We start from the raw sequence: 55,113 nt of genomic DNA, 5'->3' as shown, positions 1-55,113 counted from the left end.
ACCCGCACCCGCCATGCTCAGCCAACCCTTCCTGCGCCGTTTTATCGCCTTTGAGATGCAGTCCCGCCGTCATGGCGGGCTATCCCGGCAGGTCAAAGCCACGCTGGAAAAGGGCTCTGAGAAGAAACCCCGGCCTACATGCCCTGCCCTAAAACCCGGCGGGCGCCTGCTGCGCGAGTGGAATGGCGTGACCCATGTAGTCGACGTTACAGAGGATTGCTTTGTCTGGAACAGTCGGTCCTATCGCTCTCTCTCGGCCATCGCCCGAGAAATTACCGGTGCGCATTGGTCAGGGCCGCGTTTCTTTGGGCTCACCGGCCAGGGGGCCAAATGAGCCCGCGCCGTAAAATCCGATGCGCCATCTACACGCGCAAGTCCTCAGAAGATGGTCTGGATCAGGACTTTAATTCGCTGGACGCGCAATATGAGGCCTGCGCAGCCTATGTCGCCAGCCATCGGCACGAAGGCTGGATCCTATTGGCCGAGCGTTACGATGACGGTGGCCTGTCGGGCGGCACCCTAGAGCGCCCTGCACTTCAGCGCCTTCTTGAAGAGATCGATGCAGGGCGCATCGACATGGTTGTGGTCTACAAGATCGACCGGCTGACCCGATCGCTCGCCGACTTCTCCAAGCTGGTCGAACGGCTGGAACAGGCGAACTGTTCTTTTGTGTCCGTCACACAAGCATTCAACACCTCTTCCTCCATGGGTCGGTTGACCCTGAATGTACTGTTGTCCTTTGCTCAGTTTGAACGGGAAGTCACCGCCGAACGTATTCGTGACAAGATTGCTGCGTCGAAGAAGAAGGGGCTTTGGATGGGTGGCAATCTGCCCCTGGGCTATGACCGCCACCCCGATCCAAAAGCAAGAACGCTGGTGGTGAATGAGGAGGAGGCCAGAACGGTCCGGCATCTCTTTGGGCTTTATGGCGGGATGGGATGCCTGCGCAAAGTAGAAGAACGGGCAACGGCAGACAACCTGCGGTCGAAGCGGGTTGTTCGGGCGGATGGAAGCATAAAAGGGGATTGTCCACTGTCACGAGGTCAAATCTATTACCTGCTGCGCAACCCGGTTTATCTCGGAAAAATTCGCCACAAGGATAGGATCTGGGACGGGCAACACCCGGCGATCATCGACCAAGGCGATTGGGACCGGGTGCAAGAGAAGATGCGGCAGGCCTCCAATCGTTCTCGGGCACGCGGCGGTTCCGATACGCGTCAGCATTCCAATGACCCCGGCGCCTGGCTCACCGGTCTGCTGCAGGACGAAACTGGTGATCGGTTGACGCCAACCCACACCACGCGCATAGGCCGCCGGTTGCGCTACTATATCTCCAACAGACTGATCTCGGGCGGCAAGGATACTTCCGGCTGGCGACTGCCCGGCCCTGCGCTGGAAAACGCGGTCATTAATGTCATCGTCAGACATCTGCAAGACGCCGCCGCAACGCACCAGGTACTGGCGCAGCCGGAGGCTGGGTCAGCCGAAGCGGTGCAGACTTCAGTTGCGGATCTGGTGACCCGGCTTCATCGCCAAGGCGGTCAAGTCGGCGCTGATATTCTGGCCAGTGGCGGAATCGCACGAGGACAGATCGACCTCGAATTGAACCCCAAAACCCTGGCAAGCGCACTTGGCATCGCGACCGATCATCTGCACCCGGACCTCACACACATCACCGCATCTTTCGATCTGCGACGGCGTGGCGTTGAAGCCAAGGTCATCGCCGGAGATATGGCACCCCAACCTGATCCCCACCTCCGGTCCATGCTGATCCGCGCCCATGGCTGGGCGCGCGATCTAAAAGCAGGAGTTCAACTGATGGAGATCGCACGCCGCGAAAGCGTCCCCGGCGCCTTCATCCGCACCCGCGCCCAGCTCGCCTTTCTCTCCCCGAAGATTCAGGCTGCGATTCTCGACGGCACACAGCCGCCCGAACTCACACTCAAGCGTCTGGTCAGCATGACCCACCCACTTGATTGGGCCGAACAGGAACGCCTGTTCGGCTTTTGATAGCTCCAGATCCTGCGTCCCTGATGCAGGGTTCGCCCTCCCTGATCCGGCGGAACAATTCCCTGTTCCCGCGAGTAAATTCCCTGTTCCACCTTTTAGGGAATTTGCATCATAAGCCTCTGAAAAACAGACAGTTCTGGCATGTGAAAAACTGGGTTCTCGACCCAACTAACGAAAATTCCCTGTAAACTGCCGGGTATCAGGGAAATCTGGCCCAAAGCGACCCCGCCAAAATGTGGCACTGAGACTGAGGCTTGAATCGTGCTCCGAGTGTACGGTCTGCTCCGTCTCTGATTGAAAGCGTACACGCCAACGCGCGGGAATTGCGGCACAATTCCGGGTCAGAAAATACAACTGAAGTGAGACAGGTATGAGTGGCGGGGAGACAGGGATTCGAACCCTGGGAACGCTCTCACGTTCAACGGTTTTCAAGACCGCCGCATTCGACCACTCTGCCACCTCCCCGCGTGGGGCCGGGTCTAAGGCCATAGCGAACCGGTGGCAAGACCAAATAGGGAATTCTTGCCGAAGCGCCTGCTGCGGTCTTTCCATGACACATTGGCCGCGTTATGATCCGCAGGAAAGACCGAAGCAGGCTGGCAATACAGAACCAGCAATCGGCAGCGGGTCTCGGGAAACGAGGCCCAATCAGGCAAGGGATGACAAGATGAAGCGAGCGACAGAGACACGCGCACATCCGCGAGCGTTAGCGGCTTTGGCCGTTATGTCCGTGGTTTTGGCTGGTTGCGATGAGGTGCTTTCCCCCGACAATGTCTCAGCAGATAGCCAAAGTTCTGATACCCAAGCAGACGGCCGGACCGACCTTTTCCCCATTCCTGACGGCAGCCCGAAAGATGATGTCGAAGCCCCTGAGGTGTTTCAGCTGTCTGAGGCAGGCTTATGGGACGGCCGCCCGTCATTGGGGGGCATTTGGATTGCCCACCCGGATGTGACACAGCCCGAACGTGTGCGCGTCAAAAATCCCAAGAACAACAAAACGGTCACTGCCGCGCTATTCCGCCGCGAGCGAAACCTGCCGGGACCCGAACTGCAGCTTTCCTCTGCTGCGGCCGAAAAGCTGGGTATTCTGGCTGGTGCACCTACAAATGTTGATGTCGTCGCCCTGCGTCGCAAAGCGCCCGAACCGAAACCTGAGCCGGTCGAAGAAAAGCCCGCAGCCGAAGAAACCCCTGTCGAAGAAACGCAAACCGCAGCAGCGGATGAGTCCAAGACCGTCATCGCCGAAAATGAGGCCGCGGAAGCTGAACAGCCAGCTAAGCTCAAGTGGTGGCAACGCAAAAAACCTGCTGCAGCGGCCGGTGCCGCGACTGCGGCTGCTGTAGCCACAGATGCCGCGACCGACACGGCAACCGACACAGCGGCGGAAATAGCCACCGAGGCAGTCGAAAACGTCACAGAGACTGAAAAACCGGCCAAGCCCAAATGGTGGCAGCGCAAAAAACCTGCCGAGGCGGCCGTGGCCGCTGATGCCGCAACCGATACGGCGACCGACACAGCGACTGAGGTGGTAGAAACGACGGCAGAAGCAGCATCGGCTTCACTGGTGGACCCTGAGGTTACCCCGCCGACTGAACAACCAGCCAAACGTAAATGGTGGCAAAAGAAGAAGCCCGATGAAATCACCGAAACGCCGCTGGATCCGATCGCGGGCGCGGCTGCGGCGATTGACGCAGCCGAACCCACACCGGTCAACACCCCCTCTGCCACAACCGCCGACGCATCGGTAGCCACCGCGGCCACGGTGTCGTCTTTGTCAAAGCCGTTTGTTCAGGTCGGCACTTTCGGGGTTGAAACCAACGCCAATAGCGCTGCCAACAAGATCCGCCGCAACGGAATGCCTGCCGAAGTGCGAGAACTGACCTCGGACGGCAAAACGGTCTGGAGGGTCCTGGTCGGCCCAGCAACGTCGCGTTCGGAACGCAATGCCATGCAACGCGATGTCAAAGACCTGGGCTTTAGCGACGCGTTCACCGTCAAAAACTGAAACAAAGGAGGCCCCCATGCTGTCCTCACTGCGATCATCTGTTTTGACCCTCGGGCTGGCGCTGATTGCCCTGCCCGCACACGCTTTCGACACAACCGCCCGCGCGGCCTATGTGATCGATCAGACGACCGGAACGGTTCTGCTGTCAAAAGAAGCCGACCAGCCCCTGCCGCCTGCGTCGATGTCCAAACTGATGACGCTCTATGTCGCGTTTGAGGCGTTGCGCGATGGCCGTCTAACCCTGGGTGAAACTCTGCCCGTTTCGGAACACGCCATGAGCTATGGTGGCTCGACCATGTTCCTGAACACGCAGGATCGTGTCAGCGTCGAGGATCTGCTGCGTGGCATCATCGTATTGTCTGGTAACGACGCATGCGTGGTGATTGCCGAGGCGCTAAGCCCCGATGGGACCGAGGCCGGGTTTGCCCGCTACATGACACAGCGCGCCAAGCAGATGGGCATGGACAACTCGAACTTCGCCAACTCGAACGGATGGCCGGCGGCAGGCCACATGATGTCGGTCCATGACCTTGCCGTATTGGCCAACCGGCTGATCAGCGACTTCCCCGAATACTACCCTCTGTTCGCAGAAGAAGAGTTTGAATTTGATGGCCGTGCGCCGTCGAACAAACGCAACCGCAACCCTTTGCTGAAACTGGGGATCGGGGCCGACGGCCTGAAAACCGGGCACACGCAAGAGGCGGGTTACGGCCTTGTCGGCTCGGCCAAGCAAGGCGACCGTCGGGTTGTCTTTGTCCTGACCGGCCTCGATAGCACCGCCCGTCGCGCAGAGGAGGCTGAGGCCGTGGTTAACTGGTCGTTTCGCAATTTTGTCGAGAGGACCATTGCCGACGCCGAAACGCCGATAGCCGAAGCCCAGATTTGGATGGGCGCCGAAAAAACTGTTGGGCTGGTGCCCGAAGGGGATCTGACCTTGTTGTTCCCAGTTCTCAATGACAAGGACGTCAAAGCTGAGGTCGTCTACGAAGGTCCGATCAACGCGCCTGTGGAAAAGGGGCAGAAACTGGCTGAGCTGGTGATCACACCCGAAGGATTGCCCGAAATCCGTCGCCCACTGTTCGCGGCCAAAGACGTGCCTGTAGGCGGCTTTGTCGTGCGCATGAAAACCGTTGGCGGTATTGTTCTAGAAGACGTGATCGGCAATCCGCTGGAGGCGATGTGACGAAGGCAGGGTTGTTTCTGACCTTCGAAGGTATTGACGGGTCTGGAAAGTCATCACAAGCACGAATGCTTGCCGAACATTTGCGTGGCCTCGGTTACGATGTCGTTCTGACCCGCGAGCCCGGAGGATCTGCAGGCGCTGAAGAGATCCGAAGCCTTGTTCTGGAAGGTGACCCGGATCGCTGGTCTGCAGAGACGGAAATCCTGCTGTTTACGGCGGCCCGCCGGGATCATTTGGAACGCACGATCAGGCCAGCGCTGGCCGAGGGCAAAGTCGTGATCTGCGACCGCTTCGCCGACAGCACCCGCATGTATCAGGGCCTGTCGCGCGGCGATCTGCGGGGATTGGTCGATCAATTGCACGACCTGATGATCGGGCGCGAACCAGACATGACCATTTTGATTGACATGGATCCCGAAACCGGGCTGTCCCGCGCCAAGGGGCGTCAGGGAACAGAAGAACGGTTCGAAGATTTCGGGCTGGATCTGCAACAACAGATGCGTGCAGGGTTTCTGGCCCTTGCGGATGAGTATTCCGACCGTTTCCGCGTGGTTGATGGCAACCGGGACATGGACAGTGTTGCACAAGATGTGACAGATATCGTTCTGAAAGCATTGCGATAGACGATAGATGAGCGACGACACCCCTACCCCGGATCAGGCCCCCGGCGCACCGCACCCACGCGAAACGCAGCGCCTGTTTGGGCAGGACGCAGCGCAAGAGGCGTTTCTGAGCGCCTATACCTCGGAACGTCTGCACCACGGCTGGTTGATTACCGGTCCACGTGGCGTTGGCAAGGCGACGCTGGCCTGGCGGATCGCACGGTTTCTGCTGGCAACACCTCCGACCGAGGAGGATGGGCTGTTTGGCGCACCGCCACCGCCCGATAGCCTTGAGATCGATCCGGAACACCCCGTCGCGCACCGTATTCAGGCTGGGGCCGAGCCCGGCTTGGCGGCAATTACCAGATCTCTGAATGATCAGGGGCGGTTGCGTAGTGAGATTGTGGTTGATGATATCCGCAAGCTTGGCAAGTTCTTCGGCCTCTCCTCAACTGACGGTGGACGTCGCGTTGTGATCGTGGATGCCGCAGATGAGATGAACGTCAGCGCGGCCAACGCGTTGCTGAAAATGCTTGAAGAACCTCCGGCCCGTACCACACTGCTGCTGATCTCGCACCAGCCGTCGCGCCTGCTGCCGACAATCCGGTCGCGGTGCCGGACACTGCGCCTGTCTCCGCTGGGATCTGAGGATATGGAAGCCGCGCTGATGCAGACCGGCACAGAAATGCCGGGAAAGGCGGATCATTTGGCTGCACTGGCTGCCGGGTCCGTGGGTGATGCGGTGCGCCTGATCAATCTGGGCGGGCTGGAAATCTACGCCGAGCTGATTGCCATTCTGGGTACCCTGCCCCGAATGGACCGTCAGCGCGCGCTGGCCTTGGCCGAGGCTGCTGCCCAACGTGGCGCGTCCGAGCGGTTTGATCTGTTACTGACGTTGATCGACGTCGCCCTGTCCCGGCTTGCGCTGACCGGTGCAACCGGCGCGGCCCCGATGCCCGAAGCCGCTCCGAACGAGGCAGAAACCCTTGCCCGCCTGTCTGCCTCACCGCAGCAGGCCCGCAAATGGGCAGAGGTCGCTGCAGTGATCACCGCACGCGCGCGTCATGGGCAGGCGGTGAACCTTGACCCTGCCGCTCTGGTCCTAGATACGGTGTTCAAGATACAAGAAACCGCCGGTCAGAGCAGATGAGCAATACGCCCGAAATCACCGACAGCCATTGCCATCTGGACTTCCCCGATTTCGAAGGTCAGCTGGATCAGATCGTGGCCAATGCCGCCGTGGCTGGCGTGACCCGCATGGTAACAATTTGCACCCGCTTGCGGAACGAACCAACCGTCCGCGCCATCGCCGAGACCCACGCGCCGGTCTTCTACGCTGCCGGTACCCACCCGATGAGCGCCGCTGATGAGCCGATGGCATCGGTCGATGAACTCGTCGCCTTGTCCCGGCACCCCAAATTTGTAGGTATCGGCGAAACCGGGCTGGACTATCACTATACCGCTGACAGCGCAGAGGTGCAGAAGCAATCCTTGCGGGTTCATATCGAGGCCGCCCAACGCACCGGTCTGCCCCTGATCATCCACGCCCGTGCCGCCGATGACGACATGGCCCGCATTCTGGCTGAGGAACACCGCAACGCGCCCTATTCCTGCGTGATGCATTGCTTTTCGTCCTCTGCCGAACTGGCCAAAGCCGCCCTTGAGCTGGGGTTCTATTTGTCGATGTCCGGCATCACAGCATTCCCCAAAAGCCAGGAGCTGCGCGACATCTTTGCCAGCGCCCCAGTCGACCGCATCCTTGTTGAAACCGACGCGCCATACCTGGCCCCACCCCCGTATCGCGGCAAGCGGAACGAGCCCGCCTATACCGCCCACATAGCGCGCAAGGGGGCCGAGGTGTTTGGGATGGACTACGTCGATTTTGCTGCCCAAACGCAGGCAAATTTTGACCGGTTGTTCACCAAAGCAGCGACCTACAAGGCGGCTGCATGACCGAATTGCGATGCACCATCCTTGGCTGCGGATCATCCGGCGGCGTCCCCCGGCTGGGCGGGCATTGGGGCGATTGCGACCCCAAGAACCCCAAAAACATCCGTCGCCGCTGTTCAATGCTGGTGGAACGGGACGGGCCGGACGGTACAACCTCGGTGCTGATTGACACCACCCCCGACATGCGTAGCCAATTGCTCGACAGCGGGACCGGGCGGCTGGATGGCGTGATCTACACCCATTCGCACGCGGATCATGTTCACGGCATCGATGACCTGCGTATGATCGTGTTTAACATGCGCGAACGAGTGCCCGTGTGGGCCGATGGCGACACGCAAAACGCCTTGCTGGGACGGTTCGGTTACGCCTTTGTCCAGCCCGAAGGCTCGCCCTATCCGCCAATCCTTGACCTGAAGTCCATCGACGGCCCGTTCGAGGTAGACGGCCCCGGCGGCCCGATTCCGTTCCATCCATTCAAGGTCAACCACGGCTCGATCGACTCGCTTGGTTTCCGGATGGGTAACTTGGCGTACCTGCCGGATGTGGCGGAAATCTACGAAGAGGCCTGGCTGATGATGGAAGGGTTGGATTGCCTGGTCATCGACGCGCTGCGTCGGAAACCTCACCCGACCCATGCACATCTGGAAAGGACGCTGGGCTGGATCGAACAACTGAACCCCAAGCGCGCGGTCCTGACCAACATGCATATCGATCTGGACTATGCCACGGTTGACGCGGAAACCGCCGACAACATCACCCCTGCCTATGACGGAATGGTGATCCATCAGGCGCTCTAAGACCCCACGCAACCGACCTGAGACGCAGCAATCCTGCGTCGGCCCAGCCTGCAAAGCGGTGCTATGCTTCAAAGTCTGATCGACGTCATTCTACCGGTTTTCCTTGTGATCGGAGCAGGTTATGCCTCGACCCGGTTGGGGTATTTCAAGGAAATTCACATCGATGGATTGATGAAGTTCACCCAGGGCTTTGCAATCCCATGCCTTCTGTTCCTTGCAATCTCGCATCTGGATCTGAGTGCCAGTTTTGATCCTCGGCTTCTGGTCAGCTTCTACTCAGCAGCTGGATTATGCTTCACGGCCGGTCTGTTCGGTGCACGGTTTATCTTTGGCCGGGATTGGGAAGATTGCGTCGCCATCGGGTTTTGCTGCCTGTTCTCGAACTCTGTCCTTTTGGGACTGCCGATCACCGAACGCGCCTACGGCCCCGAAAACCTGACCGGCAACTATGCGATCATCGCCTTCCATTCGCCCTTTTGCTACGGCGTTGGCATCACGGTGATGGAGGTTATTCGAAATCGCGGCCAGGGCGGTCCCCGCATGGTCAAATCCATCTTGTCGGCCATGTTCCGCAATGCACTAATCCTTGGCATCGCGCTGGGTTTTGCAGTGAACCTGTCTGGTATTGGCATACCTGCGGTCGTGGACGAAGCCCTGGGCCTTGTGACCCGCGCCGCCCTGCCCGGGGCGCTGTTCGCGCTTGGCGGAGTGCTGGTGAAATACAGGCCCGAAGGCGACCTGCGCGCCATCGCCTTTGTTGGCGCGATATCACTGATGCTGCATCCCAGTCTTGTCTGGCTATTCGGCTCAACAGTTGGCCTGCCACAGGACCTGTTCCGCTCAGGTGTGCTGACGGCAGCGATGGCGCCTGGTTTCAATGCTTACATCTTTGCCAATATGTACGGACGCGCAAAACGGGTCGCGGCCTCGTCCGTTCTGGTCGGAACCGGCGTCTCGATCCTGACAGTCTGGCTTTGGCTGACATTATTAGGATAGCGTGACGTCCCATGGATTGACTTTGCACCAGCCGGACACACCTAACTGAAAAGCCACAGGATACTCCTAAATGCCGCACGCCCTGATCGTCGCCCACGGCCAACCCTCGGACCCGGCCCCTGCTGAAGCGGCGCTAGCTTCCTATGCGGCAGAGGTCGACGCGTATTGCGATGGCGTCAACGTTCAATCAGCTACACTTGCTGCGCCTGGAATGCTGGAGGCTCGTTTGGATGAACTGCCCGACGACACTGTCATCTATCCCCTTTTCATGGCCAAGGGGTGGTTCGTGACACGTGCGCTGCCCAAGCGTCTGGGTGATAGAAATATCCGAATTCTGGACCCGCTGGGCGTTGACTCTAAACTCCCCGCTTTGGCTGCGGGCGCGTTGCTGGATGCGCTATCGGGCAAGGGGTGGGACGCGGGCAAAACGGATCTGGTTCTGGCGGCACATGGATCGGGTCGCAGCCGCAATCCATCAGCTGTCGCCATTGAGTTTTCCAGGGAACTGGCCCGGTGCGTGACCTTCCAATCCATCCGCGTCGGGTTTGTGGAAGAGGCCCCGTCCATTGCCGAAGCCGCGACCGGGGCTGGCGATCAATCTCTGTGCCTACCCTTCTTTGCCTGCACCGGCGGGCATGTTTTGGATGACGTGCCACAGGAGCTAGAGCGAGCGCGGTTCAAAGGCCACGTGATGCCGGTTGTCGGAGAGCTTCCCCCAATCAAACGCCATATTGCGAGAACTCTGACGCGTGCTTTTACGCAGGATTAGCCTAAATAACTGACCGCGTGGGATCAGATGTTATTACGAACTGGCCGATTTCAGCCCATAGGCCGCAAGCTCCGAGAACAGACAATGCCGCGACCGTCCCTGCCGCTTTGCCTCGTACAGCGCCTGATCGGCTGCATTCAGCAGCTCTGCCGCTTCCGGATTGCCGAACTGCGTGGACAAGGCCGTTCCGATGCTTGCCGAAATCCTACACGGGGCACCCTGAAACATCATGGGTTGGCATAGCCGACTGATCAGGCGTCCTGCTATGTCAGAGAGGACATTTTCGTCGACCAGACCTTTAAAAATTATTACAAACTCATCACCACCGACCCGAGCGACCGTGTCCTCATTTCGGGTCTCTTCCTCCATTATGCGCGCAGCCTGTTGCAACACAAAGTCCCCCGCCGCATGGCCAAGGCGGTCGTTGACACTTTTGAAGAAGTCCAAGTCCAAATGCATAAGCGCAAAGGCGCAATTGCCCGAGATCAGGTGGCCAAGGACCACGTCCATCGCGCGGCGGTTTTTCAACCCGGTCAACATGTCTGTCACCGCCTGCTCTTCAGCGGCCAACATGGCCCCCTGCAGCCGCAGGTTCAGTGAGCGCGACGCCTCCATCGCGGCTGTTTTCGCCTCAACCAGATACAGCAGTTCAATCGACAGATCCGTGCCAGAGAAATCCGCGCTGGTCAGAGCATAGTCACGAACAGCGTCCAGGATAGAAATCCCGAAGGACAGGTTGATGATTGCCCCGCTCTCCTTTGGCAAAGGAGCGACCAGCCCCGTCAGCGCGGTCCGGGGTTCGTCGTGAAACTTCAGATGCACCTTGCCACCGGGCAGAGACAGCAGCGCGGAAATCGTTGTCACTGCTCGTGGTCTTACCAGTTCAAAAACGTCCAGAAAACCGCGACCCCGCATCGGATGGTCCGGGCGAAGCTTTTGCAGCGTTGGTCCCGCGTTTACGATCCTGCCTTTGTTGTCCACCATCACGAACATGGGGCACAACGTGTCCAAAAGAGCCGAGAGTTCAGAGGCTTGCATCATGACTTGCGCGCCCCAAGATCGAAATGACGCCCTTCGGCAAAGGCACTTTCCACGAGGACGATTGTGATGACTTCAGCCTCGCCCTGCGCCCCTTCATGCGACAGCATGGCCAATGCACCATAGTCATCCGCTATGGCCCGCAATACGCCCACCATCACGCTGGAATAGCCCGGCAGGCCAGAATAGCAGTGCAGACGATACTCTGCTGGTGACACCTCTTGCAGCTCCAGCATCGGCAGGCGCAGATCCGAAACCGCTAGTCGGGCACGGTCTGACAGGTCATCCAGTGAGTGCAAAAACTCGACATATGTCACACCGCCGAATCGAAGCAGTCGGCGCAAACCTTCCATATTCGGGTGCGACACCAAATAGGTTCCAAGATCTTCCAGTATCTCGGCCCGTGGGCGATTCAAGTCAGCACTTAGCGCGTCCAAAACCTGCGCGGTCATGGCGTCGTCATAAAGCAGCATTGCCTCAAACTCGGAAAAACCCAGGCCCGCGGCCTCGGTCACCCGCTGCCAGCAGGGTTGTCCATAGGTCGCGCAAACAAATGACTGTATTGCCCGATTGATCAGACCATGCATGAGATGCCCCAAATTGGTTACACCCCAATCTGCTCAGATAATCCTTAACAAATACCCAAAAAACACGATGCGTGGATGACTATCCGACAGAGTCTCAATCTGGAAGTTATTGTTGTTACATTAGAAATCCGTCGGCGCGCCACCCTCGTCCTTTCGGCGGGCAACAAAATCCTCCAGCTCTTCACGAATCCCGTCATCTATCGGCGGGGGCTCAAAGCTGGTTACGATTTCCTTGAACATGTGGTGGGCGCGCTCGGCCGTCCAGATACCACCTGCAACGTCCCAGCCTTCGTAATTTTTCCAATCGCTTAGGAACGGCTGATAGAACGCGGTCGTGTAGCGGTCCTGGGTGTGCTGAATACCAAAGAAATGGCCATCGTTCCCAACGGCCTTGATTGCATCCAGCGCGATTTCGTCCGGGCCTGTCGCTGTGATCTCGGGCTGCATGTATCGCTGGATTTGCTGCAGAATTTCGCAATCCATGATGAATTTTTCGGGGCTAGCAATCAGCCCGCCCTCAAGCCACCCGGCCGCGTGGTACACCATGTTGCTACCCGACTGCACCGCAGCCCAGAGCGAGTTCGACGTCTCCCACACCGATTGCCCATCCGGCACGTTTGCCGCACACACACCTGACGACCGCATCGGCAAACCATAGTAACGTGCCATCTGGCCGGTCATCTGGGTTGAGCGCATATATTCGGGCGTTCCAAACGCAGGTGCGCCAGATTTCATGTCAACGTTGGACGTGAACGTCCCGATAACACAGGGAATTCCGGGCCGGACATATTGGAACAGCGCAATTGCGCACAATGCCTCGGCCAGAGATTGCGCAACCGCGCCCGCCATCGTGACTGGCGCCATCGCACCAGCAAGTGTGAACGGCGTTACGACAATCGCCTGCCCGCGCCGCGCAAGACGCAGGCAGCCGTCAATCATCGGGTGGTCGTGTTTCAACGGTGAGGTCGAGTTGATGTTGGTATACATCCGCGGGGTCGCTTCGAACTCTTCATGGCTGTGACCCCCAGCGATCCGCACCATTTCCATCACGTCCTCGACGCGTTCTTTGCCCAGCGAATAGGCATGCATCGCCTTGTCGGTCAGCGTCAGCTTATCATAGAGTACGTCCAGATGTCGGACGCTGGCGTGGATATCGACCGGTTCGACCGGATAGCCCCCTGCAAAGTGGATGCAGTTAAAGTACTGCGTCAGCTTCAGCAGATTCCGGCACATCTCGCGATTACCGGCCACCTTGGTGCCGATCTCAAGATCCCAGTAGTTCGGAGGAGAAGACACGTTCCCGAACAGCAGGGTTTTGCCACCAACCTCAATCGTCTTGTCAGGATTTCGCGGAGTGATCGTGAACTTTGATGGCGCTTTGGCCACCATTTCCATCACAAAGTCACGACCCATACGAACGTTGTCGCCATTGATCGTACAGCCCGCCTCTTTCAGGATGCCAAGGGCTTCTTCGTTGTAGAACTCGATCCCGATCTCTTCGAGGATGCGCATGGCCCCCTCGTGGATCGCTTCGATGCCAGCTTGATCCAACGGTTCGGTGGGTTTGTCGATGTTGATCGGCGGATTCCACGGCATTTGGTCGATCACCGCGCTGCCCCTGCGTGCCGCGGCACCGGCCCTTCCCCCTCCGCGACGTTTGCGAGTTTGTGTGTCAGCCATTGGAACCCTCCGGAACTTGCTTTCTTCAAGCAAGCCCCGAAGTCGGCCCAGTGGCCGCTCTATCTGCGACAAGGTTTGTCGGTTTTATTACTTGGGCAGTCGAATTCAGCCGAAGCTGGATCAGTTTTCAGCCAACCAGGCGGGAATGTGACCGATGTCCGGCAGCACGACATCCGCCATCGGCGCAAGTGCCTCGGCCGGGGCCAGCCCGGTTAGTACCCCAACTGTGGTCATTCCCGCTGCACGCCCGGCCTGCAGATCATGCAGGCTGTCCCCCACCATCGCCACGCGTGACGGGTCGACACCAACATGGGTCGCAAATGCAATCAATTGCCCGGGTCCGGGTTTGAACCCATGGCCGCTGTCGTAGCCAGCAACAAAATCGAAGTGGTCGCGAATCCCGACCGAGGCGAGATGTTGCAGCGCAGGCATCTCTCCGTCGTTCGTGGCTACACCCAGTTTTAGACCCGCCTGCCGCAAAGCATCGAGGAAGGGAACCAGAGGAACAGCCGGCGCCTGTGTCGCCTTCGCCGATTCCGTGTTCAGAATGTCAATCAGCTCATCGCTGGGCATATCCGGGAAATAGGGTGCAAGAGCTTCGGCGATCTCTTCGACGGTCCCCGCAATCACGATGCTGTCGTCAGCATATTCTTCCGAAACCGGATCAAATCCGATGGCCTGGCCCAGTTCGGCAGCCCGCTTTTGGTCGCCATCTGACAGCTTTTCCAACACGCTGCGCCCGAAACCACCCCATGTGTTCGCAAAGTCAAACAGTGTTCCGTCCTTGTCGAACAAGATCGCATCGATGGGCATTACATGCTCCTGTCAGTGAATTGAATCAGGTCCAGTGAACGTCGCCACCGGACAAAACAGCCCGCGCCTGACCCGGCAGGTCATAGGGCACGGAATTGGCGTCACAAAAGGCGATCACCCACGAATCGTCAAGCATCAAGAATTCCAGAACCGAATTCAGGAACTCCGGCTCTGATGCGCGAACCCGCAGGTCCTCGGTGGATGCGCCCGTCGAGCCCAGAAAAATCGGCAGCAACTCGTCATTCCCGACCAGCCAGCCAAGGACGTTCAGGGCAAGCGTTTCGGCGGATTGGACGGTGATCGGCATAAAGAGGCCTCGGGTATGCACTTGGAAAGGGTTTGTTAACCAGACTCATAAACACTTTGGCAACGCATGCAATCAACGGTGATAGATATGTCCGTGCAGGGAACCATTCTTGTCCTCGACGGGACTTCGACCAATCGCATTATGCTGAAAGTTCAGCTGACGGCGGCGTGGTATCACGTGGTTCAGGCTGAAAAGCTGCATGGGCTGGCCGGGTTGCTAAGTCGTACGCGCCCCGATCTGGTGCTGGTGGCACAAACGCTGCCCGATGGCTCGGCTGCGGACGTCAAAAGACTGGTGATGGCCAATCCGGAACTGGCCGATGTACCGGTCGTTGCAATCGCACCGCAGAACGACAAGGCGGCAAGGTTGCAGGCATTGACGGATGGGTTGGACGACGTGTTGGCGGCCCCGTTCAAGGACACCCTGCTTCTGGCGCGAATTCGCAGCCTGCTGCGCGCGCGCGCTGACACGCAAGAGCTTCAGCTGGGCGACGGATCACATCCAGTCGGATTTGCAGAACCCGCGACCGTGCTGATTACGCCGTCGAAATCGGCCCATGTGGCCATACTGACTCAGAACAGCCGGATCGGGGCATTGTGGAAAACCGCATTGTCCGAGAGATCACATCACAGCCTAAGCACGCATGCAGCTTCGAACATGCGCGCCTTGCTGTCAGGGCCGGTGCCGGATGCGATTCTGGTCGAATTAGGAACGACCGCTACGGGGTTGAATGCGCTGGCGGAACTGAAGTCACGGGGGGCAACTCGGCATACCGTATTGATCGCCGTCTTGGTCGATGAAAATGCGACAATGGCGAGCGAGGCGCTGGATCGTGGCGCTGACGCCGTGTGTATGGGGGGGTTCTATGTCGAAGAGGTTCAACTACATCTGGATAACCAGATCACGCGAAAGGCCCGAATGGACCAAATGCGCGCCTCATTAAAGCGCGGGCTGGCCGAGTCGTGGGTCGACCCCCTGACTGGGTTGCACAACCGTCGCTATGCTATGCAAGCTATGGATAAGTTGGCACGACAACCATCGCAAACCGGTCACGGTTTCGTTGTCATGTTGGCAGACCTGGATCATTTCAAAACCATCAACGACCGTTTTGGGCATGTCAGCGGCGACCAGGTTTTGACCGAGGCCGCAAAGCGCATGAAGCGCACGGTTGGCGCGGCGGGTTTTGTCGCGCGCATCGGGGGAGAGGAGTTTATGATAGGTCTGCCTGACAGCTCTCAGGCTGGGGCGATGGATCTGGCTAAAACCCTGCGCGACTGTATCAGCAAGACACCATTTTCTCTGCCCGATACCACAGCCCCCGTGCCAGTCACCATCAGCATCGGCCTGACTGCACCGAACCCGCCCCTGCCCCTTGGTGACCCGGTGGAGCGGTTGCTGAAATCCGCCGATACTGCACTTTATGCAGCCAAGAAGGCAGGTCGCAATCAAGTAAGGATCAGGCAGAGCGCTGCCTGAGACCCTCAGTCCTTTTTCTTGTGGCCACGCGGGCCTCGTTTAACGACCTCTTCCAGCCGGTCGGCATAGACCAGACGATCTTCATCACTCATGGCTTCAACCCGGGCCAACCACTCTTGCTGCAGCGCGTTCTGCAGGTCCGCCATGGACTGCGCTTGTTGGTCCAGCAGGGCTTGAACCGCCGCAGCGTCAAAGGGGTTTGCCCGCAAAGCAGTGCTGAGTTGGGCAAAATCCTGGGATCGGTTGTGTGCACCCTTTTTGTGACGGTCGAAAAGCTCACCGCGCATCGCTTTGCGTTCTTCTTTTGGCAGCGCACGATACAGCGCCGATCCAAAACCTGGCGGAGATTTTGCATGATCCCCCCCTTTGACCCGCAGTGCGGTCCCCAAGGCAACGCCGACGATCAACAGGTTCAAGGCCAGCGAGATGACCAGCAGAACCGACATCCAGCGGTTTTTGGGTTTGGGGCTATCGCTCATTCGGCGTCCTCCAGAAAACTCGTATCCAGACTTAGGTCAGCGACCACGAAACTAACATCCTGCGCGTAAATGTAATTGGCGGGATCAGGCAGAAATGCCGGTGCTGAAAAGCCGATCCAGACACCCGCCATACTGGCAGCAACCAAACCGCCCATTCCCTGCCAGCCGCCAAACCCGGCCAGAAGGCGCGCCCAAAGAGAGTTTGTCTTTGGCTCATCTGGCTTCAGGCGACCCAACCGAACAGATTCCGCGTCGGTGAGAATGCGCACAGCCAGATCTTCCGGCAACTCATGCCGATCCTCCCGGGCTTGGGCGAACAACAGATCCAGATTGTCTTTGTCGTCAGTCATCGTCGTACCCCAGTTCATCTCGTCGCCCGGCCAGAATCGCCGCTAACGACCGTTTTCCTCGTGCCGTAAGACTTTCCACCGCTTCCACCGAAATACCCATGATCCCAGCGATTTCAGGGTTGGGCAATTCCTCAATATGCCGCAAAACAACAGCTTGCCGCTGACGTTCGGGCAGTTGTGATAGTGCCATTTGCAGTGCATCCTTTCGGGCTGCGTCCTGTAGACGGTCGGCTGCACTGGCCTTTTCATCTGCCGGCTCTGGCACATCCGCCAGCCGGTCCGGCGTCTTTTTGCGGCGCAGATCAACACACAGATTTAGCGTCACGCGATAAAGCCACGTCGATACTTTAGCCTGACCAGGTACCCAATCAGGTGCCATCTGCCACAGGCGCATCATCGCATCTTGTGTCACATCTTCAGCCTCGGCGCGGTTGCCCAGAAACCGAAGGGCCACTGATAAGCTGCGCGGCGCAAGCCGATCGGTGAGAACGCGCGCCGCCGCGGCATCGCCATCGGCAAACTGCCTGAGCAACACATCGTCGCCCAACTCGTCCGCGGCGTAATCCACGCCGCGAACGTATTGTGGAGCAGAGGTCAGGTCCTCCATCCCGCGTCAGCTGTCGTCAGAGTCCGCTTTCCCATGTTTCTTGTGGCGCTTCCCCATTCTGTCTTTTGCATCGGCAAATTCCTCTTCCGAGATAGCGCCGTCCTCGTTCGCGTCGATCCGGTCAAACATCTTGTCAGCACGGCGCGGCTTGGGCAACTCGTCCTCGCTCAGAAACCCGTCCTTGTTGGCATCGTTGCGTTCAAACATCTTCGTAACACGGTCGTTGGCCTTCTTTTGACCTGCTGCCTGCATCTCTTCGACGCTCAGCTGGCCGTCGCCGTCGGTGTCGGCATTGGTGAAACGCTGATTCCGATGAGCCTGCATTTCTTCCTTAGTCACCTGCCCGTCACCGTTCGCATCGAGCTGTTGAAAGGTCACAGGTTCGCGATCTTTACCGCCTGCGGCGAAAACGGATGTGCCAGTGATTGCCAGTGCTGACACAATGATTGCCGGAATGAATTTGGCGCTTTTCATAACGTTTTTCCCTTGTTTTCGCGGCGCCATTGCCGCTGCTTACATAGGTTCAAACGGGGCAGGCATCCCATTCCGTCGCAGGAAGTGAAACTTTTTTAAAAACGTCATGGCGATGCAAAGCGACGCACCCCCTTTCCCGAAGCCACAAACAAGCGTTATATCCTCATCATTGGAACGCGCGAGTATCAACATGACAGATCAGACGATCGAAACCCACGATGTAGAAGACCGCCCGACAAAGCCAGCACTGGTCAAAGGGTTCCGTTGCCGTTGCCCAAATTGCGGCGAAGGCAAACTGCTGCACAGCTACCTCAAGGTTAACAACGAATGTTCGAATTGCGGACAAGAGCTGTTTCACCATCGCGCCGATGACGGGCCGGCCTATCTGACCATTCTTCTGGTGGGTCACCTGCTGGCACCGGCGCTTCACTTATCTTATGTCCATTGGCGCCCTGAGCCCCTGACGATGTTCTTGGTTTTAGCATTTGGCTGTACTGCCCTGTCACTATTCCTGCTGCCACGATTGAAAGGGGCAGTTGTCGCCTATCAATGGGCTCGTCGCATGCACGGCTTTGGCCAGTCCGCGTGATCTTGGACCGCAAGTTGAGCAACGGATGACGGTGGACAAAACAGCCATACGCGACGCGGCGACAGTCATTGTTTTGCGGGATCGTCTGACCAATCCCTCCATCCTGATGGGGCAACGCGGCGCAAAAGCCGCGTTCATGCCCAACAAGTTTGTCTTCCCAGGCGGCGCTGTCGATGCGTCTGATGCGGATGTTGAACTGTCAACGGATCTGCCCGCTGTGTGCTGTGATCGCCTTGCGGAACGGTCACAAGCCGGGTTGCAGAATGCCTTAGCGGCGGCTGCGATCCGAGAGCTTTGGGAAGAAACCGGACTGATTTTGGGCCAACCGGGCGATTGGGCCGGTCCGCTGACCGAAGATTGGGCGACTTTTGCGCAGATGGGATACCGCCCATCGGCACAAGCACTTCAGTTCGTTTTTCGTGCCGTCACCCCGCCTGGGCGACCCCGCCGGTTCGATGCACGCTTTTTCCTGGTAGACGCCACTGCAATCCAGGGCGATCTGGACAATTTCAGCCACGCCTCGGACGAGCTGTCGCATCTGCAATGGGTGGCGCTGGACCGGGCACGCGAATTCGACCTGCCGTTCATTACCGAAGTGGTGCTGGCCGAAATCGCCGCTCGGGTGACAGACCCGACGCCACCTGAAACCGTTCCGTTCTTTCTGAACAGTGAGGAAGAAAGCCTTTTCCTCAAGCTTCGCGGCTATCCCATGCCAGAAGTAGACTGAGGGCCGGTGGCCCTCAGATAAGTTATTTCATGCGGCTGATTACTGTGGTGACTTCGGGCTTTTTACCAATCTCGGTCTTTGCTGTTTGGCGAACGATCCGGCGTATTGCCTCTTCCAGCTTGTCATCGTCGCGCAGGGTTTTGGCGTCGGCCCGCATCAGGAACTGATTCAGGTCTTCCTCCAGAACTTCAACCAATGCGGCACGGGATGATCCAACCTCGGACAGACCCATCGTGTCGCACCACGGCTCGCCCAGTGGTTCGTCCTCTTCGTCCAGAATAACCGTGACAGTGACGTGCCCGTTCAGCGCCATGCGAATCCGGTCGCGCACCACCCCATCCAGGGCGCCAACTTTGACTGTGCCATCCAGATAGGTTCGTCCGGTTTCGACATAATCGACAACCCGCGGCGCATTCCCTGTCAGATCCAGCATGGTGCCGTTTACGGCCAGAATACCGGTACGCCCACCAGCTTCGGCCAGTTTGGCATGCTCGCGCAGGTGACGATGTTCACCGTGCATCGGAATGATCATCTGCGGATCGACCAGCCCGTGTACTTTCTCAAGATCCGGACGGTTGGCGTGACCAGACACATGGTACAGGCCCGCACTGTCATCGACCACATCCACGCCCTTTTCACTGAGCTGGTTCATGATGAAAATCACGCCACGCTCGTTGCCTGGAATGGTTTTGGACGAGAAGAGAAACAGATCGCCCTCTTTCAGTTCCAACCCGCGGTATTTGCCCCGCGCAAGTTGTGCGCTGGCCGCGCGGCGTTCTCCCTGGCTGCCGGTGACGATCAGCATCAGGTTCTGGCGCGGCATGTCCACAGCCTCTTCGGCGCTGACGACGCGTGGAAAGCTGGTCAGAATGCCCGTTTCGGTCGCGGCTTCAATCATCCGGCGCATCGCGCGACCCAGCAGAACGACCGAGCGCCCCGCCCGTTCACCCGCCTCGGCCAATGTTTTCACACGCGCGACGTTCGACGCAAATGTGGTGGCGACAACCATGCCGCTGGCTTCCTCAACCAGCTTGGTGATCTCGGGACCGACCTCGGATTCTGAGCGGCCCGCATGGGGGGAAAACACGTTCGTGCTGTCACACACCAGCGCTTTGACGCCAGACTTGGCAACCTCGGCCCAGAGATTGGGGTCAAAAGGCTCACCCACGATCGGGTTTTCATCCAGCTTGAAGTCGCCGGTATGTACGATCCGCCCCTCAGGCGTGTCGATCACCAGGGCAGCGCTTTCGGGGATCGAGTGCGAAACCGGCAGGAAACCCACCTTAAACGGACCAACGGAAATCTGTTCGGGCCATGCCGATGCAGTATGTACGGCATCCTCGGGGTGTCCGTGCTCTTCCATCTTGCGGCGCGCGATGTTGGCGGTGAAGGCCCGTGCATATACAGGCGCACCCAGCGCCTCATAGCAATGCGCTACGGCACCCACGTGGTCCTCGTGTGCGTGGGTGACGAACACGGCTTCCAGCCGGTCGGCACGTTCGCGCAGCCACGAAATGTCCGCGTGGATCAAGTCAACGCCCGGGGTGGTGTCCATGTCGGGAAATGTTACGCCCAGATCCACAAGGATCAGCCGTTCCTGTCCGGGTTTGCCATAGCCGTAGACATAGGCGTTCATGCCAATTTCGCCAGCACCGCCCAGCGGCAGGTAGATCAATCTTTCGCTGCTCATGTCGAGCCATTGTCCTTGTTATAGCGATGAATCACGGTAAGCCCGTGCATCGTCAGATCATCTTCGATTGCGTCAAACCCCACGTCCGCCTGATCGAACAGCGGCGCGAGCCCACCGGTTCCAACGACTTTCATCGGCATTCCGTATTCCGCCTTGATCCGGGAAATCAGCCCCTCGATCAATCCGGAATAGCCCCAATACACGCCGGATTGGATACAGCCAACCGTATTCGTGCCAATCACATTTTCAGGGCGGGTGATATCAATATGCGGCAGGGCAGCCGCGCCCTGATGCAACGCCTCGAGGCTAAGGTTCACGCCCGGCGCAATGATCCCACCGACATAGGCCCCATCCGCCGCAACCACATCAAAGTTCGTCGCCGTGCCAAAATCCACGACAACCACATTGCCGCCATGCCGGTCAAACGCAGCGACCGCGTTGGCCAGACGATCCGGGCCGGGCACTGTGCCCTCGTCTACACGCGGATTCATCGGCAACAGACAATCGGGCTTGCCCACGACAAGCGGCCGACATCCAAAGAACCGATCAGCAAAGACCCGCAGGTTGAACACAACCCGAGGCACGGTCGAGGCGATGATCACATCAGTAATTTCAGCCTCGATCCCATAGTGTTTCACCAGCGTCGAATACCACGTGAAATAGGCATCCGCCGTGCGCGCATGGTGGGTCGATGTGCGCAGGGTGCAAAGAAACCTTTCACCGTCCCAGATCGAGAACACAGTATTCGTGTTACCGCAGTCGATAGCCAGAAGCATCTGAGCCTCCTTCAGAAAAACACATCCGCCGCCGGAATACTGACGCGGCCTTTGGCGGTGTTTAGGACAAGGTTGCCCCTTGCGTCCACCGTTTCAAAGGTTCCAACCGTTTCCGACGCTGCGGTACGGGCGGTGATGACCTCACCCAACTTGGCGGCCCGGGCCAACCACGCGGTCCGAATCGGTTCAAACCCGTAAGTCACGAATTGGTTCTCGTATCTGGCATAGGCGACAGCAAGTTCTGTCAGGAAATCCTCGGGCGTTACGTTGGCTCCGGCCTCCGATAATAGGGAAACCGGTCGGACGGCGCCGGGTTCTACCTGATCTGCTCCGGGTGCCTCTGACAGGTTCACGCCGATGCCGATGGACAAGTGCGAGACGCCGTGCCCCTGCCCTGTGCTTTCCAGCAGGATACCAGCCAGTTTGCCGCCGTTCAGCAATACATCGTTGGGCCATTTTAGGGACAAACCCGTCGCCCGTCCGGTCACTGCAACGCAGGCGTCAAACAGCGCCAGCGCAGCCACAAAGCTGCGCAGTGCGGCCTGTTCCGGATTTCCCTGTGGCCGCATCAAAAGGGTCGCGGCCAGATTTCCCTTGGGATTGGCCCACGCCCGACCCCGTCGCCCACGCGCCGCCGTCTGGTGATGCGCCATGATCCAAACCGGACCGGTCGTGGTCGGGGCCATGCGGGTGGCCTCGTTCAATGTGCTGTCGACCTCTTGCAGCACATGCAGGCCGTATCCCTGTGGCCAGTCTGTCATGTCAAAAAGGCCCGGTCCGCTGACCGAGCCCCCAAATTTGATGTGTTAAGTGGATCAATTGACAAGAGTAGCCGCCGCAGCTGCAGCCGCGCCTTCAATACCGAACTGATAGAACACACCCACCAGCATCAACGCGGCCGAGCCCATTAGAGCAACCCACAGAACCGGCGAAGAATGCGTTTCGATCGGGTCGTCGTTTTCAGCTCCGAAATACATGTAGAACACGATCCGCAGATAGTAAAAGGCACCAATAACAGACGCGATGGCTGAGGCGATCACCAGCCCGGTCAGGCCCGCGCTTACGCCGGCCTGCCAGACACCGAATTTGGCGAAAAAGCCCAGCATTGGTGGGACGCCCGCCAGGCTGAACATCAGGATCAGCACCGCCAGCGCCTTGCCCGGTTCGCGTTTGGAATATTGGCGCAGGGCGTCGATGTCCGTGACCGGTTTACCGTCCCGCTCCATCATCAGAATGAAAGCGAAAGTGCCGATATTCATCGTCACATAGATGGCCAGATACATCAGCATAGCCTTGATGCCCAACTCGGTCCCCGCAGCCAGTCCGATCAGCGCATAGCCCATATGGGCAATCGACGAAAACGCCATCAGCCGCTTGATGTCACGCTGGCCAATCGCTGCAACCGCACCCAGCAGCATCGACAGAACAGAAAGCAAGACAATCACCTGTTGCCAGTCCTTGATCACGCCTCCAAAAGCGTCGTGCATAACGCGTGCGAACAGAGCCATGGCAGCCACTTTCGGCGCTGTGGCAAAGAATGCGGTGATAGGCGTGGGCGAGCCTTCGTACACATCCGGCGTCCACATGTGGAATGGCACGGCGGACACTTTGAACGCCAGTCCCGAGATCAGGAACACCAGACCAAACAGCAGGCCAACCGAAATCTCACCATCCTGAACCGTTTGGATGATACCCGAGAACAGCGTGGTGCCTGTAAACCCATAAACCAGCGAGGCACCGTACAGCAGCAAGCCCGAGCTCAGCGCACCAAGCACGAAGTACTTCAAACCGGCCTCGGTCGATTTGGCACTATCCCGGCGCAGCGCGGCCACGACGTACAGCGACAGTGACTGCAGTTCCAGCCCCATATAAAGCGACATCAGATCGCCCGCGCTGACCATCATCATCATACCGACAGCGGCCAGCGCAACCAACAGAGGGAATTCGAACCGCAACAGATCGCGACGCGCCATATATTCTTGGCTCATCACCAGAATGGCCGCCGCGGACAGCAGGATCGCCACCTTCGAGAACCTGGCAAACCCGTCATCGACAAACATGCCATTGAACGCGACATTGGTACCATCGCCGTTGGTCGCGATCCAAATCGCCAGTAGTGCCATCAACCCAGCGGTTGTCCAGACCAGCAAAGGTGCCACCCCGTCTTTCGTCGTGTAGACAGCCGCCAACAGCGCCGCCATCGCATATACGGCCAGAACAATCTCTGGCAGGATTATCGTCAGATCAGCCTGGATCATGTCTCCAAAGCCCCCTTAATGCGATGCGGCTGACTGGGTCGCGGCCTCAGCCGCGGCCAGAGCCATGTCATAGTTCGAAATCAGCGCGGCGGTCGAGTTGCCGATCACATCGGTCACCAGCGACGGGTAGACGCCCAGCAGGATGGTCATCACGATCAGCGGAGCAAAGATCAGCCGCTCGCGCGAGCTCATATCCGTCATCGCCTTGAGGCTTTCCTTGATCAAATCGCCAAAGACCACTCGGCGATACAGCCATAGCGCATAAGCTGCCGAGAAGATCACGCCAGAAGCCGCCACAGCCGTCACCCATGTGTTGACCTGGAAGGTTCCCATCAGTGTCAGGAATTCTCCGATGAACCCACTGGTGCCCGGCAGGCCTACATTGGCCATCGTGAACAACATGAAGACCAGCGCATAGGCTGGCATGCGAATGACCAAACCACCGTAAGCCTCGATGCCGCGAGTATGCATCCGGTCATAGATCACGCCAACACACAGGAAGAGCGCGGCAGAGATGAACCCGTGGCTAAGCATCTGGAAGATCGCGCCGTCAATGCCCTGCTGGTTCGCAGCAAAGATGCCCATGGTCACAAAGCCCATATGCGCGACCGAAGAATACGCGATAAGCTTTTTCATATCTTCTTGCACCAGCGCCACCAGCGAGGTGTAGACAACCGCAATCGCTGACATCCACAACACCAGATCAGTCATCACTGCCGAGCCCACCGGGAACATCGGCAAGCTGAACCGCAAGAAGCCGTAGCCGCCCATCTTCAACAGGATCGCAGCAAGAACGACCGACCCGGCGGTCGGTGCCTGAACGTGCGCATCCGGCAGCCAGGTGTGTACCGGCCACATTGGCATCTTCACCGCGAAGGATGCAAAGAACGCCAGGAACATCAGCGTCTGCATACCGCCGACAACATAGATGCCAAGCACGCTGAACCCTTCGGACGAGAAATGATGGCTCATCAACGCTTCGATATCGGTAGTGCCCGCGTCCGCATACATCGCGACCATTGCCACCAGCATCAGCACTGATCCAAGGAAGGTGTAGAGGAAAAACTTGAAGCTGGCATAAACCCGGTTCGCACCGCCCCAGATGCCGATAATCAGGAACATCGGGATCAGACCTGCCTCAAAAAACAGGTAGAACAGCACCAGATCCAGCGCCATGAACACGCCCAGCATCAGCGTTTCCAACAACAGGAAGGCGATCATGTATTCCTTGACGCGGTCCGTGACGTGCCAACTGGCCAGAATGGTCAGAGGCATGATGAAGGTGGTCAACAAGACAAACAGAACGCTGATACCGTCCACGCCCATCTTGTATTTCAGACCCAGCAGCCACTCGCCTTCTTCCACCATCTGGAAGCCGGTGTTGGACGGATCAAACCCCGTATAGATGCCGATCGAGACCAGGAACGTCACCGAAGTTGCCACCAGTGCGACCCATTTGGCATTTCGCTGTGCGGCCACGTCCTCGCCATGCAGGAACAGGGCCAGAATGCCTGCTGCCACGGCGGGGATAAAGGTGACGATGGAGAGGATATTATCCATTAGTGTGCGCCTCCGCCGATCGAAATCCAAGTGACAAGGGCAGCGATACCCAGAACCATCCAGAAGGCGTAAGTAAAGATGTAGCCCGTCTGCGCCTTGCCAGCGAGGCGGGTAAAGAAGGGGACAACACCCATGGCCACCCCGTTGAGGAAACCGTCAATGGTGTTGCCGTCACCCCGTTTCCACAGGAACCGGCCGAGCGCGATGGTGGGTTTGACGAAAACCGCGTCATAGATCTCGTCAAAGTACCACTTGTTTAGCAGGAACAGGTACAGAGGACGCTGGTTGGCGGCCAGACGCGCAGGTAGATTACCGCGATGCAGTCGCACTTCGAATCCGGCAATATAGACCTTCCCGTCACTTACATAGAACAACCAAGCCACCACAAAGCCCAGCAACATCGCAACGAAAGGCGAAACTTTGACCCACTTGGGGGCAGCATGCGCATCGTCCAGAACATGGTTATCCGGCGCGATGTAAATCGCGCCCTCGCCCGGCTCACCCGCGAAGACGTAATGGTGGTCGTCGCCGTGCGCCGCTTTTTCTTCGTGTCCGGCGTCATCACCATGGCCTTCATCCGCGTGCGCCTCATCCGCATGCGTATCGTCTCCATGGGTCGTATCGGCTGTACCGTGATCATTGGCCTCTGCATGCTCGGACGCCTCAGCCACCGGTATACCGTAGAACTTGCCGACCTTGTCTGTGTGACCAAAGAAGTTGCCATACCAGATCATCCCGGCAAACACCGCGCCCAAGGACAGAACACCCAGCGGCACCAGCATGGTCATCGGACTTTCATGCGCGTGCTCATGCGTATGCTTGTCGCCACGTTCTTCGCCATAAAAGGTCAGGAAAATCAGACGCCAGCTGTAGAATGACGTGAACGCCGCCGCGATCACCAGCATCCAGAAGGCATATCCGGTGCCGCCGGCAAAGGCGCTTTCGATGATGGCATCCTTGGACAGGAACCCGGCGAACCCGATTTGGGTCAGCGGGATCCCGACGCCTGTAATCGCCAGGGTTCCGATCATCATCGCCCAGAATGTATAGGGGATTTTCTTCCGCAGGCCGCCGTATTCGGTCATCTCCTGCTCGTGATGCATCGCGTGGATCACCGAACCTGCGCCAAGGAACAACAGCGCCTTGAAGAAGGCGTGCGTCAGCAAGTGGAACATCGCTGCCGAATACATGCCAACACCCGCGGCCACGAACATGTAGCCCAACTGAGAACAGGTTGAATAGGCTATGACGCGCTTGATGTCGGTCTGAACCAGGCCAACGGTTGCAGCAAAAAACGCGGTCGAGGCCCCAAGGAAGGTAATGAACCCCGTGGCACCCGGCGCAAATTCCATCAATGGCGACATCCGGCAGATCAGGAACACACCCGCCGTCACCATGGTTGCGGCGTGGATCAGCGCCGACACAGGCGTCGGGCCTTCCATCGCGTCCGGCAACCAGGTGTGCAGGATCAGCTGTGCCGATTTACCCATTGCGCCGATGAACAGCAGGACGCAGATCACCTCGATTGCGCTCCACTCACCCCAAAGGAAATGCAGCTTCTCTTCGGCCAGCGCAGGGGCCGACGCGAAAATGTCTGAGAAATTGATGCTGTCCGTCAGGAAGAACAACGCGAAGATGCCCAGAGCAAAGCCAAAGTCGCCAACCCGGTTCACGATGAATGCTTTCATCGCCGCCGCATTGGCCGTGGGCTTGCGATAATAGAATCCGATCAGCAGGTACGAGGCTACACCCACACCTTCCCAGCCAAAGAACATCTGAACCAGATTGTCGGCTGTCACCAGCATCAGCATGGCGAAGGTGAAGAACGACAGATAGGCAAAGAAGCGCGGCTTATAGCTCTCGCCCTCGCGCCACTGTGGATCGTGATCCATGTAGCCGAAGGAATAGAGGTGCACGAGCGCCGAAACCGTCGTCACCACGATCAGCATGATCGCGGTCAGACGATCCAGTCGAACGGCCCAGCTTGTCGACAGCGAACCGCTTTCGATCCAGCGCATGATCTCGATCTGCTGGGTCACACCGTCGAACGAGAAGAACACGATCCAGGACAGCAGACAGGCCAGGAACAGCAGGCCAGTGGCGGTCCACATGGCGGCTTTCTCGCCAATGAACTTCCAGCCGAACCCGCAGAGCAGCGCGCCCACCAGCGGGGCAAAGAGGATGGTGGTTTCCATATTCTCTTACCCCTTCATCATATTGACGTCTTCAACCGCGATGGTGCCACGGTTGCGGAAGAAGCAAACCAAAATGGCCAGCCCGATCGCCGCCTCGGCCGCCGCCACGGTCAGTACAAACAGCGTGAACACCTGCCCGACCAGATCGCCGAGGAAACTGGAAAACGCCACGAGGTTGATATTCACCGCCAGCAGCATCAGTTCGATGCTCATCAGCAGGATGATGACGTTCTTGCGGTTCAGGAAGAGACCGAAGATGCCGATGACGAACAGCGTCGCCGCGACCGTAAGATAGTGTTCAAGTCCGATCATAGCTTCGCTCCTGGCGAGTCGGGGTAGTAGAGTTTGCAGCCGCAATTTGCTTTTGGTCTGCGATTAATGGGGAAATCCTCGAACTGCTCAGAAATAGTCTCAGATCTGAATTGAACTCCATTTCGTTCAGCAGATTCAGCCAATTGTGACAAAGTCGAAGACTGAGACATTTGCAGTAGGCCATCCGTACCATCAAAACACTCGACGGTGCTGAAAGGGATTGTCAGAATCGGGCCACCACAAGTCGTTCCAAAAAAAGTAACTAATTCCCCTGTCTCACAATCAGAGACCCGAATTTCCTCATCTTTGCCACACCCGAAGGTGGTAAGCTTTTGGGCAACGAGTGAACCCCCAAACGCGGTAACTGGCCCGCCTTCCGTAGTCCATCTCCAATTGCCCGCATTTTCGAACCGGCATTGATCGCCGGTTGTCATAGGAGCGCGGCCTAACGCGTCTCTAAACCAGTTTGGAAGTCCGCACTCAGCTATTGCGCTTCCGGTCCAAAGCATCAACGCAAACCCAGATATTAAAGATCTTCTGATCACAACCCCTGCCCCGGTTTCACGTCCTTCAACTCCATCGCCTTGGCCGGGTCGCGCATCATCTGGCCGACGATGTCCTGACGCTTGATGTCCTTTCGGTGGCGCAACGTCAAAACAATGGCGCCTATCATGGCCACCAGCAGGATCAGGCCCGCCAGTTGGAACAGAAGGAAGTATTGATCATAAAGGATAACACCTAGGGCCTCGGTGTTGTGCCGGTCCACCGGGATCGGCTGTGCCAGATTGGCCGCTGCACCCTGCGCGCTGTCCCATGCCCCAAAGGCCATGACGAACTGCATCAGGATGACCAGACCGATCAACAGGGCCAGCGGCATATAGCGCGCCATCTCAGCCTTGAGCTCGGCAAAGTCCACGTCCAGCATCATCACCACGAACAGGAACAGCACCGCGACCGCGCCGACATAGACGATGATCAGCAGCATCGCTACGAACTCGGCACCCAGCAACACAAACAGCCCCGCCGAAGACAGGAAGGACAGGATCAGCCACAGCACCGAATGCACCGGCTGACGGCTGATCACCGTAAACAGCCCGCCGGTGATGGCGCTGATGGCAAACAGGTAGAAGGCAAAGACGGTCATTGATCCTCATCCTCGTTGTCGCCCAGGACCTCTTGCGCCAATTCCAGCGCGCGGGTCATGGCCGGGATGCCGGCAAAGACCGACATCTGACCGATCGTTTCCACGATCTCTTGTTTCTTGGCACCGGCCTCCAGCGCATGGCGCACGGTCTGACGCACCGCCGCATCCGCCTGCGCGCCCTGACAAGTCAGTCCGGCCAGCGTCAGCAGCAGGCGGGTCTTGGCATCCAGTCCGTCCTTGTTGACGGTGTTGCCGAACATCATTTCCATGACCTCTTTGGGCATGGTCGGCCACAGCGCCTCGAACCCCTTGGGCGAGAAATTCTCCATCGCCGGGTTCATCGCCTTGGCCATGTCCTGCGCCTGCTTCATCATCAGGTCGAACGGATTTTGGGGCGTGTCACTCATCTGTACGGCGCGTCCATTTCCAGATTGCGGGCAATCTCGGCTTCCCAGCGTTCGCCGTTATCGAGCAGTTTTTCCTTGTCGTAGAACAGCTCTTCGCGGGTTTCTGTCGCGAATTCAAAGTTCGGACCTTCGACAATGGCATCGACCGGACAGGCCTCTTGGCAGAAACCGCAATAGATGCACTTGGTCATGTCGATGTCATAGCGCGTGGTGCGGCGGCTGCCGTCTTCGCGCGGTTCGGCGTCGATGGTGATGGCTTGTGCCGGGCAAATCGCTTCACACAGCTTGCAGGCGATGCAGCGTTCCTCGCCGTTCGGGTAACGTCTCAGGGCATGCTCACCACGAAAGCGTGGGGAGAGAGGACCTTTTTCGTGCGGGTAATTGATGGTGGCCTTTGGGGCGAAGAAGTACTTCAACCCCAGTTTCATGCCGACCCAGAAGTCTTGCAGAAGGAAGTATTTGGCGGCACGAGTGTAATCGATTTGGGTCATGGCTTAGGAATCCTTCTCGCAGCGTCCAATTGTGTCTTCTGCAATCGCCGACATCTGATCCACGATATCTGGCGTATCAGGATCGAGCGCTAATGTGCGACGGTCAAACTCTCTCATACGCGCGCATTCCGACATATTTGTCGCGCTCAACAACTGATCCACCTTCATATCGCTCGGAAAATCACCGTTTTCGATTCCCCAATTGACGAACTCTTCCAAGTGAGCACGGTCTTCCTGTGTGATCCAAAGGCAATCAACCAGATCCAACAAAGCGATAGATTTGTTGCGCATCCCCTCTGAAATCGGATCACCATTGGCTAGGTGGCTCCGATAAACCGCCATGTCGCCAACCTGGATCGCGTTAACAAGGGCACCTATGGCAAACTTATCGAAGGCAGAATGCTGGTCCACATCAACCCTCGGGTCCAACCCACCTGTGTTATTTGCGAGAATGCCTAGAACCTTATCGTCGATAGCAGATACAGCGTCAATTTCGGATCCGCAGAACCCGCGTGCCAAATCAAGCATGTTCCGCTGCTCCAATGGCTCCGCTTTATCAGCCGAGACAGGACTGCTTCCAGCAGCCACCGTGCAAGCCACCAACAGATTTAGAAGACTTATCCTCATCCCCCTACGCTCCAACGGGCAAACGCGCCCCAGAACCAGTCGAACCTCGCCGCGAAGGCCACAAAGACCACCCAGGCCAGCGAGAAGGGCAGGAAGACTTTCCAGCCCAACCGCATCAGCTGGTCATAGCGGTAGCGGGGCGTGATAGCCTTGACCATCGCGAAGAGGAAGAAGAAGAACGCCATCTTGGCGACCATCCACAGCACTCCGTCGGGCAGGCCCGGGATCGGTGACAGCCAGCCGCCGAAGAACAGTAGCGTGGTCAGGGCGCACATCAGGAAGATTGCAATATACTCACCGGCCATGAACAGCAGGAAGGGCGTGGCCGAGTATTCGACCTGATAACCGGCGACCAATTCCGATTCCGCCTCGGGCAGGTCGAACGGAGGCCGGTTGGTTTCCGCTAGCGCCGAGATGAAGAACAGGAAGACCATCGGGAAATGCGGTAACCAGTACCAGCTGAAGAAACCGAACCGGCCGTCCTGCGCTTCGACAATGTGGCCGAAGTTCATGGAACCGGTTGAGATGATAACACCGATGATAATCAGGCCAATGGAAACTTCATAGGAAATCATCTGAGCCGCAGAGCGCAATGATCCAAGGAACGGGTACTTTGAGTTCGACGCCCAACCGCCCATAATCACGCCATAAACTTCCAGTGAGGACACGGCAAAGACATACAGGATTGCGACATTGATATCCGACAGCACCCAGCCATCATTGAACGGGATCACGGCCCAGGCGATCATCGCCAATACGAATGAGGTCAGCGGTGCGAGGATGAACACAGTGCGGTCGGCCCCGGCGGGTATGACCACCTCTTTTACCACGTACTTCAGGGCGTCAGCCACCGATTGCAGCAGTCCATAGACGCCAACCACGTTGGGGCCGCGGCGCATTTGGACGGCGGCCCAGATCTTGCGGTCGCCGTAAACAAGGAACAACAGCGAAATCATCACGAAGGCAACAACTGCAAGCACTTGCGCCAGAATGATGATGGCTATTCCGCCTGGGGTGTTAAAGAAATCAGCCATTGGTCCTCACACCGTGGGTATTCAATTTTTCGCGGGTGATGATCAGGCCAAGTGCCTGCGCATCTTGCGGTTGGGTCGGCGCATAGGTGTAAACAGCATCCGCAGCCATCGCGCTACCTTTTTCACTGCGTTTCATGCGCAGTTCCCTGGTGCCCGCACCGCAAGCGATGTTGGCTTCTGAAAGCGATATGAAACGGGTCTGGTTCATTCTGCCGCAATCTTCCCGGTATTCCGAGACTGCGCCTGAGCAGAAAGCTCGGCCATCAACTGCGACGCCCGTGCAATCGGGTTGGTCAGATAAAAATCCCTGATCACATTGCGGAACGTTGCCTGACCCAGAGGGCCAGCATCCAACGGCTGGACCTCATTCTCGATCACGTGGTCGATTTGGGCCAGATGCGGCACGGCTTCGATCAACGCTGTGCGCAGTTGCGCCAGCGAGTCGAAAGGCAACGTAGCGCCCAGTTCTGCCGACAAAGCCCGCAAAATGGCCCAATTCTCTTTCGCCTCACCCGGGGCGAACCCGGCACGCATCGCCAGCTGCGGGCGGCCTTCAGTGTTCACGAACAGGCCGTTTTCCTCGGTATACGCGGCACCAGGAAGGATCACATCGGCACGGTGCGCGCCACGATCACCATGGCTGCCCTGATAGATCACAAAGGCACCTTCGCCGATTTCAACTTCATCCGCGCCGAGGTTGTAGATCACGTCAGCCGCACTAACCGCATCCATGCCGCCTTCGTTGGTGGCATCCACATCCATCGCCCCCACGCGAGACGCAGCGCTGTGCAGGATCAGCAATCCACTTTCGGTATTGGCTGCAATCGTTTGCGCGGCGGCCAGCACAGCTGCGCCGTCAGCCTCAAGCAGCGCACCCTGCCCGACGATGACCAGCGAGGCTTTGCCCTTGATCTCATCATCGCCGCCCATCTCGACGACCTTTTGCAACGCCGCGCGGTCGTCGCCTATATGGTGGTACGCGTAGGTCAGATCGACCGCAGGCCCAACCAAGGCCACCTCGGTCCCATGTACCCAAGCCTTGCGGATACGCGCGTTCAGAACCGGAGCTTCGTCACGCGGGTTCGTTCCGATCAGCAGAATTCGCTCGGCTGTGTCAATATCCTCGATCGCGGCCGTCCCGGCATAGGCACCGCGATTTCCCGCAGGCAGCTTGGCCCCATCGGTTCGGCATTCAACAACACCGCCCTGTCCTTCGATCAATTGCTTCAGCGCGAACGCGGCCTCGACCGGAGCGAGATCACCAACGATGCCCGCAGGTTTTTCCGCCCCTTTCAGCGCTTCGGCAGCTTTGGTCAGCGCCTCCGGCCACGAGGCCGGACGTAACTTGCCGTTTTCGCGCACGTAAGGTTTGTCCAGACGCTGACGACGCAGACCATCCCAGACGAACCGGGTCTTATCGCTGATCCATTCTTCGTTCACACCGTCATGGTTGCGCGGCAGAAAGCGCATGACTTCGCGCCCTTTGGTATCGACACGAACGTTCGAGCCCAGGGCATCCATTACGTCGATGCTCTCGGTCTTGGTCAGCTCCCAAGGGCGCGCAGTGAAGGCGTAGGGCTTCGAAGTCAGCGCCCCAACCGGGCACAGGTCGATGATATTGCCCTGTAGGTTCGAATTCAGCGTCTCGTTCAGGTAGGACGTGATCTCGGCATCTTCACCACGCCCGGTCTGGCCCATCTGCGTGATCCCGGCGACCTCGGTCGTAAAGCGCACGCAACGGGTGCAGCTAATGCAGCGGGTCATCGCGGTTCCGACCAGCGGCCCCAGATCCAGATCGTCCACGGCGCGCTTGGCTTCCTTGAAGCGTGAGCCCGACATGCCATACGCCATCGCCTGATCCTGCAGATCGCACTCGCCACCCTGATCGCAGATCGGGCAGTCCAGCGGGTGGTTGATGAGCAGGAACTCCATCACCCCTTCACGGGCTTTCTTGACCATGGGCGAGTTCGTCTTGACCTCGGGCGCCTGTCCTTCCGGCCCTGGGCGTAGATCGCGTACCTGCATCGCACACGACGCTGCAGGTTTGGGCGGGCCGCCGACAACTTCGACCAGACACATCCGGCAATTCCCGGCAATCGACAGACGCTCGTGATAGCAAAAGCGCGGCACCTCGACCCCGGCCTGTTCACAGGCCTGGATCAGCGTCATCGCACCATCGACTTCGATTTCCTGCCCGTCGATATTCACTTTGCGGAGGTCAGACATGGTCTAGTTCGCCCTCAAATACACGCCAATGGCGCTGTTTCTTTCAATCTCTGACTGACCCAGCGTGCAGAAAGATTTGGGATTGTCATAAGACACACCGTTCGCGGCCAGATACGTCTCACCTTTGGCACGCATCCGGTCCTTTTCGGCATCCGATTCCACGTAAGCGCGGATTTCGCCGTCCGAATACCCCAGACTGTTCGCTTTGGACTTGAGCCCCCACATCACGCCAATCGCCTTCAACCTGCGCCCGCTGATCGACGGGCAGTAATCCGAAATCTCGTTTGCGATAGCGATGTAATAGAGTTCGTCGTCAATCTCTTTGACTTCGCGCAAGGGCGGTTTGGCCTCGACTGCGACAGGGAACGTCAGAACAGACAACGCAATAAGCAGTTTCACACCAGACATGACAAATCCTTTTGTTTTGGACAGGCCAAAACGATCCGGTGCCGGAGTGCTATTCAATAACACGTCCTGCGTCATGGGCTGATATGCAAAAAACCGCATCATGGTCGCTGGCAGGTTCCTGCAAAGGTCAATTTATTGTCGGTAATGCGCAGGTTTTGCGGTTCGGTGTCGGGTCCGACTTTCCAGTTGATTTTTGAAGTCCCAAAGGCGTCGATACAGAATTTGGTTCCTTCATGCCTTCCCGCTTCGCGCGCGCCATCCAAAGACGCGGACACGCCGTTCACCACAACAGTGAAATCCGTGGGCGCGTTCTTCTTGTCGACGGCTTTCGCTTTGGCCCGGAAGGCTTTGCCATCAAAGAGGATTCGGTCACTGGACGACGTGCCGCAGGCCGAGACAAAAACTGCAGCACCCAAGGCGGCGGTCAGCACCACACGTCCCATCCTGAATTTTGATCCAGTCAACGGATAAGTACCTTTCTTTTCCATTAGAACGCCGCCACCAATGCCATGAAGCCCATCACAACCATGCAGGCCCATCCGACAACGTAGGATACGGACCGAACGCCGCTGTGCGGTTGTCCAATACCACGCATGTGAATAACCAGCATGACGATGCGCGCAATCAGAGCGACCGATGCCAATAGGTTCACCCAAAACGGGCTGACCCCAAGCAACATGGCCGCGACCGTGACAGCGACATAGGCCGGCAACGTCTCGGTCCCGTTCAGATACGCCCGGTTCAGACGATACGCCTTGTCGGAATAGTCCTGTTCAGGCGTCGCCCCGGGAGCCAAGCCCTTGCTCTGTTTGGCCAGCGCTGAAAAAGGCGCAAGCGCCAGAATGATCAACGTAAAGACCACGAGGGATGCGATTGCATGTGAATACTCAGCAAAAGTTTCCATTAGTTCAACTCCCTGATCTCAACTTGGTTTGGGTTTGATCCGATATCCCGCAACTTGATCACTCCGCCGCCATCGCGCCCATACGGCCCGATTTCTGGGCCTTGATACGGTCTTCAATCTCTTCGCGGAAGTTGCGGATCAGGCCCTGGATCGGCCAGGCTGCCGCATCGCCCAAAGCACAGATTGTGTGGCCTTCGACCTGCTTGGTCACGTCAAACAACATGTCGATCTCTTCCAGTTCGGCCTCACCCCGCACCAGACGGTCCATCACGCGCATCATCCAGCCGGTGCCTTCGCGGCAAGGAGTACACTGACCACAGCTTTCATGTTTGTAGAACTTCGACAGCCGCCAGATCGCTTTGATGATGTCCGTGGATTTGTCCATCACGATCACCGCCGCCGTCCCAAGGCCCGAGCCCAGATCATTGCGCAGGTGGTCGAAATCCATGATGGCGTCGCGCATGTCTTCACCGCGCACACAAGGCACTGAAGAACCACCGGGGATCACCGCCAGCAGGTTGTCCCATCCACCGCGAATGCCGCCGCAATGCGTTTCGATCAGTTGCTCAAACGGGATCGACATCGCCTCTTCTACTACGCAGGGATTGTTTACGTGGCCCGATATTGCAAACAGTTTGGTGCCCGCGTTGTTTTGGCGGCCAAAACCGGCAAACCAGTCGGCACCACGCCGTAAGATGGTCGGCACAACGGCGATAGACTCCACATTGTTCACGGTGGTCGGACAGCCATAGAGGCCCGCCCCCGCCGGGAACGGAGGTTTCATACGCGGCATGCCCTTCTTGCCCTCAAGGCTTTCGATCAGGGCTGTTTCCTCACCGCATATATACGCCCCGGCCCCGTGATGCAGAAACAGGTCGAAATCCCAACCCGACCCAGCAGCGTTCTTGCCCAGCAATCCCGCATCATATGCCTCATCAATTGCGGCCTGCAGTGCCTCACGCTCGCGAATGTACTCACCACGCAGGTAGATATAGCAGGTATGCGCATTCATCGCGAAAGACGCGATCAGGCAGCCTTCGATCAGCGTATGCGGATCGTGGCGCATAATCTCACGGTCCTTGCAGGTGCCGGGCTCGGATTCGTCCGCGTTCACCACCAGATAGGCCGGACGACCGTCGCTTTCCTTGGGCATGAACGACCATTTCAGACCGGTGGGAAAACCCGCACCGCCGCGACCGCGCAGGCCCGAGTCCTTCATGGTCTGGATGATCCAGTCACGCCCGTTCCCAATCAGGCCAGCTGTGCCGTCCCAATGCCCGCGGGTCTGCGCGCCTTTCAAAGTGCGCTCATGCATCCCGTAGATATTGGTAAAGATCCTGTCCTGATCCTTCAGCATCATGTCTTACCTTCAGCTGTCCTGACGCATGCGCCAGAGTTGAAAAATGTTCACGCCCGCATAGATGAAACCCGCCAAAGCGGCGAAATCAAACAGCAGCGCATAGCGCCCGGGCAATCCCAGTGCCGGGCCGATGAACAACGAAATGGCAAGCCACAACAGCATGGTCACCGCGATGACCACCCCGATATGTCGGCCCTTGCGGGCCATGGCCTGTTCTTTTTCTTTGTCCATCTCACCTTGATGCCCCGAACGGGCACCGTCCTATTCAGTCTTGGTAGGTGCCGTCTTCTTTGGCACGTTTTGCAAATTCGGTTTCTTCGCCTGTCGCCAGTAGGGCTGCTTGTCCGATCCAACCGTCCCGCTCGATCCGGCCCTTGAACTTCAGCCGCGCATCTACCCAGGCCACCTGTTCCTGCGTCCATGCAGCGATCTGGTCGAAGTGGAAAAAGCCAAGTTCGTTCAGCGTCTGTTCAAGCTTGGGCCCGACCCCTTTTAGCATCTTGAGGTCGTCCGCTTTGCCATCCCGCGCGGCGGTCAAAGTTTCGGGCTGATCCTCTTTGATCAGCGCCTTCTTTGCCTCTTCCGCCTGCTTCACGGCGGGTTTGGCGGGTGCCGGCGCCTTTGGTGGCTTTGGAGCGGCCTTGGTCGCCGCAGCCTTGCCGTCTTTGCCCAGCCATGGCGTCAGGATCGGAACCTCGGTCCCGTCGATGCGCTTGACCGTATCACCAAGATCTTCGGCCAGTTCAACACTGGCATTGTACTGCGGTTTTCCGGCATCGTATTCCGTGAGGCTGGTCAGACCGCTTAGCGGTTCTGCCGCGTATCTGCCATTCTGCGGACCCGGAGTCGGCACCTTGCCGGCGGCCAGATCGTCAATGATCTTGCCAAAACTGTCAGCGGTCAGATCTTCGTAATAGTCCTTGCCGATCTGCGCCATCGGCGCATTGGTGCAGGACCCAAGGCATTCCACCTCTTCCCAACTCAATTTGCCATCAACTGAAAGCTCATGCGGTTTGGCAGCGATCTTTTCCTTGCAAACCGCGATCAGATCTTCAGCCCCGCAGATCATGCAGGAGGTAGTGCCACACACCTGAATATGCGCGACAGTGCCAACCGGTTGCAGCTGAAACATGAAGTAGAACGACGCAACCTCGAGCACCCGGATATAGGCCATGCCCAGCATGTCGGCGACAGATTCAATCGCGGGACGGCTCAGCCAGCCTTCTTGTTCCTGCGCGCGCCAAAGCAGCGGGATAACCGCGCTGGCCTGACGGCCGTCAGGGTATTTGGTGATCTGTGCTGTGGCCCACTGCTGGTTGGCAGCAGTGAAGGCAAAGCTTTCAGGTTGTTCTGGGTGCAGACGGCGCAGCATTAGCAGGCATCTCCGATCACGATAATATAGGGGTCTTCCTGATGCGCGCGGCCTTGATTGACAAGGCGGGCAATCAGATCAGGCGTTTCGGCCTGAGTAAAACCGGCGGGGCGCAATTTGATCTGAGCTTCTTCGTCGACCATGCGGCACCCGTTCAGACGCACAAAATCATAAAGTGCATCGGCACGGCCCGCCGTGTCCTCTGGCGCAAGCCCATGCGCACCGCAGATCGCCGGAGCAATTTCGAATGTCGCACCGTCCAGCCCGGCCACCCCCTGTTCAGCCCAGGAATTAATCACAGCGCTGACATCTTCGGGTCGCAGGTCATGGGCAGAAAAGGCTTCCTCGGCGCGCGATACATCCAGCCGGCAGCCGTTTTCGCGCATCACCTCAAGCACTTTTGCCGTCGGATGGGTCGAGGCGGCCTGCAACGGTGTGGCGGCTGCTAGCGCCAGGATCAAAACAAGGCGTCTCACCGGTCAATCTCTCCGAACACGACATCCATTGTCCCGATGATCGCGGCCACGTCTGCCAGTTGGTGACCCCCGGCGATATGGTCCATGGCTTGCAGGTGCAGGAAACCCGGCGCGCGCAGCTTGGCGCGGTAGGGTTTGTTGGTGCCGTCGGCGACCAGATAGACGCCGAACTCACCCTTGGGGGCCTCGACGGCGGCATAGACCTCGCCTGCGGGCACGTGGAAGCCTTCGGTGTACAGCTTGAAGTGATGGATCAGGCTTTCCATCGAGGTTTTCATGTCCGAACGTTTCGGCGGAGTGATCTTGCCGCGTGCCAGGACGTCACCGGGGCAGTCACGGATTTTGACAATGGCCTGCTGGATGATCGACAGCGATTGACGCATCTCTTCCATTCGGACCAGGTAACGGTCATAGCAGTCACCGTTTTTGCCGACGGGGATCTGAAACTCGAACTCGTCATAGCATTCATAGGGCTGCGCGCGTCGCAGGTCCCATGCCAGACCCGATCCACGCACCATCACGCCCGAGAAGCCGTATTTCTGGATATCTTCCTCGGTCACGACACCGATATCGGCATTACGCTGTTTGAAGATGCGGTTTTCGGTCAGCAGACCGTCGATGTCATCGAGAACGGCAGGGAACTCATGGCTCCATGCCTCGATATCGTCCAGCAGTTCCGGCGGCAGGTCCTGATGGACACCGCCGGGTCGGAAATAGGCCGCGTGCAGGCGGGCACCGCAGGCACGCTCGTAGAACACCATCAGCTTTTCACGCTCTTCAAAGCCCCACAGCGGCGGAGTCAACGCGCCAACGTCCATCGCCTGTGTCGTCACGTTCAGGAGGTGGTTCAGAATACGCCCGATCTCGGAATACAAAACCCGGATCAACGAGCCGCGACGCGGCACCTCGACGCCGGTCAGCTTTTCGATGGCCAGACACCAGGCGTGCTCCTGGTTCATTGGCGCCACATAATCCAGACGGTCGAAATACGGCAGGTTTTGCAGATACGTTCGGCTTTCCATCAGCTTTTCGGTGCCACGGTGAAGCAGGCCGATATGCGGGTCACAGCGTTCAACGATCTCGCCGTCCAGCTCGAGCACAAGACGCAAAACCCCGTGCGCCGCAGGGTGTTGCGGGCCGAAGTTGATGTTGAAATTGCGGATCTTCTGTTCTCCGCTCAGCGCGTCAGTGCTGCCGTCATCGTATCTTGAGCCGTCCATCAACGCCCCCGTTTCTTTTTCGCATCAGCCCGAACCCGGACCTTTTCCGCTTCGACAGCCTTGGCCGCAGCCCCTGCCAGCAAGACCCCCAGCGCACCCAAAGCGATCAGTTCCCCCAGCAGCATCAGCATCTTATCGGCGCTCCAACTCTTGTAGTTTCAGCCCGACCCACCACAGCAACGCGATCGTGCCGAATGGAACCAGACAAAGAAGGCACCAGAATTTATTGATCCCGAAAAACGGCAATATCTTCACCATCGGGATGATGGTCAGCGCAGACAGGATCAGCCACCAAATGCCACCCATTATTCAGCCTCCTGCTTTTCATCACCCGGCAGTATGTAATTCGCGCCCTCCCACGGGGACATGAAATCGAACTGACGGTATTCCTGGACTAGCGACACCGGCTCATACACAACCCGCTTTTGGGCCTCGTCATATCGAACTTCGGTGTATCCTGTGGTTGGGAAATCCTTGCGCAGCGGATAGCCACGGAATCCATAGTCGGTCAGGATGCGCCGCAGATCCGGGTGGCCTGAGAACAAGATGCCGAACATGTCGAACACTTCGCGCTCAAACCAGTTGGCCGATGGATGTACGTCCACGATTGAGGGCACCATGTCCTCTTCGCGGATCGAGACCCGCAGGCGGATGCGCTGGTTCTGATACATCGACAGGAAGTGATAAACCACGTCAAAACGCTTGGCCCGTTCCGGGTAGTCGACGCCGGTGATATCGACGAGCGTGGAAAACTGGCAGCTGCGGTCAGACTTCAGGAATTCAATGAACTCCACAACGTTCGACAGCGCCACATCTACAGTCAACTCACCATGGGTTACGTCCCAGGACAGAACACAATCAGTTCGCTTCAACTCCAGCTGGGTGCCGAGTTCTTTGAGTGCTTCGCTCATCAACCCCCTCCTCAGCGCACGATGGTGCCGGTACGGCGGATTTTGCGTTGCAACTGCATCAGACCGTACAACAGCGCCTCAGCGGTCGGTGGGCAGCCGGGGACGTAGATGTCCACTGGAACAATACGGTCGCAGCCACGCACGACTGAATAGGAGTAGTGGTAATAGCCGCCGCCATTGGCGCATGAGCCCATTGAGATCACATAGCGCGGCTCGGGCATCTGGTCATAGACCTTGCGCAGTGCCGGTGCCATTTTGTTGGTCAGGGTGCCTGCCACGATCATCACGTCTGACTGACGGGGGGAAGCACGGGGCGCGATGCCAAACCGTTCCGCGTCGTAACGCGGCATCGAGGTGTGCATCATCTCAACCGCGCAGCAGGCCAGACCGAAAGTCATCCAGTGCAACGATCCGGTGCGGGCCCAGTTGATGATGTCCTCGGTCGAGGTCAGCAGAAACCCTTTGTCCTGCAGCTCGGCATTCAGGGCCTGGGTGGCGACTTCTTTGTCGACGCCGGCGGTGTTTGCACCCGTCATCACTCCCATTCCAGGGCCCCCTTCTTCCATTCATAGGCAAAGCCGATGGTCAGAACGCCCAGGAACACGATCATGGACCAGAAGCCAACATCGCTGATGTCCTTGAAGCCGACAGCCCAGGGGAACAGAAACGCGATTTCCAGGTCGAATATGATGAACAGAATCGCGACCAGATAGAACCGGACGTCAAACTTCATCCGCGCATCATCGAACGCGTTGAAACCACATTCATATGCGCTGACTTTCTCGGGGTCGGGATTGCGGACCGCCAGAACGACTGCCGCCAGAATCAAAACGATTCCAAGGCCCACAGCTACGGCCAGAAACACCAGAATCGGGAGATACTCCCGCAATAGGTCTTCCACGTACAGCTCCTTTCCTGCGCATACCCTTAAAGGGAGCGCCGTCAATTGGCGTGTTGACTGGACATTCTCTATCCCTGCGGGGTCAGAGGGTCAACCGAACACAAACGCACAGGGGGTTAATATTCGACTTATCGAAGCTCTGTCACGGAAGGCCACCCACACAATCGCGTCCACTTCACAAGTGGCGCCTAAACCTTACTAATCCATGCAGGTTTTCTTTTTTCAAAGAATGCGCCGATTCCCTCCTTGGCCTCTTCGGTTTCCCACCTGTCAACCAGCTCGCGGATCGTGTGGTCGATCACGGCATCGTCAATGCGCGGCCCCAGCTGGCGAACCAATTGCTTGGCCGATGCCACCGCGCCGGGTGCACAGGTAAGATAGGGCAGGACTTCGGCCTCAACCGCATCATTCAGGTCGGCAGCGGGCACAATTCTGGCCAGCAGGCCCAGCTCTACCGCTTCTGCGGCTTCGAAGACCCGGGCCGACATGAACACGCGCCGCGCGCGGGCTTCGCCCATGCGGGCGATGACATAGGGGCCAATCGTGGCAGGGATCAGCCCCAGCTTGGTCTCTGTCAGCCCCATTTTGACCGTGTCCGCTCCGATCGCTACGTCACAAACCGACGCCAATCCCACACCGCCGCCAAAGGCATTGCCGTGGATCGCGCCAATTAGCGGTTTGGGCAACGTGTTCAGCGCCTGCAACATTTCGGCCAGCTTACGCGCCTCGACAAACCGGGTCTCGGATTCTGCCGCCATCTGAGATTGCATCCACCCCAGATCACCGCCAGCACAAAAGCTTTTGCCCGCACCGGTCAGTACAACAACACGCACTCCGTCGTCGCTTCCAAGCTGGTGCGCGGCTTGAGTAAGATCGGAGATCATTTGCGCCGACATGGCGTTGTGCTTGTCGGCACGGTTCAGGGTCAGAGTGGCCACACCACGCGCGTCCGTGGTCACCGCAATCGTTTCAAACATGTCTGCTCCTTACTGGGATCGCATGGCGCGTGCCATCTGCGCGGCCTCTTCGATGACCGCAAGGTCGAGGCCAGTCTGATATCCAAGCCGCTCCAAATGAGCCACAACAGCTTCGGTGGCGACGTTTCCGGCAGCGCCCGGCGCGTAAGGACACCCACCCAAACCTCCAACGGCGCTGTCGAACACCCGAACGCCCAGCGCCAGCGCAGCGTCGATATTGTCGATGGACCGTCCGTTGGTGTCGTGGAAATGCCCCGCCAGCCGCGTCATCGGAACGCGTTCGCGCACGGCCAGCAGCATATGGGCAATGGTGTCGGGCGTGCCCTGCCCGATCGTGTCCCCCAGCGATACTTCGTAACATCCCAACGAGAACAGCCGGTCCGCAACTTCAGCCACTTTCTCAGGCGGCGTTGGTCCGTCATAGGGGCAATCAGTCACGCAGGACACATACCCACGTACCGGCAGGTCGATGTGGCGCGCAGCTTCAAGAATCGGGGCAAAGCGGTCGATGGATTCTTCAATAGTCGCGTTGATATTGGCTTTTGAGAACCCTTCCGAAGCCGAAGCGAATACCGCGATCTCATCCGCCTTTGCGGCCAAAGCGTCTTCGTATCCCTGCATATTCGGTGTCAGCGCTCCATACCGGACGCCGTCGGCCCGTTTGATCCCGGCCAACACGTCCGCGCTGCCCGCCATTTGCGGCACCCATTTTGGCGAGACAAAACTGGCCACTTCGATGCGGTTGAAACCAGCCTTGCTCAGGCAATCGACCAGCGCCACTTTTTCCGCCACGACAATTTCGCGCTTTTCGTTTTGCAGACCGTCGCGCGGACCTACTTCGAAGATTTCAACCCGTTCACCCATTGCTGTGTCCTTCTCTGATTGCCGCATTCGATCCGACTGTGCCACGTTGTTCGAGAAGGGGACAGTTCATTCCTCCTCCAGCCGGACCAACGCGGCCCCAGCCTCGACCTGCGCCCCGGCATCCGCCAGCACTTCGGCAACGATGCCGTCACGGGCGGCCAGCAGGGAATGTTCCATTTTCATGGCCTCAAGGATTGCCAGCCGGTCGCCTTCCTGCACGGCTTGACCCACCTGCGCAAAGACAGCTTTGACCAGACCCGGCATCGGGGCCTCAATCACATTGGTGTCGCCAGCGGCACCGGCATCGCGGTCCAATGGATCAACAATTTCCAGGACTTGACCATAGTTTTCAAAAACTGTGACCTGCGAACCCGAGACAGACACGCGCGGCATAGGGGCTCCGTCGATCATCCAACCGCCCGGACCGCGCTGGGCAAGGATCGTTTGCTCTCGGACCTGCCAGACCTGACGGTTCTGACCTTCTACCTGAACGTCCAGATCAATATCATCACCTGCCCGCAACTGGACCGCGCGATGCAGAGGGGCCCATAGCGAAAACCCTGTTTCCTCATCTGTATCCACCAGATCCAAAGCCGTCATCGCGGCCGCGACGATCGAAGACGCCGGGATCGGCTCTGCACGGGCCAGCACATCCAGATCGCGACCAATCAGGCCAGTATCAACATCACCGACGGCAAAGCCCGGATGCCGCGTCAGTGCGCCCAGAAAGCCAAGGTTCGTGACTGTCCCCGCAACCTCAGTGCCTTTCAGGGCGCGATGCAATTGTTCCAATGCGACAGCGCGTGTGGGGCCGTGCACGATCACCTTCGCGATCATCGGATCATACCAGGGGCTGATCGTATCACCCGCACGCACGCCGCTATCTGCGCGGCATGCCGCCGGAAATCGCAGATGGGTCAGTGTACCGGTCGCCGGCAGAAAGCCCTTTGGCACGTCCTCGGCATAAAGCCGCGCTTCGAAGGAATGGCCTGAGATCGACAGGTCACTCTGCTGCTTCGGCAGGCTCTCGCCCGCTGCAACACGCAACTGCCATTCGACAAGGTCCACGCCGGTGATCGCCTCGGTCACCGGGTGTTCAACCTGCAAACGTGTGTTCATCTCCATGAACCAGAACCGGTCCGGACGCAGCCCGTCCGAGGTATCCACGATAAATTCAACCGTCCCCGCGCCTTTGTAACCAATGGCCTCGGCGGCACGCACGCCCGCCTGCCCCATCGCCTCGCGCATCTCAACGGTCATGCCGGGGGCCGGAGCTTCTTCGATCACTTTCTGGTGCCGCCGTTGCAGCGAGCAGTCGCGTTCAAACAGATGCACCGCATGGGTGCCGTCGCCAAACACCTGAACCTCGATATGGCGGGGCTTGGAGACGAATTTCTCGACCAGAACAGCATCATTGCCAAAGGCGGTGCGGGCCTCACCCCGGGCGCTGTCCAATGCCTCGGGAAAGCCTGCGGGCCGCTCGACCAGCCGCATGCCTTTGCCACCGCCACCCGCGACGGCCTTGATCAGGACCGGATAGCCAATCGTGTCGGCCGCACCCGCCAGATGCTCGGGGTCCTGATTGTCGCCGTGATACCCCGGAACAACCGGCACGCCCGCCTGCTCCATCAATACCTTGGCCGCGTCTTTAAGACCCATCTTGCGGATCGCATCCGCCGAAGGGCCAATGAAGGTCAGGCCAGCCGCCTCGACCGCATCCACGAAATCGGGGTTTTCCGAGAGAAATCCATAACCCGGATGGATCGCCTGCGCCCCGGTATCGAGCGCGGCTTGAATGATCACGTCGCCCTTGAGATAGCTCTCAGCCGGTGCCGCACCACCAATATGAACAGCTTCGTCCGCCATCTGCACATGCCTGGCCGACGCATCAGCATCAGAAAACACAGCCACGCAAGTTACACCCATTTTCTGAGCGGTTTCCATCACCCGGCAAGCAATCTCGCCCCGGTTGGCAATCAGGATTTTATTGAACATAGTTTAGCCCTTATCCACCAGGTCTTCGATCAGGCGGAACCGTTCGCAAAGCAATTCCATCTCGGGATCAAACCCGCCGTTACGCTCAAAGTAACGCCGGTGATCCTCGCGCCACCCGTCTAACGTTTCGTTTTCACCTTCGGCCAAGGCGAAGTCTTCGGTCATGTCACAATAGCGGCAAATCGAAACCTCGACCGTCTCAATCACCAATGCGGGACGATCATCCCATTCAAGGGCAATATCGCGCCGCCCAACAACCGGGGTATCAAGGCTGCCTTCGGGATAATCGCGCAGTGCGCCGCAGGTTGCCGTTTTTTGCCCCGCCCGAACCAGCGCTAAAAGCTCGGCACTCAGGATTGCACTGTCGCCGAATTTGAACGTCTGTGCATCGGGATAACGCGCTTTTACTATTTCCAGGTCGGTGCTCATCTTACATCCTGAACACGCCAAAGCGTGTCTCCTCAATCGGCGCATTCAGTGCCGCGTTCAACGACAAGGCCAGCACGTCCCGGCTTTTGCGCGGGTCGATAATTCCGTCGTCCCACAGCCGCGCTGAGGCATAGAGCGGATGGGATTGTTCTTCGAACATCTCTAGCGTGGGGCGCTTGAATTCGGCCTCTTCTTCCGCCGACCAAGTTCCGCCCTGGCGTTCAATCCCGTCGCGTTTTACGGTGGCCAGAACACCCGCCGCCTGCTCTCCACCCATCACGGAAATGCGCGAGTTTGGCCATGTCCACAGGAACCGCGGTTGGTAGGCCCGGCCTGACATGCCGTAATTCCCCGCTCCGAACGAGCCACCCACCAGCATCGTAATTTTGGGCACATTGGTCGTCGCGACCGCAGTCACCATCTTGGCCCCGTGCCGCGCAATACCTTCGTTTTCGTATTTGCGGCCCACCATGAAGCCGGTGATGTTCTGCAGGAATACCAGCGGGATTTTGCGCTGCGAGCACAGTTCGACGAAATGCGCGCCCTTCTGCGCCGCCTCGGAAAACAGCACGCCGTTATTGGCGATGATCCCGACCGGGCAGCCTTTGACATGAGCGAAACCGGTCACCAGCGTTTCACCAAAGCGCGGCTTGAATTCGTCAAAGCGCGAGCCATCGACCAACCGCGCGATCACCTCGCGAATGTCATAGGGCGTGCGCAGATCGGCGGGGACGACGCCCAGAATTTCTTCGGGGTCATAGGCCGGATCCTCGGGGTTGGCCCAATCCACCGTCTGTGGCTTGCGCCGGTTCAGCGATCCGACAGCCCGCCGCGCCAAAGCCAGCGCGTGGGCGTCATCCTCGGCCAGATAATCAGCCACCCCGGACAGGCGCGTATGGACATCTCCGCCCCCCAGATCTTCGGCGCTGACCACCTCACCCGTCGCGGCCTTAACCAAAGGTGGTCCGGCCAGAAAGATGGTGCCCTGTTCCCGGACAATTATTGTTACATCCGACATCGCGGGCACATAAGCTCCACCTGCCGTACACGACCCCATCACCACAGCGATTTGCGGGATGCCCTTCGCGCTCATCCGCGCCTGATTATAGAAGATGCGGCCAAAGTGATCGCGATCGGGGAACACCTCATCCTGATTGGGCAGGTTCGCGCCGCCACTGTCGACCAGATAAATGCACGGCAGTTGGTTTTCTTCAGCAATCTCTTGCGCGCGCAGGTGCTTTTTGACTGACATCGGATAATAGGTGCCGCCCTTCACGGTGGCATCGTTGCACACCACCATGACCTCTTGCCCCTGCACCCGGCCAATCCCTGCAATGACCCCGGCACAGGGCGCAGCGTCGCCATACATCCCGTGCGCCGCCGTCGCGCCGATCTCAAGGAACGGCGACCCCGGGTCCAGCAAGTTCGCCACCCTACGCCGCGGCAGCATCTTGCCCCGCGATTCATGCCGTGCGCGGGATTTCTCGCCTCCGCCCATGCGTGCGACGTCGGCGGCGTCGGCGATTTGCGCCAACGCGTCGAGATGAGCCGCGCGGTTTTGTTGAAAACCTTGAGACGAAGGCAGAGCAGCAGATTGCAGCTTCATTCAGAGTACTCTCTTATCAAGTCGCGAAATGGATTCTCACCCGAGCCAAGTTCCTGCAAAAGCTCGCCATAGCCTCGGGATACGTTTTGAGGGCAGACAGCGTTCAGCTTTTCGATCTCTGGATCCTCAGAAATCGTGTCAACGCCCATCAGCGGGTAAATCAGGTAATAGTCGAACGGCAGCATCTCAGCAGCACGTTCAATAGAGGCTTGCGCACTTGCCTGGTCACCGCGACACAAATAGGCAAGCGCAAGAGTATGGAACGCACTTTCCAGCCCCTCAAAGTCGCTCTCGACTTCGTACTGATGCACCGCGAGGTTAAGCCGCCCGATGACCTGGGCATCAAAGAATGCATCGTCTCCGCGGGCCTCCGGCAGGAACATCGAGACGTATGCGAGGTATTCATCATGCCAACCGTCGGTCTGCATTTCGGTACTGAATACATCTTTAAGCAACCGGATTTCCGGTTCGTATTTCAAGGTGTTATCTGACTGCGCAACCGCGTCCAAATAGTTGTCATAAAATGCAATTTTGCGTTTGTTGTCGCCTTCAAGACCGGAAATTCTATCGCTGATCAGCTTGAGTTCTGAGATGGCCTCGTCCGGATAGCCATAATAAACCAGAAGGTCAGCCAGTTGCAGTTGCTCAAGTATGACAACCTTGTTTTCGACCGCGTTATCGATCGTGTCCTGCATCCAGTTTTCGAAATACGCCTTGCCTGCCCATACAGCGCCAATGACCGCAATTGCGGTGGCGCTAAATTCAATTCCCGTTCTGACGCTGGATTTATCCGGCATGACATTCCTCCTCAGACGCGCGACGTTTCAATTCCTTTCGGATTACTTTTCCGGTCACGGTCAAAGGCAACTCTTGCACAAAAGCCACTTCACGAGGGTAAGAATAATGCGCAAGGCGAGATTTAACCCAGTCTTGCAACTCTCGTTCCTCAGCCTCAGCATTCGGTTTCAACACCACATATGCCTTGACGATCTCGGTCCGCAGCTTGTCAGGTTTTCCGACCACACCGACCGTCGCCACCGCCGGGTGGGTCAGCAGGCAATCCTCGATCTCTGCCGGGCCGATACGATAACCGGACGAGGTGATGACATCATCGTCGCGCCCTACGAAACGCAGGTACTCACCCTCCCAAACGCCACGGTCGCCGGTGATCAGCCAGTCGCCACGAAACTTCTCAGCCGTTGCCTCGGGTCGGTTCCAATATTCCAAAAGCATTGAGGCCGAGCCTCGCCGGATGGCCACGTCACCCTCATCAGCGGTCCGGTTACCGTCCTCGTCGATCACCGCAATTTCGTGGCCCGGGACCGGTTTGCCTATGCAGCCGGGCCGCACCGGGAAGTCATCTGAGCAGGAAGAGACAACCATGTTGCATTCGGTCTGCCCGTAGAATTCGTTGATCGTCAGACCAAACGCCTGTTGCCCCCAGGCTAACATCTCGGCCCCCAGCGGCTCCCCTCCCGACGCTACAGAGCGTAGCCCGGAAATCGCCTGATCTGAGGCCTTGAGCATCCGAAGGGCCGTTGGGGGAAAGAACACGTTCCGCACACTGCCGCGCGCGATCACATTGGTGCAGGCTTCGGGGGTGAACTTGTCCAGCCGGGCCGCCACAACCGGAACGCCCAGCGCAAGACCAGGCATCAGCACATCGAACAACCCACCGATCCAGGCCCAATCGGCCGGTGTCCAGAGGCAGTCGCCCTCTTGCAGGTTGTTATGGCTAATCGAAACCCCCGGCAGGTGGCCGGTCAGCACCCGGTGGCCATGCAACGCGCCTTTCGGGCTGCCCGTGGTCCCGGACGTGTAGATCAACACCGCCGGATCCTCTGGCCCGGTGTCGGCAAAAGGCACAACGCCCCCGTCTTCACCAATCTGGTCCGCCATGAGCGGTTCTGCCAAGTTGCCTACCAGCGTCGCGCCGTCCGGGTCGGTCAGCACAACCTGCGCCCCGGCATCACCCACTCGGGATCGCAAAGCATCCTGCTTGAACAGTTTGAACAAGGGAACCGAGATGGCGCCGATCTTCCAGATCGCCAGATGCGCCGCCGCACACCACGGTGACTGGCTGAGCAGCACGCCCACGCGATCCCCCGGCTGCACTTTCTTCGACAGTGCGCGCGCGATGCCGTCTGTCATTTCAGCAAGCTGCCCGTAGGTGACGCGCCGCTCTTCGATTCCGGTCAAGTCGATCACTGCAACCTGATCCGGTGCGTGATCAAGACACTGGCGCGCCATGTTCAAACGAGATGGCACGTCCCAGCCCCCCGCTGAACGCAAACCCGGTATGCGATTAGCTTCTGGCACGCTGCAATTCCCTTATTTTCAAGGGCCTTACCGGAGAAGCCTCCGATGACCCCGTCACACAAACTTGATGCAGATCAGAGTGCGCGGACCGCGCGGCTGTCAATTCGATCTCATCAACTGAACCAAAGGCAAGACCATGACCAACAAACTCGCCGCTTTGACACTTTCCACCGCGCTGGTGGCGCTTGCCGCCCCCGCCTTTGCCCAATCGCAGGGGGATTGGACCGTCGGTGTCGGTGTCGGTTACCTCAACCCCAAATCCGACAATGGCACGTTGGCCGGACAAAAGGCCGAGATCGACGCGGACACCCGCCCGATCTTCACCGCCGAGTATTTCATCCGTGACAATCTGGGCATCGAACTGCTGGCCGCGACACCGTTCAAGCACACTGTGACCTTGGGCGGAAGCGCCGAGGCCGGAACCGTCAAGCACCTGCCGCCCACCTTGTCGCTGAACTATCACTTCCCGACCAACATCGCATGGAAGCCCTATGTCGGCGCCGGTCTGAACTACACCATCTTCTTCGACGAGAAATCCGCACTGGGCGATCTGAAGGTTGATGACTCTTTCGGTGTCTCGCTGCAGGCCGGTCTGGACTACATGGTCTCGGACAATGGTGCTGTCCGTCTGAACGTACGTTGGTTTGATATCGATACTGACGTTAAACTGAACGGAACCAAGATTGGCAAAGCCGATATCGATCCCTTCCTTGTCGGTGTATCCTACGTTCATAAGTTCTGATCCTTACAAGGAAAGCGCTTCGCAGTTCCCTCGTCTGCGAAGCGTTTTCTTCTCTCAGCGCATCTCGTTCATCAGTTCACGCCCGATCAACATCCGGCGGATTTCGCTGGTGCCCGCGCCAATCTCCATCAGCTTTGCGTCGCGGAAGATTCGGCTGACCGCCGAGTCGGACAGAAAGCCCGCCCCGCCCATCGCCTGAACGGCCTGGTGCGCCTGCGACATGCCCTGTTCTGAAGCATAAAGACAGCACGCCGCCGCATCCTGACGGGTTACATCCCCCCGGTCACAAGCCTTGGCAACCTCATAGACATAGGCCCGCGCCGAGTTCATCGCGGTGTACATATCGGCGATCTTGCCCTGCATCAGTTGAAAGCTGCCGATCGGTTTGCCGAACTGCTTACGCTCGGCCAAGTAGGGCATGATCTCATCCAGACAGGCCGCCATGATGCCGGTCCCGATCCCGGCCAGAACCACACGTTCGTAGTCCAGCCCGGACATCAAAACCGCAACGCCTTTGCCCTCTTCGCCCAAAACGTTTTCGAACGGCACCTCGACATCTTCAAAGATCAGCTCGGCCGTGTTCGACCCGCGCATCCCCAGCTTGTCGAAATGAGGCGAGGTCGAGAAGCCCTTCATCTCTTTTTCAATCAGAAACGCGGTGATGCCCTTCGATCCGGCCTCCGGGTTGGTCTTGGCATATACGACCAGCGTATCCGCGTCCGGCCCGTTGGTGATCCAGTATTTGTTGCCGTTCAACCGGTAGTGATCATTGCGTTTTTCAGCACGCAACTTCATCGACACAACGTCGGATCCGGCGGAAGCCTCGGACATGGCCAACGCACCAACATGTTCGCCCGAGATCAGGCGCGGCAGGTATTTCGCCTTTTGCTCGTCACTACCGTTCAGCTTGATCTGATTGACGCACAGGTTCGAATGCGCGCCGTAAGACAGAGAGACCGAGGCTGACGCACGCGCAACCTCTTCCACCGCAACGGTGTGGGCCAGATAGGACATCCCTGCCCCACCGTATTCCTCGGACACAGTGATGCCGAGCAAACCCAGATCGCCCATCTCTTTCCAAAGCTCGTTTGGAAATGCGTTCGAGGCATCGATGTCAGCCGCCATCGGCTTGACCCGCTCCTGCGCCCAACGGTGCACCATTTCGCGCAGGGCATTCACGTCCTCGCCCAAATCAAATTGCATGGCCGCCGTGAACATAAGCGATCTCCTCTTTCGCATTAATGAACAGTTGTTCAATAAATAGCAGCGAATCTGAATTGGGTCAACGACGGCGTCCCAAAAACAAACCGCCGCCCTGATCGGGGCGGCGGTTTCATACAAATAACGCGTGCGCGTCGCGCGCACTCGATTGGATTACGACTGAAAGACAGCGCTGACTTCGGACCGAATGATCCGTGCGATCAGCGCGCAATCATCAAGCGAAAAGGTTAAGGGAACGCGCATGTCGACAATCCCGGCGAGGATTCGATCACTTTTGGGCATCGGCGCGCTGTCGGCATATCGCCAGCTGTCGTAGCGCGACGTAAAACCGCTCGGCTCGGCCCCGCCGAACCACTTAAGTTCGACCCCGCGTGCCGCGCATCGCTGGATAACCTCGTTTACCCGCTCTGCCGACCAATCGAGCAGCAGGAACTGGATCGAGGAACCGACAAACGTCTCGGCCTCTGGCCGGTCAACAACGCTCAGACCCGGCGTATCGCGCAGGCCTTTTTCGATTTCGAAATAGCGCTCGTTCCAGCGTTCGATCTGCCGATCCAGATCGCGCAATTGCGGGCGAAGGATTGCGGCCCGCAGATTGTCCATCCGACCCGAGACATTCGGGGTGTGATATTTGATCCGCTCGAACACCTCGGGGTCTGGTGCCGCCAAGTGCCGTTCGTAGAGCATATATGACCCTGATAACATCGTCGCCTTCGCCGCCAGCTCCTCGTCATCGGTGACCAGCAATCCGCCCTCGCCCGAGTTGACGTGTTTGTAAGTCTGGCAGGAATAGCAGCCAATCGCGCCTTGCCGGCCCGAAACCTGCCCACGCCATGCAGCGCCCATTGTGTGGGCGCAATCCTCGATCACCGTGACACCTGCGGCATCGCACATCTGCATCAGCCGATCCATGTCACACAGATGGCCACGCATATGGCTCAGCATCAAAACGCGGGCCTGATCCAGTTTGGTTTCGAGATCGTCCAGATCAATCGTAAGGTCTTCGGTCACGCCCACAAAAACCGGGCGCGCACTGACCGAAGCAATAGATCCGGGCACAGGTGCCAGAGTGAACGTGTTCGTCAGCACCGGGTCCCCCGGTTTGACCCCCACGGCCCGCAGCGCCGTTGCCATCGCATAGCCGCCCGAGGACACGGCCAGACAGTATTTGGCACCTGTCTGGCCGGCAAATTCCTGTTCCAGCAAGGCGGTTTCGCCCAATTCGCCAGGTACGACGTTATAACGATGCAGACGCCCGTGGCGCAGTACGGCCAGAGCGGCCTCAACCGCCTCTTCTGGGATGGGTTCCTGCTGGGTGAAACTGCCAGTGAATATCTCGGTCATAAGAGTGTTCTGGTCCTGCAAAACGTTCGGGTCAAGGGATTACGCGGCCAAGCCAATCAACTCTGCAACCAATTCTGGCAAATCATGGAAATGGTGCAGCAGAGCTTCGGGTTCCAGCGCGGCCATATCATCGCCGGACGGGCCGAAGGTAACCAATACCGACGGCACACCCGCGGCACGGGCCGTGTTTCGGTCAGTGTCGGAATCGCCTATCAGAACACATAAATCAGGATGACCACCCGCCCGGCGTGCAGCTTCGCGCAACGGCTCCGGATCAGGCTTGCGCACCGACAGCGTGTCTGCACCAACTAAAGAGGCAAACAGGTCACGCACTCCCATCTGCGTGAGCAACTGATGGGCCAAGGCTTCAGGCTTATTGGTACAGATGCCAACCCCGTAACCTGCGGACTTCAACTTTTCCACTGCGTCCAGCGCGCCAGGGTAGAAATGGGTATGCGTGTCGATATCGTCGGAATACGCTTCAAGCAGCATCGGGTAGTAGTCTTGAACCGTTGCATCGTCATAAGCGCCCACCCGTTTCAACCCATGGGTCAGCATCATTCGGCCACCGCGCAGCGCAACGCCCGCATCTTCGCCGTGAACCAACACATCCCCATGCCCCATATGCCGAAAACAGTGGTTGGCGGCGGCCAGCAAATCGCCCGATGTATCGGCCAAGGTCCCGTCCAGATCGAAGATAACCGTACGCATTTTGCCCCCTAATTCGGCGAGACTTCGCCATAAGTGTTGCAAACGGCAATCTTGTTTGATGCCCGAACCGCTTGCGACTTTGAACTCAGCGGATAAAACGGGCCGCAACAAAACACAAAGAGAAATCGTTTTTATGACCATCGCCCTTGTTATCCTTGCCGCCGGAAAAGGCACCAGGATGAATTCGGATACCCCGAAAGTTTTGCACCCGATTGCCCAAACGCCGATGTTGGTGCACGCGATGCGCGCCGGTGCGGTGCTGTCACCCGAACGAACCGTTATTGTCACTGGTCACGGCTCTGAGGAGGTTGCTAGGACCGCCACTTCCGAGGATGAAGCCGCGCAGATTGTCGTTCAGAAAGAACAGCTTGGAACAGCGCATGCAGTTGCGCAGGCGCGGGATGCACTGGCCGATTTCGATGGCGATGTGATCATCCTTTACGGCGACACGCCCTTTATCGACCCCAGAACACTGGAGCGTATGATTGAGGCGCGCGCATCCTTTGATCTGGTCATGCTGGGCTTTGATATTGCCGAAGTTCAGCCCCGCTATGGCCGATTAATCATGGATGGCGAAAAACTGGTCGAAATCGTCGAGTACAAAGACGCAACCGAAGAACAGCGCACCATACGCTTTACCAACAGTGGATTACTGGCCTGCAACGCAAAAGTACTGTTCGAATTGATTGACGCGGTCGGCAACGATAACGCCTCGGGTGAATACTACCTGACCGAAATCGTGGCACTGGCAAATGCGCGCGGTCTGTCGGCAACTGCCATCAAATGCGATGAGGCTGAAACGCTGGGCGTGGACTCTCGTGCTGATCTGGCTGCGGCCGATGCCGAGTTTCAGACCCGTGCGCGCAATGAGTTGTTGGCTTTGGGCGTGACGCTGATGGCCCCCGAAACGGTTTATCTGTCCGCTGACACGATCGTAGGTCGAGACACGGTGATCGAACCCAACGTCGTCTTCGGCCCCGGCGTTACCGTCGAAAGCGGCGCGACGATCCGTGCATTCTCACATCTGGAAGGCTGCCATGTTAGCCGCGGCGCCATCGTCGGCCCCTACGCGCGCCTGCGCCCAGGTACAGAACTGGCCGAAAACACCCGTATCGGCAATTTCGTTGAGACAAAGAATGCCCAGATCGCTGAAGGCGCTAAGGTCAACCACCTCAGCTATGTCGGCGACGCCTC

Annotated in this window: 61 protein-coding genes and 1 tRNA gene (2 of these 62 only partly in view); 15 read left to right on the top strand and 47 right to left on the bottom strand. The window is 58.2% G+C overall.

The window, feature by feature from the left end; translation table 11 throughout:
- On the top strand, positions 1-334 hold the 3' portion of the coding sequence (locus AC2FI8_RS07365) for a DUF2924 domain-containing protein (protein ID WP_496778137.1). The gene continues 83 nt to the left of window position 1, outside the view; the window shows 334 of its 417 coding nt (coding positions 84-417); its start codon lies beyond the left edge, outside the window; its stop codon occupies positions 332-334.
- Positions 331-2,010 carry a recombinase family protein gene (locus AC2FI8_RS07360; protein WP_496778136.1) on the top strand — a complete coding sequence of 560 codons (1,680 nt, stop codon included), beginning with the start codon at positions 331-333 and terminating at the stop codon, positions 2,008-2,010. The genes AC2FI8_RS07365 and AC2FI8_RS07360 overlap by 4 nt, the downstream gene beginning before the upstream one ends.
- Before the next feature lie 375 nt (positions 2,011-2,385).
- Here the strand turns inward: AC2FI8_RS07360 and AC2FI8_RS07355 are convergent.
- Positions 2,386-2,475 (bottom strand) — tRNA-Ser (locus AC2FI8_RS07355).
- Positions 2,476-2,677: 202 nt separating this feature from the next.
- Here AC2FI8_RS07355 and AC2FI8_RS07350 point away from each other — a divergent pair.
- From AC2FI8_RS07350 to AC2FI8_RS07315, 8 genes are all read left to right on the top strand, one after another.
- Positions 2,678-4,015 (top strand): SPOR domain-containing protein, encoded by a 1,338-nt coding sequence (locus AC2FI8_RS07350; protein WP_496778134.1) that lies wholly within the window; start codon positions 2,678-2,680, stop codon positions 4,013-4,015.
- A gap of 16 nt (positions 4,016-4,031) precedes the next feature.
- Positions 4,032-5,198 (top strand): D-alanyl-D-alanine carboxypeptidase family protein, encoded by a 1,167-nt coding sequence (locus tag AC2FI8_RS07345; RefSeq protein WP_496768095.1) that lies wholly within the window; start codon positions 4,032-4,034, stop codon positions 5,196-5,198.
- On the top strand, positions 5,195-5,821 hold the full coding sequence (tmk, locus tag AC2FI8_RS07340; RefSeq protein WP_496778132.1) for a dTMP kinase: 627 nt from the start codon (positions 5,195-5,197) through the stop codon (positions 5,819-5,821). Before AC2FI8_RS07345 ends, tmk begins: the two co-directional genes overlap by 4 nt.
- A gap of 7 nt (positions 5,822-5,828) precedes the next feature.
- On the top strand, positions 5,829-6,950 hold the full coding sequence (locus AC2FI8_RS07335; RefSeq protein ID WP_496778130.1) for a DNA polymerase III subunit delta': 1,122 nt from the start codon (positions 5,829-5,831) through the stop codon (positions 6,948-6,950).
- Positions 6,947-7,753 carry a TatD family hydrolase gene (locus AC2FI8_RS07330; RefSeq protein ID WP_496768090.1) on the top strand — a complete coding sequence of 269 codons (807 nt, stop codon included), beginning with the start codon at positions 6,947-6,949 and terminating at the stop codon, positions 7,751-7,753. Before AC2FI8_RS07335 ends, AC2FI8_RS07330 begins: the two co-directional genes overlap by 4 nt.
- Positions 7,750-8,547, top strand: coding sequence for an MBL fold metallo-hydrolase (locus AC2FI8_RS07325; RefSeq protein ID WP_496768088.1), 798 nt, complete (start codon positions 7,750-7,752; stop codon positions 8,545-8,547). Before AC2FI8_RS07330 ends, AC2FI8_RS07325 begins: the two co-directional genes overlap by 4 nt.
- 63 nt (positions 8,548-8,610) lie before the next feature.
- A complete protein-coding gene (locus tag AC2FI8_RS07320) occupies positions 8,611-9,543 on the top strand; it encodes an AEC family transporter (protein WP_496768084.1) in 933 nt (310 codons plus the stop codon).
- 70 nt (positions 9,544-9,613) lie between these two features.
- Positions 9,614-10,312 (top strand): CbiX/SirB N-terminal domain-containing protein, encoded by a 699-nt coding sequence (locus tag AC2FI8_RS07315; protein ID WP_496778128.1) that lies wholly within the window; start codon positions 9,614-9,616, stop codon positions 10,310-10,312.
- 33 nt (positions 10,313-10,345) lie between these two features.
- On the opposite strand, the gene AC2FI8_RS07310 is transcribed toward AC2FI8_RS07315, so the two are convergent.
- The 5 genes from AC2FI8_RS07310 to AC2FI8_RS07290 form a co-directional block, all read right to left on the bottom strand.
- Positions 10,346-11,353: a diguanylate cyclase domain-containing protein gene (locus AC2FI8_RS07310; protein WP_496737973.1), complete on the bottom strand. Its 1,008-nt coding sequence runs from the start codon at positions 11,351-11,353 to the stop codon at positions 10,346-10,348.
- Positions 11,350-11,937 carry a heme NO-binding domain-containing protein gene (locus tag AC2FI8_RS07305; protein WP_496724526.1) on the bottom strand — a complete coding sequence of 196 codons (588 nt, stop codon included), beginning with the start codon at positions 11,935-11,937 and terminating at the stop codon, positions 11,350-11,352. Before AC2FI8_RS07305 ends, AC2FI8_RS07310 begins: the two co-directional genes overlap by 4 nt.
- 120 nt (positions 11,938-12,057) lie before the next feature.
- On the bottom strand, positions 12,058-13,617 hold the full coding sequence (locus AC2FI8_RS07300) for a trimethylamine methyltransferase family protein (RefSeq protein WP_496737975.1): 1,560 nt from the start codon (positions 13,615-13,617) through the stop codon (positions 12,058-12,060).
- Between the two features lie 120 nt (positions 13,618-13,737).
- The gene (locus AC2FI8_RS07295) at positions 13,738-14,430 is read right to left on the bottom strand and encodes an HAD family hydrolase (protein WP_496778127.1); all 693 of its coding nucleotides are present in this window, start codon (positions 14,428-14,430) and stop codon (positions 13,738-13,740) included.
- A 25-nt stretch (positions 14,431-14,455) separates the two neighbouring features.
- Positions 14,456-14,737: a DUF3572 domain-containing protein gene (locus AC2FI8_RS07290; protein WP_496724520.1), complete on the bottom strand. Its 282-nt coding sequence runs from the start codon at positions 14,735-14,737 to the stop codon at positions 14,456-14,458.
- Positions 14,738-14,824: 87 nt separating this feature from the next.
- Between AC2FI8_RS07290 and AC2FI8_RS07285 the strand changes: the two genes are divergently transcribed.
- Positions 14,825-16,213: a diguanylate cyclase gene (locus AC2FI8_RS07285; protein ID WP_496778125.1), complete on the top strand. Its 1,389-nt coding sequence runs from the start codon at positions 14,825-14,827 to the stop codon at positions 16,211-16,213.
- Positions 16,214-16,218: 5 nt separating this feature from the next.
- On the opposite strand, the gene AC2FI8_RS07280 is transcribed toward AC2FI8_RS07285, so the two are convergent.
- The 4 genes from AC2FI8_RS07280 to AC2FI8_RS07265 are packed head-to-tail and all read right to left on the bottom strand — an operon-like array spanning position 16,219 to position 18,123.
- Positions 16,219-16,692 (bottom strand): periplasmic heavy metal sensor, encoded by a 474-nt coding sequence (locus AC2FI8_RS07280; RefSeq protein ID WP_496778123.1) that lies wholly within the window; start codon positions 16,690-16,692, stop codon positions 16,219-16,221.
- The gene (locus tag AC2FI8_RS07275; protein ID WP_496778121.1) at positions 16,689-17,042 is read right to left on the bottom strand and encodes a hypothetical protein; all 354 of its coding nucleotides are present in this window, start codon (positions 17,040-17,042) and stop codon (positions 16,689-16,691) included. Before AC2FI8_RS07275 ends, AC2FI8_RS07280 begins: the two co-directional genes overlap by 4 nt.
- Positions 17,035-17,649 carry an RNA polymerase sigma factor gene (locus AC2FI8_RS07270; RefSeq protein WP_282119195.1) on the bottom strand — a complete coding sequence of 205 codons (615 nt, stop codon included), beginning with the start codon at positions 17,647-17,649 and terminating at the stop codon, positions 17,035-17,037. The genes AC2FI8_RS07275 and AC2FI8_RS07270 overlap by 8 nt, the downstream gene beginning before the upstream one ends.
- A gap of 6 nt (positions 17,650-17,655) precedes the next feature.
- On the bottom strand, positions 17,656-18,123 hold the full coding sequence (locus AC2FI8_RS07265) for an EF-hand domain-containing protein (RefSeq protein WP_058279674.1): 468 nt from the start codon (positions 18,121-18,123) through the stop codon (positions 17,656-17,658).
- 190 nt (positions 18,124-18,313) lie between these two features.
- Between AC2FI8_RS07265 and AC2FI8_RS07260 the strand changes: the two genes are divergently transcribed.
- Together AC2FI8_RS07260 and AC2FI8_RS07255 are read left to right on the top strand one after the other, a co-directional pair.
- Entirely contained in the window at positions 18,314-18,712 is a 399-nt protein-coding gene (locus tag AC2FI8_RS07260; protein ID WP_113788484.1) for a DUF983 domain-containing protein, read from the top strand.
- 25 nt (positions 18,713-18,737) lie between these two features.
- Positions 18,738-19,439, top strand: coding sequence for an NUDIX hydrolase (locus AC2FI8_RS07255; protein ID WP_496778119.1), 702 nt, complete (start codon positions 18,738-18,740; stop codon positions 19,437-19,439).
- A gap of 22 nt (positions 19,440-19,461) precedes the next feature.
- On the opposite strand, the gene AC2FI8_RS07250 is transcribed toward AC2FI8_RS07255, so the two are convergent.
- The 34 genes from AC2FI8_RS07250 to AC2FI8_RS07085 all read right to left on the bottom strand — a co-directional run bounded on the left by AC2FI8_RS07250 (position 19,462) and on the right by AC2FI8_RS07085 (position 49,832).
- Complete coding sequence (locus AC2FI8_RS07250; RefSeq protein ID WP_496778117.1) at positions 19,462-21,129, bottom strand: ribonuclease J; 1,668 nt, start codon at positions 21,127-21,129, stop codon at positions 19,462-19,464.
- Positions 21,126-21,905 carry a type III pantothenate kinase gene (locus AC2FI8_RS07245; protein ID WP_058274409.1) on the bottom strand — a complete coding sequence of 260 codons (780 nt, stop codon included), beginning with the start codon at positions 21,903-21,905 and terminating at the stop codon, positions 21,126-21,128. Before AC2FI8_RS07245 ends, AC2FI8_RS07250 begins: the two co-directional genes overlap by 4 nt.
- Before the next feature lie 11 nt (positions 21,906-21,916).
- Entirely contained in the window at positions 21,917-22,666 is a 750-nt protein-coding gene (locus AC2FI8_RS07240) for a biotin--[acetyl-CoA-carboxylase] ligase (protein ID WP_496768063.1), read from the bottom strand.
- Positions 22,667-22,720: 54 nt separating this feature from the next.
- Positions 22,721-24,163, bottom strand: coding sequence for an NADH-quinone oxidoreductase subunit NuoN (gene nuoN / locus AC2FI8_RS07235; RefSeq protein WP_496778115.1), 1,443 nt, complete (start codon positions 24,161-24,163; stop codon positions 22,721-22,723).
- Between the two features lie 15 nt (positions 24,164-24,178).
- On the bottom strand, positions 24,179-25,723 hold the full coding sequence (locus tag AC2FI8_RS07230; RefSeq protein WP_496778113.1) for an NADH-quinone oxidoreductase subunit M: 1,545 nt from the start codon (positions 25,721-25,723) through the stop codon (positions 24,179-24,181).
- A complete protein-coding gene (nuoL, locus tag AC2FI8_RS07225; RefSeq protein WP_496778111.1) occupies positions 25,723-27,918 on the bottom strand; it encodes an NADH-quinone oxidoreductase subunit L in 2,196 nt (731 codons plus the stop codon). The genes AC2FI8_RS07230 and nuoL overlap by 1 nt, the downstream gene beginning before the upstream one ends.
- Before the next feature lie 6 nt (positions 27,919-27,924).
- A complete protein-coding gene (gene nuoK / locus AC2FI8_RS07220; RefSeq protein WP_005984024.1) occupies positions 27,925-28,230 on the bottom strand; it encodes an NADH-quinone oxidoreductase subunit NuoK in 306 nt (101 codons plus the stop codon).
- Positions 28,231-28,771: 541 nt separating this feature from the next.
- Entirely contained in the window at positions 28,772-29,374 is a 603-nt protein-coding gene (locus AC2FI8_RS07215) for an NADH-quinone oxidoreductase subunit J (RefSeq protein ID WP_281994868.1), read from the bottom strand.
- Entirely contained in the window at positions 29,371-29,781 is a 411-nt protein-coding gene (locus AC2FI8_RS07210) for a carboxymuconolactone decarboxylase family protein (RefSeq protein WP_281994869.1), read from the bottom strand. Before AC2FI8_RS07210 ends, AC2FI8_RS07215 begins: the two co-directional genes overlap by 4 nt.
- Positions 29,778-30,272 carry an NADH-quinone oxidoreductase subunit NuoI gene (nuoI, locus tag AC2FI8_RS07205; protein ID WP_050602762.1) on the bottom strand — a complete coding sequence of 165 codons (495 nt, stop codon included), beginning with the start codon at positions 30,270-30,272 and terminating at the stop codon, positions 29,778-29,780. The genes AC2FI8_RS07210 and nuoI overlap by 4 nt, the downstream gene beginning before the upstream one ends.
- Positions 30,273-30,275: 3 nt before the next feature.
- Entirely contained in the window at positions 30,276-30,800 is a 525-nt protein-coding gene (locus tag AC2FI8_RS07200; RefSeq protein ID WP_496724497.1) for a hypothetical protein, read from the bottom strand.
- A gap of 95 nt (positions 30,801-30,895) precedes the next feature.
- A complete protein-coding gene (gene nuoH / locus AC2FI8_RS07195; protein WP_496724495.1) occupies positions 30,896-31,933 on the bottom strand; it encodes an NADH-quinone oxidoreductase subunit NuoH in 1,038 nt (345 codons plus the stop codon).
- Positions 31,926-32,141 (bottom strand): hypothetical protein, encoded by a 216-nt coding sequence (locus tag AC2FI8_RS07190; RefSeq protein ID WP_496778109.1) that lies wholly within the window; start codon positions 32,139-32,141, stop codon positions 31,926-31,928. The genes nuoH and AC2FI8_RS07190 overlap by 8 nt, the downstream gene beginning before the upstream one ends.
- On the bottom strand, positions 32,138-34,159 hold the full coding sequence (gene nuoG / locus AC2FI8_RS07185) for an NADH-quinone oxidoreductase subunit NuoG (protein ID WP_496778107.1): 2,022 nt from the start codon (positions 34,157-34,159) through the stop codon (positions 32,138-32,140). Before nuoG ends, AC2FI8_RS07190 begins: the two co-directional genes overlap by 4 nt.
- Positions 34,160-34,162: 3 nt before the next feature.
- Positions 34,163-34,669, bottom strand: a complete 507-nt coding sequence (locus AC2FI8_RS07180; protein ID WP_496778105.1) for a DUF5333 domain-containing protein — start codon at positions 34,667-34,669, stop codon at positions 34,163-34,165.
- On the bottom strand, positions 34,666-35,055 hold the full coding sequence (locus AC2FI8_RS07175; protein WP_496778103.1) for a hypothetical protein: 390 nt from the start codon (positions 35,053-35,055) through the stop codon (positions 34,666-34,668). The genes AC2FI8_RS07180 and AC2FI8_RS07175 overlap by 4 nt, the downstream gene beginning before the upstream one ends.
- Positions 35,055-35,471, bottom strand: a complete 417-nt coding sequence (locus AC2FI8_RS07170; RefSeq protein WP_496768045.1) for an MAPEG family protein — start codon at positions 35,469-35,471, stop codon at positions 35,055-35,057. The genes AC2FI8_RS07175 and AC2FI8_RS07170 overlap by 1 nt, the downstream gene beginning before the upstream one ends.
- 58 nt (positions 35,472-35,529) lie before the next feature.
- Entirely contained in the window at positions 35,530-36,828 is a 1,299-nt protein-coding gene (gene nuoF, locus AC2FI8_RS07165; protein ID WP_058274474.1) for an NADH-quinone oxidoreductase subunit NuoF, read from the bottom strand.
- A gap of 12 nt (positions 36,829-36,840) precedes the next feature.
- Entirely contained in the window at positions 36,841-37,062 is a 222-nt protein-coding gene (locus tag AC2FI8_RS07160; RefSeq protein WP_058274396.1) for a DUF5337 domain-containing protein, read from the bottom strand.
- A gap of 34 nt (positions 37,063-37,096) precedes the next feature.
- Positions 37,097-38,203 (bottom strand): NADH-quinone oxidoreductase subunit NuoE, encoded by a 1,107-nt coding sequence (gene nuoE, locus AC2FI8_RS07155; RefSeq protein WP_496778101.1) that lies wholly within the window; start codon positions 38,201-38,203, stop codon positions 37,097-37,099.
- Complete coding sequence (locus tag AC2FI8_RS07150; protein WP_282119181.1) at positions 38,203-38,679, bottom strand: hypothetical protein; 477 nt, start codon at positions 38,677-38,679, stop codon at positions 38,203-38,205. The genes nuoE and AC2FI8_RS07150 overlap by 1 nt, the downstream gene beginning before the upstream one ends.
- The gene (locus AC2FI8_RS07145) at positions 38,676-39,899 is read right to left on the bottom strand and encodes an NADH-quinone oxidoreductase subunit D (protein ID WP_472723305.1); all 1,224 of its coding nucleotides are present in this window, start codon (positions 39,897-39,899) and stop codon (positions 38,676-38,678) included. Before AC2FI8_RS07145 ends, AC2FI8_RS07150 begins: the two co-directional genes overlap by 4 nt.
- On the bottom strand, positions 39,899-40,030 hold the full coding sequence (locus tag AC2FI8_RS07140; protein ID WP_255415356.1) for a hypothetical protein: 132 nt from the start codon (positions 40,028-40,030) through the stop codon (positions 39,899-39,901). Before AC2FI8_RS07140 ends, AC2FI8_RS07145 begins: the two co-directional genes overlap by 1 nt.
- Before the next feature lies 1 nt (position 40,031).
- Positions 40,032-40,205 (bottom strand): hypothetical protein, encoded by a 174-nt coding sequence (locus tag AC2FI8_RS07135; protein WP_058274391.1) that lies wholly within the window; start codon positions 40,203-40,205, stop codon positions 40,032-40,034.
- A complete protein-coding gene (locus AC2FI8_RS07130) occupies positions 40,205-40,810 on the bottom strand; it encodes an NADH-quinone oxidoreductase subunit C (RefSeq protein WP_496768035.1) in 606 nt (201 codons plus the stop codon). The genes AC2FI8_RS07135 and AC2FI8_RS07130 overlap by 1 nt, the downstream gene beginning before the upstream one ends.
- Positions 40,811-40,821: 11 nt before the next feature.
- Entirely contained in the window at positions 40,822-41,355 is a 534-nt protein-coding gene (locus tag AC2FI8_RS07125; RefSeq protein WP_037307875.1) for a NuoB/complex I 20 kDa subunit family protein, read from the bottom strand.
- Complete coding sequence (locus AC2FI8_RS07120; RefSeq protein ID WP_058274389.1) at positions 41,346-41,711, bottom strand: NADH-quinone oxidoreductase subunit A; 366 nt, start codon at positions 41,709-41,711, stop codon at positions 41,346-41,348. The genes AC2FI8_RS07125 and AC2FI8_RS07120 overlap by 10 nt, the downstream gene beginning before the upstream one ends.
- A gap of 188 nt (positions 41,712-41,899) precedes the next feature.
- Positions 41,900-42,688: a crotonase/enoyl-CoA hydratase family protein gene (locus AC2FI8_RS07115; protein WP_496778099.1), complete on the bottom strand. Its 789-nt coding sequence runs from the start codon at positions 42,686-42,688 to the stop codon at positions 41,900-41,902.
- 9 nt (positions 42,689-42,697) lie between these two features.
- On the bottom strand, positions 42,698-43,552 hold the full coding sequence (locus tag AC2FI8_RS07110; protein WP_496778097.1) for a hydroxymethylglutaryl-CoA lyase: 855 nt from the start codon (positions 43,550-43,552) through the stop codon (positions 42,698-42,700).
- A 66-nt stretch (positions 43,553-43,618) separates the two neighbouring features.
- Positions 43,619-45,547, bottom strand: coding sequence for an acetyl/propionyl/methylcrotonyl-CoA carboxylase subunit alpha (locus AC2FI8_RS07105; protein WP_496778095.1), 1,929 nt, complete (start codon positions 45,545-45,547; stop codon positions 43,619-43,621).
- Between the two features lie 3 nt (positions 45,548-45,550).
- Positions 45,551-45,976, bottom strand: a complete 426-nt coding sequence (locus tag AC2FI8_RS07100) for an ASCH domain-containing protein (RefSeq protein WP_496778093.1) — start codon at positions 45,974-45,976, stop codon at positions 45,551-45,553.
- Between the two features lies 1 nt (position 45,977).
- Positions 45,978-47,582 (bottom strand): carboxyl transferase domain-containing protein, encoded by a 1,605-nt coding sequence (locus AC2FI8_RS07095; RefSeq protein WP_496738001.1) that lies wholly within the window; start codon positions 47,580-47,582, stop codon positions 45,978-45,980.
- Positions 47,579-48,379: a hypothetical protein gene (locus tag AC2FI8_RS07090; RefSeq protein ID WP_496778091.1), complete on the bottom strand. Its 801-nt coding sequence runs from the start codon at positions 48,377-48,379 to the stop codon at positions 47,579-47,581. Before AC2FI8_RS07090 ends, AC2FI8_RS07095 begins: the two co-directional genes overlap by 4 nt.
- On the bottom strand, positions 48,369-49,832 hold the full coding sequence (locus AC2FI8_RS07085) for an AMP-binding protein (protein WP_496778170.1): 1,464 nt from the start codon (positions 49,830-49,832) through the stop codon (positions 48,369-48,371). Before AC2FI8_RS07085 ends, AC2FI8_RS07090 begins: the two co-directional genes overlap by 11 nt.
- A gap of 205 nt (positions 49,833-50,037) precedes the next feature.
- On the opposite strand from AC2FI8_RS07085, the gene AC2FI8_RS07080 reads away from it, so the two are divergent.
- Positions 50,038-50,643 (top strand): OmpW/AlkL family protein, encoded by a 606-nt coding sequence (locus tag AC2FI8_RS07080; RefSeq protein WP_496778089.1) that lies wholly within the window; start codon positions 50,038-50,040, stop codon positions 50,641-50,643.
- 54 nt (positions 50,644-50,697) lie between these two features.
- On the opposite strand, the gene AC2FI8_RS07075 is transcribed toward AC2FI8_RS07080, so the two are convergent.
- The 3 genes from AC2FI8_RS07075 to AC2FI8_RS07065 all read right to left on the bottom strand — a co-directional run bounded on the left by AC2FI8_RS07075 (position 50,698) and on the right by AC2FI8_RS07065 (position 53,919).
- Entirely contained in the window at positions 50,698-51,861 is a 1,164-nt protein-coding gene (locus AC2FI8_RS07075; protein ID WP_496778087.1) for an isovaleryl-CoA dehydrogenase, read from the bottom strand.
- 156 nt (positions 51,862-52,017) lie between these two features.
- A complete protein-coding gene (locus AC2FI8_RS07070) occupies positions 52,018-53,208 on the bottom strand; it encodes a DegT/DnrJ/EryC1/StrS family aminotransferase (protein ID WP_496778085.1) in 1,191 nt (396 codons plus the stop codon).
- A gap of 39 nt (positions 53,209-53,247) precedes the next feature.
- Positions 53,248-53,919 carry an HAD-IA family hydrolase gene (locus tag AC2FI8_RS07065; RefSeq protein ID WP_109310446.1) on the bottom strand — a complete coding sequence of 224 codons (672 nt, stop codon included), beginning with the start codon at positions 53,917-53,919 and terminating at the stop codon, positions 53,248-53,250.
- Positions 53,920-54,052: 133 nt separating this feature from the next.
- Here AC2FI8_RS07065 and glmU point away from each other — a divergent pair, with 133 nt between their 5' ends.
- Positions 54,053-55,113, top strand: partial view of a bifunctional UDP-N-acetylglucosamine diphosphorylase/glucosamine-1-phosphate N-acetyltransferase GlmU gene (gene glmU / locus AC2FI8_RS07060; RefSeq protein ID WP_496768018.1) — the 5' portion only. It continues 295 nt past the right edge of the window; only the first 1,061 of its 1,356 coding nucleotides appear in the window; the start codon lies at positions 54,053-54,055; its stop codon lies beyond the right edge, outside the window.

The sequence above is a fragment of the Ruegeria sp. CDSB029 genome (assembly GCF_059611125.1).
This window is presented reverse-complemented; position numbering and strand designations above follow the sequence as displayed.

Coding starts and splice junctions, on each gene's coding strand:
- AC2FI8_RS07360 (WP_496778136.1), top strand. CDS start 331: ATGAGCCCGCGCCGTAAAATCCGATGCGCCATCTACACGCGCAAGTCC.
- AC2FI8_RS07350 (WP_496778134.1), top strand. CDS start 2,678: ATGAAGCGAGCGACAGAGACACGCGCACATCCGCGAGCGTTAGCGGCT.
- AC2FI8_RS07345 (WP_496768095.1), top strand. CDS start 4,032: ATGCTGTCCTCACTGCGATCATCTGTTTTGACCCTCGGGCTGGCGCTG.
- AC2FI8_RS07335 (WP_496778130.1), top strand. CDS start 5,829: ATGAGCGACGACACCCCTACCCCGGATCAGGCCCCCGGCGCACCGCAC.
- AC2FI8_RS07330 (WP_496768090.1), top strand. CDS start 6,947: ATGAGCAATACGCCCGAAATCACCGACAGCCATTGCCATCTGGACTTC.
- AC2FI8_RS07325 (WP_496768088.1), top strand. CDS start 7,750: ATGACCGAATTGCGATGCACCATCCTTGGCTGCGGATCATCCGGCGGC.
- AC2FI8_RS07320 (WP_496768084.1), top strand. CDS start 8,611: ATGCTTCAAAGTCTGATCGACGTCATTCTACCGGTTTTCCTTGTGATC.
- AC2FI8_RS07315 (WP_496778128.1), top strand. CDS start 9,614: ATGCCGCACGCCCTGATCGTCGCCCACGGCCAACCCTCGGACCCGGCC.
- AC2FI8_RS07310 (WP_496737973.1), bottom strand. CDS start 11,353: ATGATGCAAGCCTCTGAACTCTCGGCTCTTTTGGACACGTTGTGCCCC.
- AC2FI8_RS07305 (WP_496724526.1), bottom strand. CDS start 11,937: ATGCATGGTCTGATCAATCGGGCAATACAGTCATTTGTTTGCGCGACC.
- AC2FI8_RS07300 (WP_496737975.1), bottom strand. CDS start 13,617: ATGGCTGACACACAAACTCGCAAACGTCGCGGAGGGGGAAGGGCCGGT.
- AC2FI8_RS07295 (WP_496778127.1), bottom strand. CDS start 14,430: ATGCCCATCGATGCGATCTTGTTCGACAAGGACGGAACACTGTTTGAC.
- AC2FI8_RS07290 (WP_496724520.1), bottom strand. CDS start 14,737: ATGCCGATCACCGTCCAATCCGCCGAAACGCTTGCCCTGAACGTCCTT.
- AC2FI8_RS07285 (WP_496778125.1), top strand. CDS start 14,825: ATGTCCGTGCAGGGAACCATTCTTGTCCTCGACGGGACTTCGACCAAT.
- AC2FI8_RS07280 (WP_496778123.1), bottom strand. CDS start 16,692: ATGAGCGATAGCCCCAAACCCAAAAACCGCTGGATGTCGGTTCTGCTG.
- AC2FI8_RS07275 (WP_496778121.1), bottom strand. CDS start 17,042: ATGACTGACGACAAAGACAATCTGGATCTGTTGTTCGCCCAAGCCCGG.
- AC2FI8_RS07270 (WP_282119195.1), bottom strand. CDS start 17,649: ATGGAGGACCTGACCTCTGCTCCACAATACGTTCGCGGCGTGGATTAC.
- AC2FI8_RS07265 (WP_058279674.1), bottom strand. CDS start 18,123: ATGAAAAGCGCCAAATTCATTCCGGCAATCATTGTGTCAGCACTGGCA.
- AC2FI8_RS07260 (WP_113788484.1), top strand. CDS start 18,314: ATGACAGATCAGACGATCGAAACCCACGATGTAGAAGACCGCCCGACA.
- AC2FI8_RS07255 (WP_496778119.1), top strand. CDS start 18,738: ATGACGGTGGACAAAACAGCCATACGCGACGCGGCGACAGTCATTGTT.
- AC2FI8_RS07250 (WP_496778117.1), bottom strand. CDS start 21,129: ATGAGCAGCGAAAGATTGATCTACCTGCCGCTGGGCGGTGCTGGCGAA.
- AC2FI8_RS07245 (WP_058274409.1), bottom strand. CDS start 21,905: ATGCTTCTGGCTATCGACTGCGGTAACACGAATACTGTGTTCTCGATC.
- AC2FI8_RS07240 (WP_496768063.1), bottom strand. CDS start 22,666: ATGACAGACTGGCCACAGGGATACGGCCTGCATGTGCTGCAAGAGGTC.
- nuoN (WP_496778115.1), bottom strand. CDS start 24,163: ATGATCCAGGCTGATCTGACGATAATCCTGCCAGAGATTGTTCTGGCC.
- AC2FI8_RS07230 (WP_496778113.1), bottom strand. CDS start 25,723: ATGGATAATATCCTCTCCATCGTCACCTTTATCCCCGCCGTGGCAGCA.
- nuoL (WP_496778111.1), bottom strand. CDS start 27,918: ATGGAAACCACCATCCTCTTTGCCCCGCTGGTGGGCGCGCTGCTCTGC.
- nuoK (WP_005984024.1), bottom strand. CDS start 28,230: ATGATCGGACTTGAACACTATCTTACGGTCGCGGCGACGCTGTTCGTC.
- AC2FI8_RS07215 (WP_281994868.1), bottom strand. CDS start 29,374: ATGACCGTCTTTGCCTTCTACCTGTTTGCCATCAGCGCCATCACCGGC.
- AC2FI8_RS07210 (WP_281994869.1), bottom strand. CDS start 29,781: ATGAGTGACACGCCCCAAAATCCGTTCGACCTGATGATGAAGCAGGCG.
- nuoI (WP_050602762.1), bottom strand. CDS start 30,272: ATGACCCAAATCGATTACACTCGTGCCGCCAAATACTTCCTTCTGCAA.
- AC2FI8_RS07200 (WP_496724497.1), bottom strand. CDS start 30,800: ATGCTTGATTTGGCACGCGGGTTCTGCGGATCCGAAATTGACGCTGTA.
- nuoH (WP_496724495.1), bottom strand. CDS start 31,933: ATGGCTGATTTCTTTAACACCCCAGGCGGAATAGCCATCATCATTCTG.
- AC2FI8_RS07190 (WP_496778109.1), bottom strand. CDS start 32,141: ATGAACCAGACCCGTTTCATATCGCTTTCAGAAGCCAACATCGCTTGC.
- nuoG (WP_496778107.1), bottom strand. CDS start 34,159: ATGTCTGACCTCCGCAAAGTGAATATCGACGGGCAGGAAATCGAAGTC.
- AC2FI8_RS07180 (WP_496778105.1), bottom strand. CDS start 34,669: ATGATGCGGTTTTTTGCATATCAGCCCATGACGCAGGACGTGTTATTG.
- AC2FI8_RS07175 (WP_496778103.1), bottom strand. CDS start 35,055: ATGGAAAAGAAAGGTACTTATCCGTTGACTGGATCAAAATTCAGGATG.
- AC2FI8_RS07170 (WP_496768045.1), bottom strand. CDS start 35,471: ATGGAAACTTTTGCTGAGTATTCACATGCAATCGCATCCCTCGTGGTC.
- nuoF (WP_058274474.1), bottom strand. CDS start 36,828: ATGCTGAAGGATCAGGACAGGATCTTTACCAATATCTACGGGATGCAT.
- AC2FI8_RS07160 (WP_058274396.1), bottom strand. CDS start 37,062: ATGGACAAAGAAAAAGAACAGGCCATGGCCCGCAAGGGCCGACATATC.
- nuoE (WP_496778101.1), bottom strand. CDS start 38,203: ATGCTGCGCCGTCTGCACCCAGAACAACCTGAAAGCTTTGCCTTCACT.
- AC2FI8_RS07145 (WP_472723305.1), bottom strand. CDS start 39,899: ATGGACGGCTCAAGATACGATGACGGCAGCACTGACGCGCTGAGCGGA.
- AC2FI8_RS07140 (WP_255415356.1), bottom strand. CDS start 40,030: ATGCTGATGCTGCTGGGGGAACTGATCGCTTTGGGTGCGCTGGGGGTC.
- AC2FI8_RS07135 (WP_058274391.1), bottom strand. CDS start 40,205: ATGGGTGGCATTTGGTGGCTGATCCTGTCTGCGCTGACCATCATCCCG.
- AC2FI8_RS07130 (WP_496768035.1), bottom strand. CDS start 40,810: ATGAGCGAAGCACTCAAAGAACTCGGCACCCAGCTGGAGTTGAAGCGA.
- AC2FI8_RS07125 (WP_037307875.1), bottom strand. CDS start 41,355: ATGGGAGTGATGACGGGTGCAAACACCGCCGGCGTCGACAAAGAAGTC.
- AC2FI8_RS07115 (WP_496778099.1), bottom strand. CDS start 42,688: ATGTTTGAAACGATTGCGGTGACCACGGACGCGCGTGGTGTGGCCACT.
- AC2FI8_RS07110 (WP_496778097.1), bottom strand. CDS start 43,552: ATGGGTGAACGGGTTGAAATCTTCGAAGTAGGTCCGCGCGACGGTCTG.
- AC2FI8_RS07105 (WP_496778095.1), bottom strand. CDS start 45,547: ATGTTCAATAAAATCCTGATTGCCAACCGGGGCGAGATTGCTTGCCGG.
- AC2FI8_RS07100 (WP_496778093.1), bottom strand. CDS start 45,976: ATGAGCACCGACCTGGAAATAGTAAAAGCGCGTTATCCCGATGCACAG.
- AC2FI8_RS07095 (WP_496738001.1), bottom strand. CDS start 47,582: ATGAAGCTGCAATCTGCTGCTCTGCCTTCGTCTCAAGGTTTTCAACAA.
- AC2FI8_RS07090 (WP_496778091.1), bottom strand. CDS start 48,379: ATGCCGGATAAATCCAGCGTCAGAACGGGAATTGAATTTAGCGCCACC.
- AC2FI8_RS07085 (WP_496778170.1), bottom strand. CDS start 49,832: ATGGCGCGCCAGTGTCTTGATCACGCACCGGATCAGGTTGCAGTGATC.
- AC2FI8_RS07080 (WP_496778089.1), top strand. CDS start 50,038: ATGACCAACAAACTCGCCGCTTTGACACTTTCCACCGCGCTGGTGGCG.
- AC2FI8_RS07075 (WP_496778087.1), bottom strand. CDS start 51,861: ATGTTCACGGCGGCCATGCAATTTGATTTGGGCGAGGACGTGAATGCC.
- AC2FI8_RS07070 (WP_496778085.1), bottom strand. CDS start 53,208: ATGACCGAGATATTCACTGGCAGTTTCACCCAGCAGGAACCCATCCCA.
- AC2FI8_RS07065 (WP_109310446.1), bottom strand. CDS start 53,919: ATGCGTACGGTTATCTTCGATCTGGACGGGACCTTGGCCGATACATCG.